Source organism: Methylobacterium sp. ap11 (assembly GCF_900110515.1).
In the GTDB taxonomy this organism is placed as follows: Bacteria; Pseudomonadota; Alphaproteobacteria; order Rhizobiales; family Beijerinckiaceae; genus Methylobacterium; species Methylobacterium ajmalii.
Window position 1 is genome coordinate 1 of sequence record NZ_FOEB01000032.1, and the last position, 57052, is coordinate 57052.

The following is a 57052-nucleotide window of genomic DNA, read 5'->3' on the forward strand; positions in this document are numbered from 1 at the left end:
CGACCGACCGGCGTTTCCACCTGATCGTGTGAGCACCGAAACGTCGGACCAGCATCATCCTACTCACGACCAGACCCGAAGATCCGATCCGCAGGGACGACGCCGTCCACGCTTCTCTTTCTCGTATGAACTTGTCAAAGAGCCGATCCGGTCAAAGCCGGATCTCGACCTCCTCGGAAACGGAAAGCAGCGCCGGGTTGCCCTGGCCCTTGCTCGCTCGTCTCTGGGGAGGTGCGGCGCGGCGGCCAGTTCGTCGGCGCCCCGTCGGTGAGCGGCTGTCTAAGGGTAGCCGGCTCCCCTGTCAACACGGCGGAATCCGGACGAGCCGGCATCGCCGCCCCCGGCACTCTCGCGGGCTGGCAAACGACTGTCTCCTTTCGAGTTGGGACGGGCGCGTGGAGCGTCAAGCGTCGGTCGGCGGCCGCGTCGGCGGGGGTCTCCTGGCGCGTGGCCCGGCGGGCGGGCAAGGCCTATGACGGGCGCCGCGCCCCCAAAGCGGCCGGGCGAGGAGGATGGGCATGAGATCGATGATGCTGGCGACCCTGCTGCTCGGCGTCGGCCCGGCTCTCGCCGGGGAGGGGGGCCGGGTCGCGCTGCCGACCGTCGATTACGCCAACACGCGCCACTCGGGCCTCGACCGGATCACGCCGGACAATGTCGGGCGGCTGAACGTGGCCTGGACCTACTCGACGGGCGTGCTGCGCGGGCACGAGGGCGCGCCGCTCGTCGTCGGCCACATCATGTATGTGCACACGCCGTTCCCCAACACGGTCACGGCCCTCGACCTGAACCAGGACGGCAAGATCCTGTGGCGCTACGCGCCGCGGCAGGATTCGGCGGTGGTGGCGGTGATGTGCTGCGACACGGTCCATCGCGGCCTCGCCTACAAGGACGGGCGGGTGTTCCTGCAGCTCGCCGACACCACCGTCGTGGCGCTCGAGGCCGAGACCGGGCGGGTGCTGTGGTCGGTCCGGAACGGCGACCCGGCCCGGGGCGAGACCAACACCGCGGCGGTGATGCCGGTGCGGGACGCCGTGATCGTCGGCCTGTCGGGCGGCGAGTACGGCGCGCGCTGCCACGTCACCGCCTACGACCAGGCGACGGGGCGGCGGCTCTAGCGCGCCTACGCCACCGGGCCGGATGCCGACATGCTGGTCGATCCCGCGAAGACGACGGAGCTCGGGCGCCCGGTCGGCCCCGATTCGTCGCTGACGAGCTGGGAGGGCGAGCAGTGGAAGACCGGCGGCGGCTGCGCCTGGGGCTGGTTCTCGTACGATCCCGACCTCGACCTCGTCTATTACGGCACCGGCAACCCCTCGACCTGGAACCCGGCGCAGCGCCCGGGCGACAACCGCTGGGCGATGGCGATCGTCGCCCGCGACGCGACCACCGGCATGGCGCGCTGGGTCTACCAGATGACGCCGCACGACCAGTGGGACTACGACGGCGTCAACGAGATGATCCTGACCGACCAGGAGGTCGGGGGACAGAAGCGCCGGCTCCTCACGCATTTCGACCGCAACGGCTTCGGCTACACCCTCGACCGGGCAACCGGCGCGCTGCTGGTGGCGGAAAAATTCGATCCGAGCGTGAACTGGGCCAAGCGCATCGAGCTCGACCCCGCCTCGCCGGCCTATGGCCGCCCGGTGGTGGACGAGCGCTACGCCCCGGGCACGACCGGGGAGGACGAGACCGTCACGGGCATCTGCCCGGGCGCGCTCGGCGCCAAGAACCAGCAGCCCGCCGCCTACTCGCCGGCGACCGGCCTGTTCTACGTGCCGACCAACCACATGTGCATGGATTACGAGCCGTTCCACGTCACCTACACGCCGGGCCAGCCCTATGTCGGGGCGACGCTGACGCTGCATCCGCCGCCGGGCACCGACCGGACCGGCGCCTTTATCGCCTGGGACAATCTTTTAGGCCGCATCAAGTGGTCGATCCCTGAGCCGTTCTCGGTCTGGTCGGGGGCGCTCGCCACCGCCGGCGGGGTGGTGTTCTACGGCACCCTCGAAGGCTACCTGAAGGCGGTCGACGCCGTGACGGGACGGGAACTCTACCGCTTCAAGACGCCCTCCGGGATCGTCGGCAACGTCACCACCTACATGCATGACGGTCGGCAATACGTGGCGGTGCTCTCCGGGATCGGCGGCTGGGCCGGAATCGGCCTCGCCGCCGGGCTCACCGACCCGGCCGAGGGCTCGGGGGCGGTCGGCGGCTACGCCGCCTTGTCCCAGTACACCGCCGCAGGCGGCCAATTGACGGTCTTTGCCCTGCCCGAACCCTGACGCGGAGCGGCCGGACGCCTTATTCTCTCGGAATCACCGACCGGGAGGGTCTTCGATGCGGACGAGGTTGGTGTTTCTGGCGCTGCTCGCCGGCCCGGCCGCCCTGGCGCAGCCGGCACCCGAGGCGGCGCCCGCGATGGCCGAGTGCCTGGCCGGCCTCGTCGCCAGGGCGCGCGACCAGGGGGTGACGCCGGCCCTGGCGGAGGCGCAGCTCTCCGGGCTCACCGCCGATCCGGACGTCGTCGCGGCGACGGGACGCCAGGCGGAGTTCGAGAAGCCGGTCTGGGCCTATCTCGACGCCGCGGTGAGCGAGGAGGCGGTGACCGACGGCCGGGCGAAACTCGCCTCGGAGGCGAGCCTGCCGGCGATCGAGGCGTCGACCGGCGTCGACCGGCACGTGCTGGTGGCGATCTGGGGCATCGAATCGGGCTACGGCAGCGTGCTCGACGATCCCCGCAAGGTGCGGCCGGTGGTTCGCTCGCTCGCCACCCTGACCTGCGCCGGAGGACCGCGGGTCGGCACCTGGACCGAGGAGCTGGTGGCGGCCCTGCGGATCCTCGATCTGAACCGTACCACGCCGGACCGGCTGACCGGCTCCTGGGCCGGCGCGATGGGCCACACCCAGTTCATGCCGACGACGTACCTGCGCCACGCCGTCGATTTCGACGGCGACGGCCGGGCCGACATCTGGACCTCGGCGCCGGACGCGCTCGCCTCGACGGGGCAGTACCTGCGGACCCTGGGGTGGCGGCCCGGGGAGGGCTGGGGCGGCGAGGTGCTGCTGCCGGCGGGCTTCGACTATCGCCTCGCCGACGAGACGACGATGCGGACGCTCGCCGAGTGGCGCGCCCTCGGGCTCGCACCGGCCGCCCGGCCTATCGGCGCGGACGGCGATACCGCGCGCCTCGTCCTGCCGGCCGGCGCGAAGGGCCCGGCCTTCCTGCTGCGCCCGAATTTTTCGGCGCTGCTCGGCTACAACGCCGCCTTCTCGTACGCGCTGGCGGTGGCGCATCTCTCCGACCGGCTGACGGGCGAGCCGGGCTTCGTGCGGCCCTGGCCCCGGGACGACCGGCCGCTCGCCCGGGACGAGCGGCGGGAGATCCAGGCGCTGCTGGAGGCGAAGGGCCATCCGGCCGGCGGAGTGGACGGGCGGATCGGCCCGCGCAGCCGGGCGGCGATCCGCGCCTGGCAGGCCGAGGCCGGGCTGGTGCCCGACGGCTACGCCGATTCCGGACTGCTCGACCGGCTGCGCGCCGCGCGCTGATCCGGCGGCGGCGGCACGATCGCGATTCGGCTCCAACGCACGATTCGGCCCGTCGGTCCCAGCGCGATCGACGCGAAGCGCCTGACTCCTGTGGAGAAAAGGTTGTCGACTCCTGAATCGGAGGGCCCGGGGCTTAACGCTTGACTCTCCGTCCGCCGAGCCGGCCAAACTACGCTCACAAGCTCGGATGAGGCTGGAAAGCGTAGATGTCGAAGGCTGCCGAAAGTCGAATCGCCGGGCGGAGGTCATCCTCCGCCGCGTCGTTCGACGCCGTGATCGCGGCCCATGCCGACGCCCTGTCGCGCCAGATCGACGAGGTGCGCGAGCGCCTCGGCCCTCCGGCGGCGCGGCGCGAATTGCGGCGCTTTCCCACCGGCGAGGCGGCGCGCCTCATCGGCATCACCGACGCCTACCTGCGCCAGCTGATCCTGTCGGACGAGGGGCTGGAGCCCGAGAAGGGCCCGGCGGGCCGGCGGCAATTCACCCTGGCGCAGATCAACGACGTGCGCCGGCACCTGGCGCGGACGCGGCCGGGCTACCTGCGCCACCGCCGGACCGGCGAGCACCTGCAGGTCCTGGCGGTGACGAACGTCAAGGGCCGCTCGGGCAAGACCACGGTGGCGGCGCACCTGGCGCAGTACCTGGCGCTGCAGGGCTACCGGGTGCTCGCGGTCGACCTCGACCCGCAGGCGGCTTTGTCGGGCCTGTTCGGCTGCCGGCCGGAGCTCGATGTCGGCGTGAGCCAGACCCTCTACGGGGCGGTGCGGCGCGACGGCGGCGAGCGGCCGCTCGGCGAGATCGTGCGCCCGACCCATTTTTCCGGCATCGACCTCGTGCCCGGCCATCTCGAGCTGATGGCCTGCGAGCATGGGGGTCCGCTCTCGGCGGCGATGCCGGAGGGTGCGGTCGGCCGCGTCGCCGAGGCGCTCGCCGGGGTCTCCGGCCGCTACGACGTGGTGGTGGTCGATTGCGCGCCGCAGCTCGGGGTCCTGACCCTCGGGGCGCTCTGCGCGGCGACCGGCATCCTGGTGACGGTGCAGCCGCAGATGCTCGACCTCGCCGGCATGTCCGGCTCGCTGCGGATGACCGCCGACCTGCTCGGCACCGTGCGCGAGGCCGGGGGCGACCTGCGCCACGACTTCCTGCGCTACCTCGTTACCCGCTACGAGCCGAATGACGGGCCGCAGACCCAGATCGTCGGGCTGTTGCGGGCGCTCTTCGGCGAGCAGGTGATGACCCATGCGGTGCCGCTCGCCTGCGCGATCGCGCAGGCCGGCGCCTCGGGCCGGACCCTCTACGAGGCCGGCCGCGAGGGCGCGACCCGCCAGGCCTACGACCGGACGGTCGAGGCGCTGGATGCGGTCAATGCCGAGATTGCCGGCGAGATCGCCCGGGCCTGGGGGAGGGCGGCGTGAGCCGGGCTCCCTCTTCCGACAAGATCTCGCTCCGGTGAGAATCGGGTCACTCGGCCCGGTTTAACCCCGCCTCGGGCGGTTCCACTCACGCGAACCCAGAAAGGATCGATCCGGCAAAAGAAAAAGGCCCCCGAAGCGACGCCCCGGAAGCCCTTCTCTTAGTGCCTGGCAGCCTGAGAGAATCAAATCCGGCACATTCTGTCAAGCGTGGCGCCGATTCGGCGAACCCTTTTCTGTTGCCTGACGACAGGCACGGCCATGTCCCAGACCCAACCGACGACGCCCTTCGGGCGGCGGCCGTTGTCGCTTGCCATGATGGCGGCGCAGGCGGCGGCGAAAGCGTGCCCGGACGAGGCCGCCAGCCACAAATGGCGGACCTTCCGCGACCTGACCGAAGCGAAGGCTCGCCTCGGTGTCGGAGACCGGGCGCTCGCTGTCCTGTCGGCGCTCCTGAGCTTCCACCCCGAGACCGCCCTGACCCCGGGTACCGACCTGGTGGTGTTTCCCTCCAACCGCGAATTGTCGGTGCGCGCCCATGGCCCGTCGCCGACGACGCTGCGCCGCGCGCTGACGCAGCTCGTCGAGGCCGGCCTGGTGATCCGCCGCGACAGCCCCAACGGCAAGCGCTACGCGAGGCGCGGCGAGGGCGGCCGGATCGAGCAGGCCTTCGGCTTCGACCTCTCGCCCCTGGTGGCGCGCGCCCAGGAGTTCGAGGCGCTGGCCGGCGAGGTGCGGGCCGCCGCCAGGACACGGGCGCTCCTGCGCGAGGAAATCTCGCTCCTGCGCCGGGACATCGGCAAGATCGTCGCCTTCGCCCGCGCAGAAGGGCTGGCAGGGGCCTGGGACGCGATCGAGGCTCATCTCGCGGGAGCGGGCGCGATGCCGCCGCGCTCGGCCGGCAACGCGGCTCTGACCGAGATCGCCGGCGGATTGCGGGATTTGCGGGCGGAGGTGGATAAGTGCCTGGCGGAATCGCTGGAATTCGGAAAAACGGGCGCCAGTGAGTCCCAGATCGGCTGCCACCATCAGAGTTCAAAACCTGAGTCTTTCCAGAATCTTGAACGGGGTTTGCGGGGACAGGAGACGGATCCCGGGGAGACCGGACCCGACACCGTGGTGCCGCCGACGCGGGTACTGCCGTTGAGGCTCGTCCTCGAGGCCTGCCCGGATGTCGGGGCTTACGCCCGGCACGGGATCGGACATTGGCGCGACTTCCTCGGCGCGGCGGTGCTGGCGCGGGCGAGCCTCGGCATCGGACCGACGGTCTGGGCCGGGGCGGTGGAGGTCATGGGCGAGGAGACGGCGGCAATCGTCGTGGCGGCGATCCTCCAGCGCGGAACCGCCATCGCGGCGCCGGGAGCCTACCTGCGCGACCTGACCGACAAGGCGCGGGCAGGACGGTTCTCGCCCTGGCCGATGGTGATGGCCTTGTGGCGGACCCGCCAGGAGGTCATTGCACCCGCCGACGTGCCGTTCGCAGGTCGCCTGTCCGAGTCGGCGAGAGGTCCGTGGCACCGCACCGGATCGGAGCGGTCGTGGTGATGAGCGGCCGGGCGCCGGACAATATGTTGCGCTTGCAACTTCATGTAGGCTGTGACCCCCTTCAAGCGCCATGGAGGCGAACGCGAAGCCGATGGACCGCCTGAATCTGCTCGCCTTCTCGCCGTTCCGGCTCAACCGGCTCGCCAGCGAGTTCAGCAACGCGCTGGCCGCCGACTACGCGCGGTTCGGGATCGACATCCCGGAATGGCGGGTGCTGGCGACGCTGGGACAGCACGCGGAACCGCGCAGCGCGGCCTACGTCGTGCGCTGCACCCGCACGCACAAGTCGCGGATCAGCCGGGCCGTCGGACACCTGATCGAGCTGGGCCTGCTCGCCCGGCGCGAGAGCGGCGACGACCGGCGCGAGATGATGCTGGAGCTCACGCCGCAGGGACGCCAGACCTATGCCGAGCTGGTGCCGATCCTGCTCGCGCGCGAGGCCAAGCTCCTGTCTGGGCTCAGCGAGGCGCAGAGGCGGGATTTCGACCGGCTGCTCGGGGCGCTGGAGGAGTCGCTCGGTCTGGTGCGGGAGAAGGAGGAGTGAGCGCGGCGCGCTACCGCAGGATCGCGTCGATCCGCGCCACGTAGGCGGTGAGGGCGACGAAGACGGCGATCGTCAGGGTGTTCCAGGCGAGGATGCGGCCGCGGTCGACCAGGGTACGGGCCTTCACGGCGGCGGGCATGGGGCGTGCTCCTCGTGGTGGTGTTCCGGCCGGGCGCGACGCCATGCGGCCCCGGGTGGTCCTGTGCGGTGCATTCAAACCGCGCCGGGGACGGGCGTCAATGAACGCGCTTCCCAAACTCCGCGCGGCAAGGAGAAGAAATTTGCCGCCAAACGCCTGTTGTAGAGAACGATGTGCTCACGACGCCGGTCGTGGACCCGGAGCGGAAAAATCGTTTCCTTAGTCGCGGCGCTGGACCGGTCTCTCGCCCGGGCGGTGACTGCCGCATCGAGAGCCGGAACACCGGCTGCGGATAACAGTTTCCGCTGACGCAGCGACGCTTCCGGCGTCCTTGACTTTCAGCGAGACCCGCCACGATGCAGTCGCCGATTCGCTTCGATCCCTCCCTCGAGGTCGTCCAGCCCGACGAAGAGGAGGTGCAGGCGGAGATGATCCGGGTCTTCCGGAAGATCCAGGAGACCACGCTGGAGGATTACGGCCATGCGGTGCGCGGCGTCCACGCCAAGAGCCACGGCCTCCTGACCGGTCGGCTGACCGTGCTGCCGGGTCTGCCCCTGGCGCTGGCGCAGGGGTTGTTTGCGACACCCGCCTCCTACGACGTCGTCATGCGGCTCTCGACCAACCCGGGCGACATCCTCGACGACAGCGTCTCGACCCCGCGGGGCCTCGCCGTGAAGGTGATCGGGGTCTCCGGCGAACGGCTTCCCGAGGCCGAGGGCGAGACCCAGGATTTCGTGCTGGCGAACGCTCCCGCCTTCACGGCGCCGGACGCCAAGGCGTTCCTGAAGAGCCTGAAGCTCCTGGCCGCCACCACCGATACGCCGCAGGTGTTCAAGAAGGTGTTTTCCGCCGCGCTTCGCGGGCTCGAAGGGGCGCTCGAGGCGGTGGGAGGCAAGAGCGCGACGTTGATCAGCCTCGGCGGCCATCCCGAGACGCATATCCTCGGCGAAACCTTCTACAGCCAGGCGGCCCTGCGCTGGGGCGATCACGTCGCCAAGGTCGCGGTCGCCCCGGTCGCGCCGGCGCTCACCGCTCTCACGGGCGCGTCGCTCGACGTCAACGGCAAGCCGAACGGCCTGCGCGAGGCGGTCTCGGAGTTCTTCCGCGCCCACGAGGGCGTGTGGGAGCTGCGGGCCCAGCTGCTGACCGACCGCGAGACGATGCCGGTCGAGGATGCCTCGAAGCCCTGGCCGGAGGAGGCGAGCCCCTACGTCCCGGTGGCGCGGATCACGATCGCGCCGCAGGAATCGTGGAGCGACGAAAAGGTGAGGCGCCTCGACGACGGTCTCGCCTTCAGCCCGTGGCACGGCCTGGCGGCGCATCGGCCGCTCGGCTCGGTGATGCGGGCGCGCCGCGCCGTCTATCCGCGCTCGGCCGGGTTCCGGGCGGAGCATAACGGTTGCCCCATCCATGCGCCGACTCGCGCCTGAGGAGATCACCATGGTGTTTCCGTCCCTGACCGCCGGCTACGGCGCGGTCCTGGCGCTGCTCTTCGCCGGGCTGTCGATCTGGGTGATGGCGCGGCGGCTCTCCGCCAACGTGCTGCACGGCGACGGCGGCGATGCCGTGCTGCTGCACCGCGCCCGCTCCCAGGCCAACTTCGCCGAGTACGTACCGCTGATCCTGATCGTCGTCGGGCTGTTCGAGGCCCATGGCGGCAGCCGGGGCCTGGTCCACGGCCTGCTCGCGGTGCTGCTGGTCGGCCGGGTGCTGCATCCGTTCGGCATGACCGCGCCGGCGAACTCGCCGCGCCAGTATGCCTGCCGCGGCGGCGGCATCCTGGCGACCTTCGCGGTGCTGATCGTCTCCGCCCTGGCGCTGCTGCTGCGCCTGTCCTGACGGACGGGCGGCCCCGGCGCTCAGGCGCCCGGGGCCTCGGCGGCGAAGTCGAGCCGCACCACCGTGCCGGGGCCGCCCGCATAGGTGAGGGTGCCGTCGAGCTGGGCCGCGAGCCCTTGCGCGATGCGCAGCCCGAGGCTCCGGCTCGCCTCCGGGTCGAACCCCGCCGGGATGCCGCGCCCGTCATCCGCGATGGTGAGCGCCATCCGGTCCGGCGCCATCGCCTCGATCCGGATCGTGATGGTGCCGCGGGCGCCGTCGGGAAAGGCATGCTTCAGGGCGTTGGTCACCACCTCGACCACGAGCAGCGACAGGGTGGTGAGCCGCGTCAGGTCGAAGCGCACCGGCGGCACGTCGACGAGGCAGACGATGTTGCGAGCCCCCGTTGCGTCGAGGAGGTCGCCGCAGAGTTCCTGCAGGTACTGGCCGACCGGCAGGGAGATGCGGCTCGGATCGTAGAGCCGGCGGTGGATGCGCGAGATCGTCTCGAGGCGGATGCGCGCCTCGTCGAGGGCGGCGAGCGCCGCCTGCGGGTCGTTGCCGACCCGGCGCTTCTGCAGGGTGAGGAGCGCGGCGACGAACTGCATGTTGTTCGCCACCCGGTGCTGCAGCTCCTGGAACATGGTGCGCTGCTGCTCGTAGAGCCCGGCCGTCACGGCACGCTCGTGCCGCAGCCGCTCGCCCGCCGTGTGCATGATGTGGATCAGCCCGATGTCGACGGCGACGATGAAGACGTAGAAGGCCAGCGCCAGCCCCGACTGCGCCGAGAGGATGAACCCCGTGCTCGGCGGCAGGAAGAAGTACCAGGCCGACAACCCGCTCAAGGTGGCGCAGGTGATGCCGGCCCGCAGGCCGCAGAAGAACGTGGTGAGGATCACCGCCGGGAAGAAGGTCAGGTAGGGAAAGCCTGGCGGCAGCACGTCGTCCACCGCGAGCCGCAGGCCGAGTGCGACCGCGGTCGCGCCGAGCGCCACCAGATCGCCGAGCCAAGCCCGCGCGCGCAGGCGCTCGGTGGCCTGGAGCGCGGTCCAGAACCAGCTGCGGCGCACCGTCGAAACGGTGGATACCGGGGCAGTCGTCGACTTGACCGTTGACAGCGGGATGACTCCTCGACCGAGCCTCCAACCTAGGGCGATTCTCCCGCCACAGGCCACGGATCGCCGCGGAATCGGGCGACCCGCGGCCGATCTCCGGTCACCGTGGCTTCGCTGCCGCTGTCGCGGCGAGGGCGAGCGTGCCCGCCCCGCCGCCGGTCGCCGGCCCGTGCGCGGTCAATCGCGCTCCCGCTTCGCCGCTCAGCGCCGCCGGATCGGCGCGCCGCTGCCCGCCTCCGCCGTCACCGCACCGCCTTCCGCGATGACCCGGCCGCGGCGAAGCACGGTCTCGGGCCAGCCTTTCAGGGTGCGCCCGGCATAGGGCGTGAAGCCGGTGCGGTCCTCCACCATCTCGTCCGACAGGGTGACACGCTTGTCAGGGTCCCACAGGCAGAGGTCGGCATCCATCCCCACCGCCACCGAGCCCTTGTTCGAGAGGCCGTAGATCCGGGCCGGTGCCGTCGCGGTGATCTCGACGAATTTCTTCAGCCCGAGCCGCCCGCCCGACACCATGGCGTCGAAGAGCAGCGGCAGGCGCATCTGCAGGCCCGGCATCCCGTTGGCGATCTCCTTGAAGGTCGCCCCCGGACCCGCCTTGAGCTTGCCGGTCTCGTCGTAGCGGTAGGGGGCGTGGTCGGAGGAGACGGTCTGGAGGTCGCCGAGAGCGAGGGCGCGCCACAGGGCCTCCTGGTCGCGGGCCTCGCGCAGCGGCGGCGAGCACATCCACTTCGCCCCCTCCAGCCCCGGCCGGTCGAGATCGGATTCGGTGAGGAAGAGGTATTGCGGGCAGGTCTCGGCATAGACCTTGGCGCCCTCGCCGCGGGCCCGGCGCAGGATCGCGGCGCCTTCCTCGGTCGAGACGTGGAAGATCATCACCGGCTGGTCGAGATATTGCGAGAACCGCACCACCCGCTCGAACGCTTCCGATTCCGACAGGCGCGGATGGCTCGCGGCATGATACTTCGGCGCCGTCTTGCCGTCCTTCAGCAATTGCCGGCTCGCGAAGGCGATGAGCCCGTGGTTCTCGGCATGGACGCAGACCAGCGCGCCCACCTCCTTGGCCGCCGCCATCAGGTCGAGCAGGGCCTCGTCGGCGAGGCGCAGGCGGTCGTAGGTCATGAACGCCTTGAGCGAGAGGTGGCCCTCCTTCGCCAGGGCCGGGATGTCCTGGGTCAGGGCCTTCTCGGTCGCGTCCGCGACGATGAGGTGGAAGGCGTAGTCGATCACCGCGCCGCGTTGCGCCAGCGCCGTGTAGTCCGCGACCACCTTCGCCAGATCCATCCCGACATGCTGGGCCGCGAAGGCGACGACGCTGGTGGTGCCGCCGAGCGCCGCCGAGCGGGTCGCGCTCTCCCAGGTGTCGGCGTTCATCAGCCCCGAGGCCGAGAGCTGCTCGATATGGGCGTGGCTGTCGATCCCGCCCGGCAGGACGAGCTTGCCCCGCGCGTCGATCTCCCGCCGTCCCGGGGCGAGGTCGAGGCCGATCGCCGCGATCCGGCCGTCCCGGATGCCGAGATCGGCGGAGAAGACGTCGCTCGCGGTGGCGACGGTGCCGCCGCGGATCACGGTGTCGAAGGCGGGCTCACTCATACGGATGTTCCTCGTCCGAAACTTGCTAGCTTGAAGGTCTGACACATCGGGGGACCACCATGCAGAAGACCGATTCCGCTCGAGACCGGCGCATCCTCGTCATCAATCCGAACTCGAACGAGGCCGTCACCCGCGGCCTCGATCACGCGCTGGCGCCGCTCGCGCGGCCGGGCCTCGCCATCGACTGCCGGACGCTGGCCGAGGGGCCGTTCGGCATCCAGTCGCAGGCCGATGTCGAGCAGGTGGCCCTGCCGCTTCACGACCTCGTGCGGCGCGAGGCGGCGGACGCATATGTCATCGCCTGCTACTCCGATCCCGGCCTGCACGTCTGCCGCGAGGCGACCGACCGGCCGGTCCTCGGCATCGCCGAATGCGGGATCCTGACCGCGCTCGCCCGGGCCGACCGGTTCGGCGTGATCGCGGTGGCGAGCCGCTCGATCCCGCGCCACCTGCGGGCCCTGCGCCAGATGGGCGTGAGCGAGCGGCTGGCCGGCGAGCGGGCGCTCGAGATGACGGTGGCCGAGACCGCGAGCGGCCCGGACACGCTCGCCCGGATGATCGCCGTCGGCCGCGACCTGCGCGACCGGGACGGGGCCGGGGTCATCGTGATGGGCTGCGCCGGCATGGCGGTGCACCGCCGCGGCCTGGAGCGGGAGCTCGGCATCCCGGTCATCGACCCGACGCAGGCCGCGGTCGCGATGGCGATCGGCATCGTGGCGCTCGCCTGAGGTCGCGCCGCCGGGCTTCACTCGGGCAGCACCACGCCGGTCTGGGCGGTGATGCGGCCGTAATGTTCGGGTCGGCGGTGGCGGGCGAAGTCGAAGATCGTCTCCTTGCCGAACCGGGTCTCGTCGAGGTCGCAGGCGGCGACGATCACGCCGTCGGCCTCGCCGGGGAGCTCGGCCACGATCTTCCCGTTCGGGTCGACGATCAGGGTGCCGCCGGTGAGGTGATGACCGTCTTCCGATCCGGCCTTGGCCACCGCCACCACCCAGGTGGCGTTCTGGTAGGCGCCGGCCTGGACCGAGAGGCGGTGATGGAACAGCCGCTCCTCGATGCCCTCGGCGTTGCGCTGGCTGTTGACCGAGGGGGTGTTGAAGCCGAGCACCACCATCTCGACGCCCTGCAGACCCATCACCCGGTAGGTCTCGGGCCAGCGCCGGTCGTTGCAGATGCACATGCCGAGGATGCCGCCGAGCATCCGCCAGACCGGGAAGCCGAGGTCGCCCGGCTCGAAGTAGCGCTTTTCCAGATGCTGGTGTGTGCGCTCGGGATCGAACTCGACGTGGCCGGGCAGGTGGACCTTGCGATACTTGCCGACGATGGCGCCGTCGCGGTCGACCAGGATCGAGGTGTTGAAGTGCCGGCCCTCCGGCGTCAGCTCGGCATAGCCGAACGACATCGCCATGCCGTGCTGGCGCGCCCGGGCGAAGAGCGGCGCGGTGGCCGGGCCCGGCATCTCGCGCTCGAACCAGGGGTCCGCCTCGGCCCGGTCCGCGTGGTACCAGCGCGGGAAGAAGGTGGTGAGCGCCAGTTCCGGATAGACGATCAGGTCGGCGTCCTGGCTCTTGGCCTCGTCCATCAGCGCGATCATCCGGGCGACGACGCTGTCGCGGTCCTCGGCCTTCTGGATCGGCCCGAGCTGGGCGGCGGCGGTGCGGATCACGCGCATGGGATTTCCTCGATGACCGGAACGAGTGGAAGGATTGACGCAGGCTTATCCCTCCCCCCTCTGCGGGGGAGGGTGCCCGGCGGAGCCGGGCGGGAGAGGGGCAGCGCGACGCTGATTCAGGTGGCGCCTTTCATGAAGCGTGCGACTTTTTTCGGAAGCGGCGTCCCCTCTCCCGGCCCCCTTCGGGGGCCACCCTCCCCCGCAGAGGGTGGAGGGTGCATGCGCGCGACCGGAGTTTCGAAAGCTCACGCCGCCGGCTCCGCCGCCAGCCCCCGCCCCGCGCCCGGCCGGAAATGCGGGATCGCGGCCAGCAGCTCCCGCGTGTAGGCGGTGCGCGGCGCCCGGAAGAGGTCGCGGCTGACGCCCTCCTCGACCACCCGCCCGCCCTGGAGCACCAGGGTGCGCTCGCACATCATCCGCACCACGTTGAGGTCGTGGCTCACGAACAGGACGGCGAGCCCGTCCTCCCGGCGCAGGTCGTCGAGGAGGCGGAGCACCCCGGCCTGGACCGAGACGTCGAGGGCCGCCGTCGGCTCGTCGAGGACGAGGAGCCGGGGCTTCACGGCGATCGCCCGGGCGATGCCGATGCGGGCCTTCTGGCCGCCCGACAGCTGGTGCGGGAAGCGGTCGAGGAGAACCGACGGAAGGCCCGCCCGCTCGGCGCTCTCGATCACCCGCAGCCGCAACGCCTCGCCCCGCAGGGGCGTCAGGCGCTTCAGCGGATGGGCGATGCAGTCGAAGGCCGAGAAGCGCGGGTTGAGGCTGTCGGTCGGATCCTGGAACACGATCTGGATCGCGCGCCGATGGGGCGAGCGGTGGAAGTCGCGGGCCGGAATCGTGCCGATCGATTCGCCGTCGAACAGGATTTGTCCGGCGCTGGCATCGAGGAGCCGGCAGATCATCCGCGATGTGGTGCTCTTGCCCGAGCCCGATTCGCCGACGAGACCGAGGCTCTCGCCCTCGCGGAGCGAGAAGGACACGTCCTCGACCGCCATGGCGCCGCCGAACACCTTGCCCAATCCCTGCACCTCGAGGAGCGGCGGGGTGCCGGGGGCGGGGGCCGGGCGCTTCAGGGCCGGCGGGCGGGGACCCTCCGGCACGAGGTCGGAGAGCGTCGAGGTCGGAGTCGGCGAGGCGGCGACGAGGCGCTTGGTGTAGGGGTGGCGGGGCTTGGCGAACAGAGCCCCCGGCTCGCCCTCCTCGACGAGGCGGCCCTGCTCCATCACGGCGATGCGGCCGCAATATTGCGCGGCGAGGCCGAGATCGTGGGTGATGAGGATCATCGCCATGCCGCGCTCGGCGGTGAGCCGGGCGACGAGATCCATCACGGTCTTCTGGGTCGTGACGTCGAGGCCCGTGGTCGGCTCGTCGGCGATGAGGAGCGCCGGCCGGCAGGCGAGCGCCAGCGCGATCATCACCCGCTGGCACATGCCGCCGGAGAGCTCGTGCGGATAGGCGTCGAGGCGGCGCGCGGCGTCGCGGATGCGCACCGCCTCCAGGCTCTCCAGCGCCCGCTCCTTGGCCTGGACCTTCGACAGGCCGCCCGCCATCAGCACGTCGGCGAGCTGGCGGCCGATCGGGCGGATCGGGTTCAGCGCCGCCCGCGGGTTCTGGAAGATCATCCCGATCGCCTGGCCGTGCGCCGCCCGGAGGTCCGCCGCCGAAAGGCGTGTCACGTCCTGGCCGCGGAAGCGCACCTGCCCACCGACGATGCGCCCGGCCCGATCGAGCAGGCGCGCCGCCGCGAAGGCGGTGACCGACTTGCCCGATCCCGATTCGCCGACGAGGCCGAGGCTCTCGCCCGGCACCACCGACAGCGAGACGCCGCGCAGGGCCTCGACCGGGCCGCGCCGGGTCGCGAAGGTGACCCGCAGGTCCTCGACCGAGAGAAGGGAAGGCTGCATCAGGTCCGCATCCGGGGATCGAGGATGTCGCGCAGGCCGTCGCCGAGCAGGTTGAAGCAGAGCACCGCCAGCATCAGGGCGAGGCCCGGGAAGGCGACGAGCCACCACTTGCCGGTGGTGATGAAGCGCGCGCCCTCGGCGACGAGGATTCCCCATTCCGGCGTCGGCGGGCGCACGCCGAGCCCGATGAAGGACAGGCCGGCCGCGTTGAGGATCGCCCAGCCGAGGTTGAGCGAGATCTGCACCGCCATGGCGGGGAGCACGTTCGGCAGGAGGAAGCGCAGGACCACCGCGAGGTGGCCCTCGCCCCCGGCCCGCGCCGCCTCGACGTAGCCGGCATCGCGCCGCACGTTCACCTCGGCCCGGGCGAAGCGGATGTAGAACGGCAGGTTGATGATCGCGGTCGCGATGACGATGTTCTCGACCCGATTGCCGAGGGCCGCCACCAGCGCCATCGCCAGGACGAAGAGCGGAAAGGCCATCAGCACGTCGACGAGGCGCCCGACCACCCGGTCGAGCCGGCCGCCGGCATAGCCGCTGACCCCCCCGATCACCGCGCCCAGTGCGAAGGAGAGCCCCACCGCCGAGAGCGCGATGCCGAGATCGAGCCGGGTCGCCGCGACGATGCGGCTCAACACGTCGCGGCCGAGCTGGTCGGTGCCGGCCCAATGCGCGGCGCTCGGCGGCTGGAGCGCCACCGAGACGTCGGAGGCGACGGGATCGTAGGGGGTGAGCCAGGGGCTGAAGAGCGCGACGAGGCCGAGCAGCGTGGCGCCTGCCGCCGCGACGGCGGTGAGCGGGTTCTCGCGCAGCACGTAAGCGGCGTGCCGCAGGGTGCTGGGCGGGGGCGCGAGGGTCGGGGAGACGGCGTTCATCGGGTTCCTCGCATCCGATCACTCGATGGAGACGCGCGGGTCGGCGAGGCCGTAGAGCACGTCGACCGTGAGGTTCACGACGACGAACAGGCTCGCCATCAAGAGCACGAAGCCCTGGACCGGGGCGTAGTCGGAGGCGAGCAGCGCATCGAGCGCGTAGGAGGCGACCCCGGGCCAGGAAAACACTTTCTCCACCAGCACGTTGGCCCCGAGCATGGTGGAGAAGACGATGCCCGCGATGGTCAGCACCGGCAGGATCGCGTTGCGGAGCGCGTAGGTCACGATCACCCGCCGCCGCGGCAGGCCGAGCGAGCGGGCGGTGCGGATGAAGTCGCTGCCGAGCACGCTCAGCATCGCCGCCCGGGTGATGCGGGCGAGCGGCGCCAGCACGAACAGCGCCATGGTGAGCGCCGGCAGCACCAATTGCCCGGCCGCGGCGCGAAAGCCCTCCCAATCCCCGACGAGCGGGAAGTCGATCAGCAGGAAGCCGGTGATGTCCGGCGGGCTCGCAGCGAACACGTCGACGCGGCCGGTCGGATCCGGCGCGACGCCGAGCAGGTAGTAGAAGACGTAGATCAGCAGGAGCCCCGACACGAAGGTCGGCACGCAGACCCCGAGCGCGCACAGGAAGCGCACGGCATGATCCACCGCCGAGCCCGGCCGGAGCGCCGCCGCGATCCCGAGCGGGATCGCCAGGAGGAGCGCGATGACGAGCGCCGAGACGGTCAGTTCGAGGGAGGCCGGCAGGCGCTGGCGCAGATCCGTCAGCACCGGCTGCCCGGTCGTCATCGAGCGGCCGAGCTGGCCCCGCGCCACGTCGCCGAGATAGCGCACCAGCTGCTCGGGCACCGGCTTGTCGAGGCCCATCTGGCGGCGGATCTCCTCGATCTCCGCCTTGCCGGCATTGGGCCCGGAGGCGAAGAACACCGCCGGGTCCCCGGGCAGCACCCGCATCAGCAGGAAGGTGAAGACCAGGACGCCGAGGAGCGCCGGCAGCGAGGACAGGAAGCGCCGCCCGGTGCGCCGGGCGATGCCGGAGGCGGAGGCCATCCTACTTCCTCGACAGGTCGCGGTAATCGACCTGGCGGTGGAACTGGTAGGTGTAGCCGTCGACGGACTGGGCCATCACGGCGTCCTGGTTCGGCTGCCAGATCGGGATCTGCGGCATCAGGGCGAGGTGGCGCTTGTTGAGCGCCCGGGCCTCGTCGTCGTACTTCGCCGGGTCGCGCTCGAACCGCGCCTCGGCGGCGAGCGTGTTGATCTCGGGATCGTCGATCGAGCTGTAGTTCCAGCGCTGGTTGCCGGTGTAGAAGTTGCGATAGAAGTAATCCGGCGAGGGCAGCCAGGCGACGATGCCCTCGGTGAAGAACGGCAGCTTCTTCTCGCTCACCTGCGTCGACATCTGCGCGTCGGGCAGCTTCTGGATCTCGACCTTGACGCCGATCTTCTCGAGCGATTCGCGGATCAGCGCGGCCATCGGCTCGGCGGTGGCGGCCTGGCCGACATTGAAGCTGAAGGTGGTCGAGAACCCATCCGGCAGCCCGGCCTTCGCCAGCAGCGCCTTGGCCTTCGCCAGGTCGAGGGTCACCGGCTGGGCGACGGGGAAGACGGGGGCGGGGTCGCCCTCGCCCCAGGTCGCGCCGAAGAGCGGCTTGCCGCGGCCGAACAGGGCGGCCTTGAACATCGCATCGTAGGGCAGGGCGTAGGCCAGCGCCTGGCGCACCTCGACCTTGTCGAAGGGCGGCAGCTTCGTGTTGAAGGAGATCAGCGTCACCGCGTTGAATTGCGGCGTGGCGATCACCTTCAGCTTGCCGCGCTCCTTCAGCGCCAGCGCGTCGTTGGCCTGGAGGTCGATGACGATGTCGGCGTCGCCCTTCTCGACGAGGTTGGCGCGGGTTGCCGGATCGGGAATGGTCTGGGCGATGATGCGCTTGAAGCCGGCGGGCTTGTCCGGGGCCGCCCCCGTCCAGTCGGCGTTGCGCTTCAGCACCACCTGCTCGCCGGGCTTGAACACGTCGACGCCGTAGGCGCCGCTGCCGACGGCGTGGTCCTTGAGCCAGGCCTGCGCCCACGGGTCTTCGGCCGTCGCGTGCGACTTCGCGACCTTGGAGTTGATCACGATGGCGTAGACGGTGGCGAGGTTCGGGAGCGCCAGCCGGTCGGGCTTCGGCAGCGTCACCTTGAAGGTATGGGGATCGACCACCGCGAACTGGTCGGGGCTCGTCAGCGAGCCGGTGAGGAGCTGCGGCGCGGCGAGCGACTTCGCCGAGACGGCGCGGTCGAGCGACCACTTCACGTCGTCGGCCGTGACCGGAGTGCCGTCCTGGAACTTGGCGTCCTTGCGCAGGAAGAACGTGAGGGTGAGGCCGTCGGGGCTGACCTCGTAGCGTTCGGCGAGTTCGCCGCGCACCGAATCGAGGTCGAACACCCAATTGTCGCCGAGCTTCTTGCGGCCGAAGGTGACGAGGCGGTCGTAGGTCGAGAGGCTGATCGCGAAGGCCTCGCGGGTCGTGCCCGGCATGGTCGGGTCGAGGGTGTTGACCGCGGCCCCGGTGACGTAGCGCAGGGTCTCGGCCCGGCTCTGGGCTCTCGCCGGCCCCGCCACGACGAGGGCCGTGAGCAGGGCCGCCGCGAGGCCGCCCGTCCGCATGCTGGTCTTCGTCACGCCGGTTCCTTCCCTGCATCCCCGATCCGGTCGGCCTTCTTGCAAGGGCCGTTCCAGCGAGCGCCATTCGAGACCAGGGACGAGCCGGGGGCAAGAGCTAACACGAAGGCTCAGCGCAACACCGCCTGGGGCACGTCGTAGGCCCGGAAGTCGGTCCAGTGGCGGTCGAGATCGGCGGTGAACAATCCCCGGGTCAGGCCCGAGACCAGGCGCGGCACCGCGGTCGTCATGGCGTTGATCGACGAGCCGGAGGGGCCGTGGCTCACCGTGGAGGCGATGCCGAACAGGTGGATGTTTCCGATCCACGGCGTCAGGCCGGGCTCGCGCTCGGTGAAGGCGTAGTCGCCGCCGAGATACGGGTAGGCGGCGAGGCGCTCGTCGCGTTCCTCCGGCGGCGGGGCGTAGCGGTCGCCCCAGGTGGCGATGTTGTGGGCAAACGCTAACAATTCGGGCCGCGCCGCGTAATCGACGGTGACGCCGGTGGCGGCGATCACGAGATCGGCGGTCACCGCGCCCCGCGGCGTGTCGAGGACGACCGCGCCGCCGTCCATCCGCGCCGCGCGGATGGGGGCGCCGGGGAGAAACCGGAAGGCCGGGTGCCGGGCGCAGCGGTCCCAGGTCGCCTGCGGAAAGCCCTCGCGCAGGCCCATTACCGCACTCATGAAGCGCCAGCGCCAAGCGTCGTCGAGGTCGCCGAGATGGCGCAGGAAGCCCGCGAAGGTCAGCCAGCGATAGGGCTGCACCACCTGCGCCTCGGCCCGCCGGCACAGCACGGTCACCGCGGCGGCGCCGGCTTCGAGCGCCGTGGCGGCGTTGTCGAAGGCCGAGGCGCCGGCGCCGATCACCGCGACGCGCTTCCCCTCCAGACTTGCGAAGTCGATCGCGTCGTCGGTGCGGGCGACGCGGCTGGGCGGCAGGTCCGCCAGCGCCTCGGGCATCGCCCAGCGCCCGGCGCCCTCCTGGCCGGTGGCGAGCACGACCTTGCGGGTGTAGCGCACCGTGCCACTCGAATCCGTCACCGCCAGGAGGCCGTCGGCCGGCGCGAGGCCGGTGACCGTCACGCCGTTCTCGACCGGCACGCCGATGGCGTCGCGCACGAAGGCGAGATACGTGGCCCAGTCCTCCCGGGGGATCAGGTCCAACGCCTCCCAGGCGGCCTGCCCGTAGCGGGCCTCGTGCCAGGACTGGTAGGTGAGCGCCGGCAGGCCGAGATCGGGTCCGGTAAAATCCTTCGGGCTGCGCAGGGTGCGCATGCGGGCGTAGGTGAGCCAGGGGCCCTCGAAACCTTTCGGTGCCCGGTCGAGCACCAGGATGTTGATGACCTGCGCCCGCATCAGCCCGAAGGCGACGGCGAGGCCGGATTGCCCGGCCCCGACCACGATCACGTCGTGGGCGGGTTGGCCGTCCGGGCCGGTGCGGGGCGTCAGCCAGGGCGCGCGGGGATGGGCCGTGCGGGCGATCTCGTCGCGGACGCGGAGCCGAAGAGCGTCGAGGGACATGCAAAACCTTCAGGCGGAGAGCCAGCCGCCCTCCACCGGCAGGGCGGCGCCGGTGGTGAAGGAAGCGGCATCGCTGGCGAGATAGAGAATGGCGCGGGCGACCTCCTCGGGCTGCCCGAGGCGCTTCATCGCGTGGCGGGCCTCGGAGGCCGCGCGGGCGGCGGCCGGGTCGGCGGCGCGGGAGAAGCTGCGGGCGAGGAGCGGCGTCTCGACCGCGCCCGGCACCACGGCGTTGACCCGGATGCCGTCGGCGGCGAAGTCGAGCGCCATGGTGCGGGTGAGGCTCAGCACCGCACCCTTGGCGGCGATGTAGGCGCTGTTGCCGCGCCCGCCGGCGAGCGCGAGCTGCGAGGCGACCGTGACGATCGCGCCGCCGCCGCGGGCCCGCATCACCGGCACCGCTTGTCCCGCCCACAGCCAGGTGCCGCCGACATGGGCGCGGAACACCGCGTCCCAGTCCGCGGGCGCGGTGGTCTCGACGGTGCCGCCCACCGAAAAGCCCGCCGCCGTCACCAGGACGTCGATGCCGCCGAGGCCCGAGACGATCGCCGCGGCGTCGGCGGCGACCGCCGCGGGATCGCCGACATCGGACGCCCGGGCGAGGCCGCCGATCTCCGCCGCCACGGCCTCTGCCGCCGCAGCGTCCCGGTCGATCACCGCCACCCGGGCGCCGGCCTCGGCGAGGAGCCGCGCCGTCGCGGCGCCGATCCCGGAGCCGCCGCCGGTCACCACCGCGACCTTGCCGTCGAACCTCATCGGACATCCTCCCGCGCTTCGTGCCAGGCCAGGAACGCATCGGCGGAGGTCTCGCATCCCTGCGCGGCCTCCCAGCCGAGCTCGTCGCGCAGCCGGTCGGTCGCCAGCGGCGGCCGGTCGGTGTCGCCGTGCAGCGTGATCGTCGGGGCCTCGCCCGGCGCGGCGAGGCGGCAGGCGAAGCCGGCCTGCGTGAGCCGGGACCGCGCCAGCCGCTCGCCCCAGGCCAGCACCGGCCAGACGACGGGGCTCGACACGTTGTAGAGCCGGGAATCCAGGCGCGGCGCGTGGAGGATCCGCGCCACCGCGGCGGCGGCGTCCGGGGCGTAGAGCCAGTCCCGCAGGCCCGGCCGCGGCAGCAGGGCCGGGGTGCCGGCCCGCGCCGCCGCCCAGATCTGCGCCTGCGGGCTCAGGGTATCGCGAAACGACGTGTCGCGCTCGAACGGGCCGAACACCGCGCTCAGGCGCACGCTCACCCCGTCGAGTCCCCAATGCCCGCAGAGCCGCGCCAGCACGGCCTCCGAGGCGAACTTGGTGACGGCGTAGAGGCTCTCGGGCCGCGCCGGCAGGTCCTCGGACAGGCGCTCGGCTCGCACCGCGCCGTAGGCCGCCGCCGAGGACAGGTTCACCACCCGGCGTACCCCGGCCCGGCGGCAGGCCTCCAGGATCGGCACCATTGCGGTCAGGTTGACGGCCAGGATGGACGCCGGATCGGCGGCCTCGCGGGCGGCGTCCGCCGTCACCGCGGCGGCGATCACCACCGCGTCGGTGCCCGGGCGGATCGCCGCCGACAGGGCGGCCGGATCGGTCACGTCGCCGGGCACGAGGTCGAGGCGGCCGGGCGGCGCGGCGAGCGCCGCGAGGAGCGCCGGCGGAGGCGGGGCCCGGTCGAGGAGCCGCACGTCGCCGCCGCCCGCGAGGAGGTGGTGGGCGAGGTTCAGCCCGACGAAGCCGGCTCCGCCCAGGATGACGGTACTCATGGGGTGGAACGGCTCATGGGGTGGAAGGGCTCATCGGTTGGGAGAGCTCATGGCGCGCAGGGAGCCTCTTGGGGAAGCGGGCGCTCGCGCGGCCCGCGATGCGTCGTGCGGACGAGGTGCCGGGATCGAGCCTCCCGTGATCGGTTCGGCGCTGCGCCATGCACGAAGCAGACCGCCCGGCGGGCGGGCCCGGCGCGTCCCCTGTCATGAAACCATCATGCCGGCCGGCCAAGAGGTTTCCGGATTCAGCCGACGCGAAACAGTCGCGGCCCGCGCGCGGCGTTCGCCGCGGGGCGCCGGGCCGGCCACGACCAAGCCGGTCTCGAACGGTCGAATTCTCTCAAGCGCCGCGAGTCCGCGAGATGGATGCGCGGCACGAGCCGGCAAGGCCGCACCGCAATCGGGGGCAAGGGACATGGTGCAAGACGCGGCCGCACAGGCCGGCCCCGGCCACGCGGGGCCCGGAGCCGCGGAGCTGCCCGCGGCGCGGCCCGATTCGGGCCTCGGCGCGCTCGCCCTCGTCGCCTCGTTCCATCAGGTCCCGTGCGAACCGGCCCAGGTCCGCCACGACCTCGGCCTCGGCCAGGCCCCGATGAGCGGCGTCGACGTCGTGCGCGGCGCCCGCCGCCTCGGCCTCAAGGGCCGCCTGCTCCAGGACCAGAAGCCGGCGCGCCTCGACGGCATCCCGCTCCCCGCCATCCTCGAGGTCGACGACGGCCGCTTCGTCGTCCTCGGCCGGCGCCTCGAGGACGGCAAGCTCCGGATCATCGATCCGGTCGCCCGCACCGCCGACCACGTCGAGCCCGAACTGTTCCTGGCCCGCTGGACCGGCACCATCGTGCTGATCGCGCGCCGCGCCAACCTCCAGACGGCGCTCCACCATTTCGGCCTGACCTGGTTCGTCCCCTCGGTCTGGCGCTACCGCAAGCCGCTCGCCACCGTGCTGGTCGCCTCGCTGTTCATCCAGCTCTGCGCGCTGATCACCCCGATCTTCTTCCAGATCACCATCGACAAGGTGCTGGTCCACCGCGGCTACTCGACCCTGACGCTCGTCGCCGTCGGCCTCGTGGCGCTCGGCCTGTTCCACGTCGTGCTGCAATACCTGCGCGGCTACATCCTCACCCATACCGCGAGCCGGATCGACGTCGAGCTCGGCGCGCGGCTGTTCGACCACCTGATGCGCCTGCCGCTCGGCTACTTCGAGACCAGGCCCGCCGGCCAGACCGTCGCCCGGGTGCGCGAGCTCGAGACGGTGCGCAACTTCCTCACCGGTCAGGCGCTCACCTCGGCGATCGACGTGCCGTTCACGCTGCTGTTCCTCGCGATCCTGTACGTCTACTCGCCGCTGCTCGCGCTGATCGTCACCCTGTCGATCCCCTGCTACATCCTGGTGGCGGTGCTGCTGCGGCCGGTCCTGCGCGAGAAGACCCTGGAGCAGTTCAACCGCTCGGCCCTGTCGAGCCAGTTCCTGATCGAGTCGGTGGTCGGCATCCACACCGTCAAGGCGCTCGCGGTCGAGCCGACCCTGAAGAGCCAGTGGGAGGAGCGGCTCGCCGCCTACGTCAAGACCTCGTTCGTCGCCGGTCTCGTCGCCAGCATCGGCCAGAACGCGATCCAGTACATCTCCAAGGTCACGACCGCGCTCGTGCTGTTCTTCGGCGCCTACGCGGTGATGAACGGCGAACTGACCGTCGGCAGCCTGATCGCCTTCAACATGATCATGGGCCAGGTCACCGCGCCGATCCTGCGGCTGTCGCAGCTCTGGCAGGACTTCCAGCAGGTCAAGGTGTCGCTGGAGCGCCTCGGCGACGTGCTCAACTGCCCGCCGGAGACCCGGGCGCTGGCCCAGGCCCACCTGCCGCCGGCCAAGGGCCAGGTCACGGTGCGGGGCGTGACCTTCCGCTACCAGCCCGGCACGCCGGAGGTGCTCAAGGACGTCAGCCTCGACATCCCGGCCGGCCAGGTCATCGGCATCGTCGGTCCGTCGGGCTCGGGCAAGTCGACCTTCACCAAGCTCCTGCAGCGCCTCTACGTGCCCGAGAAGGGCCAGGTGCTGGTCGACGGGGTCGACATCGCCCAGGTCGATCCGGCCTGGCTGCGGCGCCAGATCGGCGTCGTGCTCCAGGAGAACCTGCTCTTCAACAAGACGGTGTTCGAGAACATCGCGCTCGCCAATCCCGGCCTGTCGCGGGCGCAGGTGATGCAGGTGGCCCGTCTCGCCGGCGCCGACGAGTTCATCAACCGGCTGCCGCTCGGCTACGACACCCCGATCGAGGAGCGCGGCGCCAACCTCTCGGGCGGGCAGCGCCAGCGGCTCGCCATCGCCCGCGCGCTCGCCACCAACCCGCGCATCCTGATCCTCGACGAGGCGACCTCGGCGCTCGATTACGAGAGCGAGCGGATCATCCAGGAGAACATGAAGCACATCGTGCGCGGCCGCACCGTCATCATCATCGCCCACCGGCTCGCGGCGGTCAGGATCTGCGACCGCATCATCGCGCTCCAGGACGGGCGCATCGTCGAGGACGGCACCCACCGCGAGTTGGTCGAGCGGCCGACCTCGCTCTACGGCCGCCTGTGGCGCCTGCAATCCGACCACGGCTCAGCCCAAGGAGAGGCCGCGTGAGCGCCGCCCCGCAACCCTCCAAGCCGCAGCCTTCCCTGCCGGCGCCCCGCCGCGCCCCGCCGCCGCCGGCCCGCTTCAGCCCGCGCGGCCTCTCCGAGCGGGTGCGCCGGCTCGCCGACGACCGCTCGGACCAGGAATTCCTGCCAGCGCATCTGGAAATCCTCGACACCCCGCCCTCGCCCTACGCGGTGGTGTTCACCTGGGTGCTATGCCTGATGTTCGGGGCGGCGCTCGTCTGGAGCATCTTCGCCCAGATCGACATCCACGCGGTCGCGACCGCCCGCATCCAGCCCTCCGGACGCTCGAAGGTCGTGCAGCCCTTCGACACCGGCAAGGTCCAGACCATCGCGGTCGAGAACGGCAGCCGGGTCCAGGCCGGCGACGTGCTGCTGACGCTCGAACCGACCGAGGCCGAGGCCGACCTGTCCTCGCGCCAGGGCGACCTCGCGGCGCTCGAGGCCCAGATCGCCCGGCGGCGCGCCACGATCGAGGCGGTGGAGAAGAACCGGCCCACCGCCAAGGTCGATTTTCCGGCCGCGGTGCCCCCGGCGGTGCGGGCGCGCGAGGAGGGCGCGATGCTGGCCGAGATCGGCCAGTACGTCACCACCCGGGACGCGTTCGAGGCGCAGCTCGCCGAGAAGGTCGCGACGCAGGAGCGCTTCGCCGCCAGCATCGCGGCGCGGATGCGCCTCCAGGCGGTGCTCAAGGAACGCGCCGACATGCGCGAGACCCTGGTGGCGAAATCCGCCGGCACCCGCGCGGCGGTGATCGACGCGGTGCAGCAGGTCGAGCAGGTCTCGGCCGACCTCGCCTACGACCGCGGGCAGCTGACCGAGGCCAAGGCCGGCGCCGTCTCGCTGCAGCGGCGCATCACCCAGCTCACCAGCGAGACCGTGGCGCGCCAGTACCAGGCGCTGACGGAGGCGGCGCAGAAGCGCGACGCCCTGGTGCAGGACGTGGTGAAGGCGACGCTCAAGCGCGAGCGCACGGCGCTGAAGGCGCCGATCTCCGGCACGGTGCAGCAGCTCGCCGTGACGACGCTCGGCCAGGTGGTCACCGCCGGCCAGCCGCTGATGGTGGTGGTGCCGACCGACGGGCCGATCGAGGTCGAGGCCCAGGTCCAGAACAAGGATATCGGCTTCGTGCTGCCCGACCAGGAGGCGGTGGTGAAGATCGACGCCTTCCCGTTCACCCGCTACGGCTCGATCGAGGGGCGCGTCGTGCGGGTGTCGCGCGACGCGGTCGACGACCGCGAGGCGGGGGGCGGCAGCGACGCCCTGTCGGTGGCGCGCGGCCAGGGCCTCAATCCCGTGACGGGCATGCCCAAGACCCAGAACCTGGTCTTCCCGGTGACCGTGGCCCTGTCGCAGACCTTCATCAAGGCCGACGGCAAGGACGTGGCGCTGACCCCGGGCATGACCGCGACGGTCGAGATCCGCACCGGGCGCCGCCGGGTGATCGACTACCTGCTGTCGCCGGTGCGCGAGACGACCGCGACGGCCGGGCACGAGCGCTGAGGGCGCCGGCCGGCGCGCCGGGCCTTCCTTTCGCCGGACAAACCCCGCAAGGGAGGGATGAAGACCGGGCTCTCGTCCGTCTCATCCCTTGGAAGGCCGGGTGATCTTCGTCGTGCGCGGTGCGGGCGGCCGCCGGCCGCGATCCGCGAAAAGGCCGCCGATGTCCCCCTCGCTCCACCTCGTCCGGCACGCCGTGCCGTTCACCGGCTACCCGTACCGGGGCGAGGCCATGGCCTGCAACCTGTGCGACGGCACCGGGACGCTCGTCGTGGCCGAGACCGACCGGCGGCTGAAGCGGCTGCGCTCCGTGGCCTGCACGGAATGCGGCCTGATCCGCACCGACCCGATGCCGACGCAAGCCGAGCTCGGCGCCTATTACGCCTCGGCCTACCGCGCCGCCTACCAGTTCGCCCTCGGCAAGCGCCCGCCGCGCCACCATCTCAACCGCTCCCGGCGTGAGGCGGCGTTTCGTGCCGACCTGCTCGCGCCCGCCCTGCGGCCCGGCGCCCGGGTGCTCGATTTCGGCTCCGGCTCGGGCGAGTTCCTGGCTGCCGCGCGGGAGCGGGGCGCGACCGTGACGGGGGTCGAGCCCGGCCTGTCCTATGCCGCCTTCGCGCGCGAGGAGCACGGCGCCCAGGTGCTGGACCGCCTCGATGCCCTGGCGCCCGACGAGGTCTTCGACGTCGTCACCGTCCACCACGTGCTCGAGCACCTGCGCGACCCGGTCGACACCCTGGAGCGCCTCGCCGCCCGTCTGGCGCCCGGCGGCGTCCTCTACGCCGCGGTGCCCAACATGGCGGCGACCGGCAAGCCGCCGCACGAGCGCTTCCACTTCGCCCACGTCCACGGCTTCGTGCGCGAGACCCTCGACCGGGCCGCCGCCCGCGCCGGCCTGGCGCCGCATCCTGAGTACTGGCGCGAGGACACCACCGCGGTCTACCGGCGCGACCCCGGCGCCGCGCGGGCGCCGTCCCCGACCGACCTCGCCCGGGCCCTCGCGGCCGCCCTCGCGCCGGCGAGCCCCGGTGCCTACATCGCGTCCGGCGCCTGGCTCCGCCCGATGATCCGCCGCAACGCCAAGGCGATCCGCGACACCTTCGCGTCCCGCTGACGGGCGGCCCGACCGCGGACAAGCCATCGCCGCCGACCCGGAGCGGGCACGCTCCGGGCAACCGGTCGTTGCCGATTTGCCACGGGCCCTAACAACTGCCGCGCGATCCGGAAATCCCGGTTCGCGAGCCGGCAACGCATGCTAAAAACCCTATTAGGAACAATAACTTAGTATCATTCTAAAGAACGGTGCCAGCCCGGGTGGGTCTCTCCCCGGGGCCGGTCGCCCGTTGCCGAAGGTCTCGACATGCGTGCCCAGCCCAGCGCTCCCGTCCCGCCCCGTCGCCGCGTCGTCGCGATGTTCGCCGCCGGCGTCTCCCTCCTCGGGCTGACGGCCGGCTCGGCGGCGGCCCAGGAGGCGACGCCGCCCCGGCAGGGCGCCGCGGCGGGCGGCGCGATTCAGCTCGAGGCGATCGACGTCGCGGGCAACGGCACCCGGCCCGCGGCCACAATCGTCGCGGCCCAGCCCAAGGAGGATCCGCGCGGCCCGATCGACGGCTACGTCGCCAAGCGCACCCTGACCTCGACCAAGACCGACACCCCGCTGATCGAGACCCCGCAATCGGTCACCGTGATCGGGCGCGAGCAGATCGACGCCCTCAAGCCGCAGCAGGTCGGCGACGCGGTCGCCTACTCGGCCGGCGTCTTCGGCAACGTGTTCGGGCCCGATCCGCGGGTCGACTTCTTCCTGATCCGCGGCTTCACGGCGAACGACACCGGCCTGTACCGGGACGGCCTGCAGCTCTTCAATTACGGGTTTGCCGCCTACAAGGTCGACACGTTCGGGCTGGAGCGCATCGACGTGTTGCGCGGCCCCGCCGCGGTGCTGTTCGGCCAGGGCGGCCCCGGCGGCCTGATCAACCTGATCAGCAAGAAGCCGCCCGTCGATCCCCTGCGTTACATCGAGGTCGGCGGCGGCTCGTTCGGCCAGAAGTACCTCGCCTTCGACCTCGGCGGGCCGGCCGACAAGGACGGTCACTGGTTCTACCGCCTGACCGGCATCGGCCGGCAGGGCGGTACCCAGGTCGACGGCCTCGACGAGAACCGCGGCTACATCGCCCCGACCTTCACCTACAAGCCGGACGGCGCCACCACCTTCACGCTGCTGTCGAGCCTCCAGTACGACGATACCGGCCGCCTCAACGCGTTCCTGCCGTATTACGGCACGGTGCGGCCGACGGTGCTCGGCCTGCGCGTCCGGCAGAGCGACAACGTCTCGGATCCGTCCAACAACACCTACCGCCGCATGCAGGCCAATGTCGGCTACGAGTTCGAGCACGTCTTCGACGACACCTGGACCTTCCGGCAGAACCTGCGCTACGCCTTCAGCGATTCGCTCGACGACGCGTTCCTCGGCGGCATCGGCTATGCCGACGCGAACCAGACCCAGATCGCCCGCTACCGCTTCCGCGCCGCCTCGCGGGCGCGCCTGTTCAACGTCGACAACCAGGCGGTCGCCCGGTTCGACGACGGCCTGTTCAGGCACACGTTCCTGATGGGCCTCGACTACAAGAACTTCCAGCTCAACGACAACCAGGCCACCGGCGGCTTCGCCGGAGTGCCGGTCCCGAACTTCAACATCATCACGCCGAATTACGGTGCCGCGAGCGTCCCGGTCGCGCCCTACCTCGTCAACTACGACGTATTCCAGCAGCTCGGCCTGTACTACCAGGACCAGATCAAGCTCACCCCGGAGCTGACCCTGGTCGTGTCCGGCCGCGGCGACTTCACCTCGAACGAGGTCAACAACCGGCTCGCCAGCACCCAGACGCGGCAGTCGGCCAACGCGTTCACGCAGCGCTACGGCCTGATCTACAACTTCGACTTCGGCCTGGCGCCCTACGTCAGCTACGCGACCTTCTTCAACCCGCAGGTCGGCACCAACTTCTTCAGCCAGCCGTTCAAGCCGACCACCGGCGACCAGTTCGAGGCCGGCATCAAGTACGAGATCCCGGGGGCGAACGCCTTCCTGACGGTCGCGGCCTTCGACCTCGCGCTGGCCAACTCCCTGACCGCCGACCCGACCAACCCGCTCAACCAGCTCCAGCTCGGCGAGACCCGCTCGCGCGGCTTCGAGGCGCAGCTGGTGGCCAACATCACCAAGGACTTCAACGTCGTCGCGTCGTTCACGAGCTACAACCTCGAGATCACCAAGGGCGACGTCGGCACGATCGGCCGGACCCCGACCAACACGCCCGAGACCCTGGCCTCGGTCTTCGCCGACTACACCATCCCGACCGGCGACTGGGCCGGGTTCGGCTTCGGGGCGGGCGTGCGCTACGTCGGCCGCTCCTTCGCCGACGTGAACAACACCCTGACGGTGCCGGAACGGGCCCTGTTCGACGCGGTGGTGCATTACAGCCGCGACAACTGGCGCTTCGCCATCAACGCCGCGAACCTCGCCGACAAGCGCTTCGTCTCGTCGTGCCAGTCGGTCAACGCCTGCTTCTACGGCGAGCAGCGCCGCATCACCGCGAGCCTGAGCTACAAGTGGTGAGGCGCGGGGCGGGGAGGCGGCTCCCCGCCCGTCACGCCGGATCCGGCATCATCCCGGCGACGTGGCCGGGAAAGCCCGGCAGGGCCACCGTGCCGCGCTCGTAGACCTGGAACACCCGCAGCGTCCCGTCGCGGATCGCCTCGCGGGGCAACAGGATCTCGAACCCGGCGGTCAGGGCGTCGGCCTCCTTCAGGTGCGCCGCCACGTCCTGCCGGGCGAAGCACTCGGCGACCATGTACCGGCGCTGCCCCCGCGCGCCCCAGCGGGCGATCCAGGCGAGCGGCCGCCCGCGCCCCTGCACGAAGCACCAGCCCGAGACCGCGACGCTCGGGCCGAGCAGGTCCGACGTCTCGCCGGTCACCACGGCATCGAGGTTCGGGCGGGTGCGCAGCTTCGGGATCCAGGCCCGGCGCAGGGCCGGCGGCGCCGCGGCGGTGACGAGGCAGACGCGGGTGGAGGGCGCGACGAAGAGCGTGGCGCCGGTCTCGAACAGCTCCGCCCCGGGCCGCTCCGCCCCATGATCGTCCTCGATCGCGACCGAGAGCCGGTAGGGACCGGGCGCGAGGTCGCGGGCCTGCGCCTCGGCGCCGGCCCGCATCGTCCCGTCCTGCTCGCGCCCGACCGCCCGGGTCCAGGCCGCGCCCTGCGGGCCCTCCAACACCAGGATGGGCTGTCCCGTCCCGGCGCCCGCCGGCAACGCGACCTCGATGCGGGTGAGACCGCCCTGGCGGGCCACCGGCACGCCCTCGACGAGCGGGAGCCCGTGGCCCGTTACCGTTGCCCGCACGGCGCTCCGGCGCAGGGCGAAGTCCGGCAGGCCCGGCCGCCACGGCGTGACGGGCCCCGGCGGGGCGAATCCCGCAGCCGTGAAGCGCGCGACTCCCTCGGCGACCGCGAGGTGGTCGGAAAAGACCTGGACGAGGTCGACGGTGTGGAGGCCCGCCTCCAGGCCGGCGGTGCGGATCCGGGCCGCGAATCCGGCCTGCTCGGCCCGGCCGGTACCGAACCGGCCGGCGAGCTCCGGGCGGCGCTCGGGCGGCGCGGCGACGAAGCGTGTAACCGCGCCGGAGCGCAGCCGCAGCCAGGTCTGGACCGGCCGTCCCGCGTCGGGCCGCCAGAGCCAGCCGCGCAGGGACAGGCTGTCGCCCGCCGCGCAGGCCCCGATCCGGCCGGGCAGCCGCTGGCCGTCGGCGACGAGGTCGGCGATCTCCCAGGACAGGGTCGGATCGTCCGGCACCAGCGGCCGCTCGGGCAGCAGCGCCACGGCGGGCGGCAGGGCGTCGACGATCGCGCTCGTCTCGTCGGTGCCGTCCCAGACGATCGTCGGGTCGGTCCAGTCCGGGTTGTTGAGACGCAAGCCGAGATCGACGGCCGAGAGGGCGAAGGGCGCGGCCGGCGCGCCGGGGACCGCATGAGGCACCGGCCGAGCCGCGATCAGCTCGCGGTAGAGCGCTCCCAGGGCGGCGGCGTGCCCGGCGACCGTCGGGAAGGTCTTTTGGCGGATCGCGGCGCGCAAGGCGGCGACGAGGTCCGGGTCGTGGGCGAGCCGCCGCAGGGCCTGGCGCACCGCGCCCGCATCGCCCGGCGGCACCTTGAGCCCGTCGACGCCCTGCGTGACCCGTTCGCCCGGCGCGCCGAGATCGGTGACGATCGGGATCAGTCCCGCCCGCCACGCCTCGGTGAGCGAGATCATGTAGGTCTCGGGCCAGAGCGAGAGGTGGAGCGACACGTCGCAACCGGCGAGAAGCCCCGGCACCTCGTCGCGGGTGTAGCCGCCGCGCAGGTGCAGCCGCTCCCCGGCCAGCGCCTCGAAGGCCGCGACGAGGTAGCTCTCGACGTAGCCGAGCACCTCGAACACGATCGCCTCGCCCTCGGTGATGCGCACGAGCTCGAGCAGCGTCCGGGCGCCCTTGTGGTCGACGACGTTGCCGAGGACCGCGACCCGCAGGGGAGACCGGGCGTCGGGCCCGCGCGCCGGGAGCGGCGCGCCAGGGCCCGAGCCGGCCGGCCCGGCATCGACCATCTCGATCACCGCCACCCGGGCCGGCGCCTCGGGGTAGAACGCCCGGACATAGGCGGCGGTGGCGGGCGTGCTGGCGACGAGGGCGTCGACGCTCCCGAGCATCCGCGCCACGAACCCGTCCCGGCGTGCCTTCGAGCCGGGTGGCAATCCCTCGGTGCTCGACAGGCAGCCGTCGCACGCCCTCTCGCCGCGGTGCACGACGTCGCAGAAGGCGCCGTGCTGGTTCAGCAGGGTGTAGCGGCTGCAGATCAGGAAGAAGTCGTGCAGCTGCATCACCACCGGCACGCCGTGGGCCCGGGCGATCGTCGGCAGGCTCAGCGGCAGGCCGAGGAGGTGGTGGATGTGGACGAGGTCGATGCGCCGCTCGACCAGGATGCGCTCGAACAGCGTCTCGATCTCCGGGCTGGCGAGCAGCCGCTCCGCCGGCGGGATCGGCAACGCCTCCGAGGTCTCGCCCTCGTCGAGGCGCAGGACCCAGGCGTCCTCCTCGAAGGAGGGGTAGAGGAACAGGACCTCGAACCCGTCGGGGCCGGCATCGAGCGCGTCCGCGAGCTGTTCCTGGTAGAACTCGACCCCGCCGCCCTGGCGCCGCCCGGCCCGGTTGTGGGCGACGAAGAGGAGGCGGGGCTTCCTCGCGCCGGGGAGGGGTCTCGTGTCGCTCGCCGACGGCGGGGCCGTCGCGGTCTCGCGTTCCCGCACCGCCCGCAGGATGACGTCGACCCGGTGGTCGTAGAGGTGCGCGGCCAGGGTGCGGGCACGGGCCCGCTCCGCCATGGCGATCCGGCCCTCCGGATCGGCCAGTAGAGCGGCGAGCGCCTCGACGGCGTCCTCCTCGGCGCAGGCCCGGATCTCGCGGTCCGGCGCGTAATAGGCGAAGGTCTCGGGGTCGGCGCCGACGACGAGCTGCGCGCCGCCGGCCAGCGCCACCTCGAACAGCCGCGGCGGCGGCGTCGTGCCCGAGGCCGCCTCGCCTGCGCCGGCGGTGAAGACCCGCGGCAGGGTCAGCACCACCCGGCTGGCATGGGCGAGCCGGGCGAAATCCGCGTTGCCGCAGCGCCAGTCGACGACGAGGTCGTCGCGCACCAGCACCGGCGGGGCCAGGTAGGCGTTCGCCGGCAGCGCGATCTTCGCCTTGAGGTTGCGCGGCAGGCCGGCGAGGATCCGGTTGAGCGTCGCCACCCGGTTCGGCCAGGCCGTGCCGACGAACAGGAAATCGTAGCGGTAGGCCGCGTCGTCGCGCAGGACGGGCAGGTCCTGGAACAGGGTCGTGGCCGCCAGGGGCAGGTGGCGGGCGCCTGCCCCGTAGCGGGGCAGCGAGCCGCGGTCGTTGGTGAAGACGAGGTCGAAGCAGCCGGCGAGCCGGGCATTGGCGGCGGCGAGATACGGGTCCTCGGTCGTCCACAGCGCGCTGGTGCCGGCGAGCGCGCAGAGGCGGCGCAGCAGGGCGTGGTGGCGGCTCGCGCCGCCGAGGGCGAGGACGAGGTCGAACCGCGCGTCCTGCGCCAGCGCCACCGCGTCGGCATGGGTCGCCCGTACCACCCGGGCGACGGCGGGGTGGCGCGCCAGGGCGTCGGCGACCGCGAGCGCGATGTAGGCGTTGCTGGTGCGGGGCTCGGTGTCGAGGAGCAGCACCGAGAGGCGCGCGCGGGCGGACCGGGAGGAGGGCATGGGAGTGTCCGTCACGCGGCCATCGCCGCCAGGATGGTCTCGGCCCGGTGGCGGTAGGTGTGGGCGTCGAGCACCCGGGCGCGGGCGCGCTCCGCCATCGCCAGGAAGGCGGCGGGCTCGCGGTGGGAGCGGGCGATCGCCTCCGCGATCTCCTGCACGTCGTCGAAGAGCAGGATCTCGCGGCCCTCGTCGAGGTAGTCCAGGATCTCGAGGCCGGCGGCAAAGCAGAGCTGCGGGGTGCCGGCCAGCGCCGCCTCGAACACCCGCGGCCCGGGCGTCGAGGCCGGCAGCCGGTAGCGCCGGTTGGCGATGTCGAGGTCGCGGCCGACCGCGAGGACGAGGCGGGCCGCGCTCGTCCGGTCGGCCATCGCGGCCGCGCTCAGGCGAGTGTTCTCGGCAAAAGCCAGCGAGGCCGGCCAGCCCGCGCCGCGAACCTCGACCCGGTGCCCCGACAGGCTCGGCTGGGCGCGCTCGAGGAGGGCGATCCGGTTGGGAAAGGCGGCGCCGCAGAAGAACAGGTCGAGGGTCCGCTCGGCCATCGGCCGCACCGGCCGCAGGTGCGTCCGGCGGCAGGCGGCGAGCGGCAGGTGCGAGACCGAAGGATGCCGGTAATGCGCCAGGGCCCAGCGGTCGTTGGTGAAGAGGTGGTCGGCCAGGGCCTCGGCCCGGGGCGCGTAGTCGAACTCGTAGGGGTCGTCTTGCAGCCAGAAGGCGAGGCGGGCCCCCGCCCGCCGGGCGCTCCGCGCCAGGGCCCGGAGGGGCGCGGCCTCCACGGCGACGCTGCCGAGGCCCACGACGAGGCTCGGGCGAAACTCGACGATCGCCTCCTCGGCGAGCTCGAGCGGGCTGTCTCGCACCGCGCCCGCATCGAGCACCTCGGCGAAGCCGTCGCGCAGATAGGCGCGGATCGCCGCGTTGTGGTTCACCACGTCCGGGCTCAGGCTCGTGACGAGGACCTTCGCGGAAGCTGTGGGGCGCATGCGGACCGGTCGGGAGGAGGGGGCGGATGATGGCGAAACACGCAAATGCCGCCGAGATCAAGGCTCTGCCGTCGCCGCGTCCTCCTCGCACCCCCGGGGGCGGGGCCGGGCGTGCGGTCCCGACGGGCGGTCCGGAGCGCGCCTCGAGCCGCCATCCGCCGGTTCCCCGCCGCGGCCGGAGCGTCGGCATCGGCGACACGCCCCCGCGCGCGTGGTAGCGTCACCCATCATGACCCTCCTCCCGCTTTCGTCACGTCACCCCGTCGCGTCCCCGCGCGGGCCCACGGCCCCTGCGCGGCCCGTCCTGCGCGGTCTGCCCGGATGAGCGACGTGACGCCGGGACTGGACTACCGCCGCCTCTTCGACGCCTCGCCCGAGCCCTGCCTGGTCCTCGATGCCGAGGGCCGCATCCTCGCGGCGAACCGCGCCTATCGCGACGCGGCCGGTGGGCGCGACGACCTCCCGGGACTGCGCCTGCACGAGGTCTTTCCCGCCGAGGCCGCCCTCGTCGGGCCGATCGAGGCCTCGCTCGCCCGCGCGCTCGCCACCGGGCGGCCCGATGCCCTGACGCTGCCCTATCCGGGCCGGCGCGGCCCGGACGGCGCCCCGGCGGGTTGCTGCCGGCGCATCACCCACAGCCCGGTGCCGGGCGCCGACGGCGCGGCCCCCACGGTGCTCCACCGCGTCGGCGAGCCGGCGGCCGACGACGGCGCGCGGCGCGCGGCGCCCGATCCCGCGGCCGAGCTGGAGGCGGACGGGGACCTGCGGGCCGCGCATGCCCGGCGGGACCTGGTCTTTCAGCAGATGCCGGGCTTCGTCGCCGTGCTGCGCGGGCCCTGCCACCTCTTCGAGTACGTCAACGACGCCTACGTGGCGATCGCCGGGTCGCGCGACTTCCTCGGGCGCACCGTGCGGGAGGTGTTTCCGGATCTCGCCGACCAGGGCTTCTACGAGCTTCTCGACACGGTCTATCGTACCGGCCGGCCCTTCGCCGCCCGCGCCCTGCCGATCCGGCTCGGCCGCGAGGAGGCCGACCGGGCGATCGACCTCCTGTACCAGCCGCTGCGGGACGGGGAGGGCACGGTCACCGGCATCTTCGTCGGCGGCTACGACGTCACCGAGCAGGTCCGCTCCCAGGCGGCGCTGCGCGACAGCGAGGAGCGCTACCGCACGCTGCTCGACAGCCTCGACGTCGGCTTCTGCATCCTCGAGATGAAGTTCGACGAGGCGGGCCGCGCGATCGACTACCGGATCGCCGAGGCCAACCCGGCCTTCGCCCGCCAGACCGGTGCCGACGTGGCGGGCCTGTGGGTGAGCGAGTTCGCCCCCGACCTCGAGCAGTACTGGTTCGACACCTACGGCCGCGTCGCGCTCACCGGCGAGCCGATCCACTTCGAGAACCAGGCCGACGTGTTCGGGCGCTGGTTCGACGTGCGGGCGCTGCGGATCGGCGATCCGGCGCAGGCGCGGGTCGCGGTGTTCTTCAGCGACATCTCGGACCGCAAGCGGATGGAGGAGGCGCTGCGGGTCCTCAACGCCTCGCTCGAAGCGCAGGTCGCCGAGCGCACGGCCGAGCGCGACCAGATCTGGCAGGCCTCGACCGACCTGTTCTGCGTCGCCAGCTTCGAGGGCCGCCTCGTCAGCCTCAACCCGGCCTGGACGGCGCTCCTCGGCTGGAGCGAGGGCGAACTGCTCGGCCGCCCGTTCCTCGATTTCGTCCACCCGGACGACCGCCCGGCGACGAAGGCCGCGGCCGAGGCTCTCGCCCGCGGCGAGTCGCAGCCGAACTTCGAGAACCGCTACCGGCACCGCGACGGCTCCCACCGCTGTCTGTCCTGGAACGCCGTGCCCCGGGACGGGCGCATCTACGCGACGGTGCGCGACGTGACGGCGGTCCGGGCCCAGGCCGCCGCCCTGGCCCAGGCCGAGGAGGCCCTGCGCCAGTCGCAGAAGATGGAAGCGGTGGGCCAGCTCACCGGCGGGGTCGCCCACGACTTCAACAACCTGCTCACGATCATCCGCTCGTCGGTGGATTTCCTGCGCCGGCCCGAGCTGCCGGAGGCGCGCAAACGCCGCTACCTCGACGCGGTCTCCGACACGGTGGACCGGGCGGCCAAGCTCACCGGCCAGCTCCTCGCCTTCGCCCGCCGCCAGGCCCTGTCGCCGGCGGTGTTCGACGTCGGCGAGAAGGTGCGCGGCGTCGCCGACATGATCGACACGGTCACCGGCGCCCGGGTGCGGGTGGTGGTCGAGGTGCCCGACCATCCGTGCTTCGTGCGCGCGGACCTGAGCCAGTTCGAGACCGCGCTCATCAACATGGCGGTCAACGCCCGCGACGCCATGGACGGCCAGGGCACGCTCACCCTGACGCTGGCCTGCGGTGCCGCGATGCCGCCGATCCGGGGACACGCCGGCTCGCACAACGCCTTCGCGGCGGTCTCGCTCACCGATACCGGGCCGGGCGTGCCGCCGGACCTGATCGGCCGCATCTTCGAGCCGTTCTTCACCACCAAGGAGGTCGGCCGCGGCACGGGGCTGGGCCTGTCGCAGGTCTTCGGCTTCGCCAAGCAGTCGGGCGGCGACGTCGACGTGACGAGCAGCCCCGGCCGCGGCGCCACCTTCACGCTCTACCTGCCGGAGGCGCCGGCCCTGAGCGAATCCGGCGACGGGGCCGCCGCCGACGCGCCGGCCTCGCCGATCGGTGCCGGCGAGAGCGTGCTGGTCGTCGAGGACAACATCGAGGTCGGTCGCTTCTGCACGCAGATCCTCCAGGATCTCGGCTACCGCACCACCTGGGCCACCAACGCCGAGGAGGCGCTGGAACGGCTCGGGCCGGACGGGGCGGGGTTCGACGTGGTGTTCTCCGACGTGGTGATGCCCGGGATGGGCGGGCTCGCGCTCGCCCACGAGCTGCGGCGCCGGATGCCGGGCCTGCCGGTGGTGCTCGCCTCCGGCTACAGCCACGTGCTCGCCCAGGACGACGCCCACGGCTTCGAGCTCCTGCACAAGCCGTACTCGGCCGAGCAACTCGGCCACATCCTGCGACGGGTCGCCCGGCCGGGCCGGCCGCGCCGGACGGCCTGACCCGGGCGACGCGGGGCCAGGCGCCGCCCGGGGACGCCGTCAGGGCCTCGGCGCGGCCCGACCGGGCGTTCCTTGGGGGGCCGTTTGGCCCGGATTCGACTGGTCCGGAGCTGTTTGGCCGGGTTCGGTGCCGGGCTGTCCGGGCAGCTCGACCGGCTTGCCGTCGTTGAGGTCGCGACCGGCATTCGGGTCGGTGCCGGTGCGCTGCAGGTGGGCGCGCATCTGCCACTGGTACTTGGCGATGCCGTGCTCGACCTCCTGGAGCAGGTTCGAGGTGGTGGGGTCGATGTCCTCCGTCACCTTGATGCCCCGGTTCACCTCCTCGCCGACGCGCTTGTAGGCCTGGGTGAACCAAGCCAGGACCTGGGCGTCGTCGAGGAAGCCGCCCGGGATCTCCGGCACGCCCGAGGTCCGCACGATGGTGTTGGCCCGCCCGTCCGCCGAGGCGCCGACGGCGAGCAGCCGCTCGGCGATGGTGTCGGCGTATTTCGACAGGCCCTCGTAATGCTCCTGCAGCAGCAGGTGCAACGGGTAGTACAGGGTGCCGGAGACGTTCCAGTGCGCCTGCTTGGTCTGGAGCTGGAGCTGCTGCAGCTCGGTCAGCGTCTGCTGCAGCGCGCCGATGTCCTTGCGCAGCGCGTCCTCGCCGGCGCCGAGGTCGATCCAGGGCTGGCGGCTGATCTCGTTCGTCGGAAAGGCGCCGGTCGGCTGGCGGCTCGCGACCGGCGTGGGCGAGGCCTGGCGCACCGCGTCGCTGCGGGCCGCCGCGGCCTGGGAATCGCCCGCGGGCGCGGCGGGCTGGCCGGCGGAAGCCCCGGTGGCCGGTCCGGTGGCCTGCGCGACCCGGATGCGGGCGAGGATCGCGGCTGCCCCGGGGGCGGCGCCCGCCGTGCCGGCGGGCACGGTCCCGGTGGCGGCCAGCGCCGGCGACAGGGCGGCGGAGCCGGCGAGGAGCAGCGCGGCGAACGCGCGGAGGGAGTGGGTCATCAGGACGATCCGAGTTTGCGGCGGCGTCGAGACCGATCGGCCCGGCGCCCGCATCTCAAGGAATCCGGTGGAGCGCCGTTCCTGAATGACAAGGAATTTAGTCTCGCGTACCGCGGGTCCGGTGCCGCGAAGCGGGGCACGAATCGACCGTTCGCCCGGCATCCCCATCGGTTCCATAAGATACCTTATGCGAATGACGGATCGCGGTGCGCCGCCCGTGTCCGCCGGGCTCCCGTCCGGGCTCCGGCCCCCCGCCCCGCGAGAAAAATCCCGCGGGGCGTCGCGCCGAGGCGTCAGAGCGCCGCGATCAGCGTCCGGGCCTTGGCGGCGACCTCGCCGGGCGTGTCGCCGGGCTTGTAGAGCGAGGAGCCGCAGCCGTAGCCGCTGGCGCCGGCGGCGCGCCAGGCCGGGAGGCTGGCGGCATCGACCCCGCCGACCGGGATGAGCGGCGTGCCCGCCGGCAGCACCGCCCGCAGGGCCTTCAGCATCGGCGGACCGCCGGCCTCCGCGGGAAACAGCTTGAGCGCGTCGGCGCCGGCGTCGAGCAGGCCGAACGCCTCGGCCGGGGTCAGGAAGCCCGGCATCGCCACCATGCCGCGGGCCTTGGCGGCGCGCACCAGGGCGGGATCGGCGTGGGGCGTCACCAGCAGGCGCCCGCCGGCCTCGGCCACCGCCGTCACCTCGGCCTCGCGCCGGATCGTCCCGGCGCCGACGAGGGCCCGGTCGCCGAGGCGGGCCGCCAGGCGGCGCACGCTCTCGATCGGCTCGGGCGAGTTGAGCGGCACCTCGAGGATCGCCACGCCGGCGTCCACCAGCGCCTCGCCGACCGCCTCGACCTCCTCCGGCCGCACGCCGCGCAGGATCGCCACCAGCGGGCAGCGCGCCAGCCAGCCCGTCACGTCCGGAGTCCCGTCGTCGCGCATCATGCCCACTGGATCCTCTCCCCGATCAGCGCCAGGCCGCGGGCGGCCGCGTCGGGATCGCCGGCCACCGCCTCGCCGCCCTTGAGGGCGATCGCCCGGCCGTAGAGCGCCATCAGCGGGCCGGAGCCCACCAGGCGCACCAGCGCAGGTCCCGCCATGGTGGCGCCCTCGAGCGCGGCCGAGACCTCGTGCCCGATCAGCAGGCCCGACAGGTAGCTCGCCGCATCCTCCGGCGCGAGCCGACCGAACAGCCCGAGGGTGCGGGTGCCGAACAGGTGGTGGAGCAATCCGCCGCCCTCCGCCGAGCGGGCGACGCCCGCCGCGAAGGCCGGCCCGACCTGCGCCGGCCCGGTCATCATCCGGCCCAGGATGGTATGGTCCTTGAGCGCCGCGAAGGCCTCGCCGGTCATGTGGGTGGAGAAGCCCGCGATGCGCCCACCCGCGACCCGCACCCACTTGGCGTGGCTGCCCGGCAGGCAGAGGAGCGCGTCCTCGTCCGGCCGCGCGAGCGTCCCGACGACCTGGACCTCCTCGCCGCGCATCACCTCGGGCGTGCCCGCCGCGTCCGCGGCGCTCAGGCCCGGCACCAGCCGCACCGCGGCGCCCGGGAACGGCACCGGCACGACCGCGCCGGCGAGCGCGTCGAGCCCCGCCGGACAGGCGAGGTACGGCGCCTCCTGCCAGCCCTGGCGGCTGCCGACCATGCCGGCGAGCAGCACCCGGGGCTCCCCATCCGCCAGCCAGTCGCCGACCATCTCGGTCAGCGCCGCCGGAAAGCCGCCCTCGGGCACCCGCAGGATGCCGCCGGCGCCCTCGCGCCGCGCCAGCACCGCTCCGTCCGGCGCGAGCCGGTAGGCACGGGCGCTGCTCGTTCCCCAATCCACCGCGATCATGCGCAACCCTGTGCCCCAAGGGCGGTGCACGCGCAACGGGCGGTGCACGCGCAACCGCGCCGCGCACCGCTTGACGCCGGTTTCGGCCCCTCCTATCCAGATGGAAAGGTTGCAACTGAAACCAATTCGACAGGGCAGGAAAGGACCGCCGCCATGACGATCCAGGCGCCGTCCGGGCTTCGTCCCGCCGCCACCGGCTCGGGCCTGAGCCCGGGCTACATGTCGGGCTTCGGCAACGGCTTCGAGACCGAGGCGCTGCCCGGCGCCCTGCCGGTCGGCCGCAACTCGCCCCAAAAATGTCCCTACGGCCTCTACGCCGAGCAGCTCTCCGGCTCGCCCTTCACCGCGCCGCGCACCGCCAACGAGCGCTCCTGGCTCTACCGCATCCGCCCGACGGTCGCCCATTGGGGTGCCTTCCGGCCGGTCGATGCCCGGCTCTGGCTCACCGCCCCGGGCGCGACCGTCGACCTGCCGCCGGCGCCGCTGCGCTGGGATCCGGTGCCGATCCCGGACGAGCCGCTGTCCTTCGTCGAGGGCATCCGCACCATGACGCTCGCCGGCGATGCGGGGGCGCAGGCCGGCATGGGCGCACACCTCTACCTCGCCACCCGGTCGATGCGGGACGAGTACTTCTACAACGCCGACGGCGAGATGCTGGTGGTGCCGCAGGAGGGCGGCTTGCGCGTCCGCACCGAGTTCGGGGTGATCGAGGCCGGCCCCGGCGAGATCGCGGTGATCCCCCGCGGCGTGAAGATCGCCGTGGAGCTGCTCGACGGCCCGGCCCGGGGCTACCTGTGCGAGAATTACGGCGGCGCCTTCACGCTGCCGGAGCGCGGCCCGATCGGCGCCAACTGCCTGGCCAACCAGCGCGACTTCCTCACCCCGGTCGCGGCCTACGAGGACCGCGACGCCCCCGGCACGATGCTGGTGAAGTGGGGCGGCCGACTCTGGGCGGCGGAGATCGCGCACTCGCCCCTCGACGTGGTCGCCTGGCACGGCAACTACGCGCCCTACAAGTACGACCTGCGCAAGTTCGCGCCGGTCGGCCCGATCCTGTTCGACCACGCCGACCCGTCGATCTTCACGGTGCTGACCTCGCCCTCCGAGACGCCCGGCACGGCCAACATCGATTTCGTGATCTTCTCCGACCGCTGGCTGGTGGCGGAAAACACCTTCCGGCCGCCCTGGTACCACCTCAACGTGATGAGCGAGTTCATGGGGCTGGTCTACGGCGTCTACGACGCCAAGACCGGCGGCGGCTTCCGTCCGGGCGGCGCCTCGCTGCACAACACGCTCCTGCCGCACGGGCCGGACGCCGACGCCTTCGAGAAGGCCTCGACCGTCGAGTTGAAGCCCCACAAGCTCGAGGGCACGCTGGCCTTCATGTTCGAGACCCGCTTTCCCCAGAAGGTCAGCCGCTTCGCCGCCGAGACCCCGGCGCTCCAGGCGGAGTACGGCGCCTACGGTCGCAAGCTGGAAAAGCACTTCGACCCGAACCGCCCGGAGCCGCGCTGATGCCGACCGCCGACCGGACCGCCCTCGATCACACCCACGACCCGGCCGTCCGCTGCAGCGTGCCGGGGGCCGACGGGCACCCGGACTTCCCGATCCAGAACCTGCCGCTCGGCGTGTTCGCGCCGCCCGGCGGGGCGAGCCGGGCCGGCGTCGCGATCGGCGGCCACATCCTCGACCTCGCCGCGGCGCACGCCGCGGGCCTGCTGACCGGCGAGGCGGCCCGGGCGGTCGCGGCGGCCGAATCCGGCGACCTCGCCGGGCTGCTCGCCCTCGGCGCCGGGCCGCGCCGGGCCCTGCGCCACCAGCTCTTCGCGCTCCTGCGGGCGGACAGCCCGGACCGCGACCGGGTGCCGCCGCTGCTGCACGAGGCCGGCGCCTGCACCCTGCACCTGCCGGCGCGGATCGGCGACTACACCGACTTCTTCGTCGGCATCCACCACGCCATGAACACCGGGCGCCAGTTCCGGCCCGACCAACCGCTCCTGCCGAACTACAAGCACCTGCCGGTCGGGTATCACGGCCGCGCCTCGTCGATCCGTCCCTCCGGCACGCCGGTGCGCCGGCCGCGCGGCCAGGCCAAGCCCCCGCATCTCGATGCGCCTGTCTTCGGCCCGTCGCGCCGGCTCGACTACGAGCTGGAGCTCGGGGTGTGGATCGGGCCCGGCAACGAACTCGGCGCGCCGGTGCCGGTGGCGGAGGCGGCCGACCGGATCGCGGGCTTCTGCCTGCTCAACGACTGGTCGGCGCGCGACATCCAGGGCTGGGAGTACCAGCCGCTCGGGCCGTTCCTGGCAAAAAGCTTCGCCACGACGATCTCGCCCTGGATCGTCACGCCGGAGGCGCTGGCGCCGTTCCGCATCCCGCAGGCGCCCCGGCCCGACGGCGATCCGACCCCCCTGCCCCATCTCCTCGACCCCGCCGACCAGGCCGGCGGCGCCCTCGACCTCGACCTCGAGATCCTGCTCTCGACTGCCGCCTCCCGCGAGGCCGGGCTGCCGCCCCACCGGGTCGCGCGCTCCAACGCGCGCCACATGTACTGGACGGTGGCGCAGATGGTGGCCCACCACACCAGCGGGGGCTGCAACCTGCGCCCGGGCGACCTTTTGGGCACCGGCACCCTGTCGGGCCCGGAGCCCGAGGCCTGCGGCAGCCTGCTCGAGACCACCGAGGGCGGCAAGGCGCCGCTCCGCCTCGCCCACGGCGAGGAGCGCCGCTTCCTCGAGGACGGCGACGAGGTGATCCTGACGGCCCACGGCCGGCGCGAGGGTTTCGCGCCGATCGGCTTCGGCCCCTGCCGGGCCGTGGTGCTGCCCGCCCCGTGAGCCGGCTGCCATGACCTGGTATCCGGTCGCCGACCTCGCCGACTTCGCGGAGCGTCCGGTGCTCGCCCGCGAGGCCGGGGGCATCGCCCTCGCGCTCTATCGCCTCGACGGCGCGGTTCACGCCACGCAGGGGCTGTGCACCCATGCGGGCGTCGCCCTCGCCGGGGGCGAGGTGGTGGAGGGCTACATCGAGTGCCCGGCCCATTACGGCCTGTTCGAGATCGCCACCGGCCGGGCCCAGGGCGGGCCGGTCTGCCGCGACCTCGCGACCTATCCGGTCCGGGTCGAGGGGACGGCAATCTGGGTCGAGGTCGCGCCGCAGAGCTCGTGAACGGGCCGGCCGTACCCCATGCACCCGCCGCATGCCGCTCGCGGAATGATGAAGTGGCATTCCGAACAGGAAGACCTAGATCGTGCCTGCTGCTCCGCGAGCGACGCGGAGGATTCGAACCGGGAGGCAGACATGAAGCAATTGTGCATCGCCGGTGTCGCGGTGTTTCTGGCCGTGCCGGCCCTGGCGCAGACCGGGGCTAACCCAGCTGAGATTCGGGAGCCGGGACCGCCGCAACTGACGACACCGTTCCAGGGCCGGCAGGAGGTCTTCGAGGGCAGCCGCTCGCAAGTCGAGAACTCGGGGCCCGGCGCCACCGGAACGCTCGCCCGCAGCGGCACCGGCGCCGACAACTGGTCGAACGATACCGCCAACACCTCGAACTCGTCCGATCCCGAGCGTGGTCTTCCGAATACCGGCGGCGGTGGCGGCGGTGACGGCCAGTAGCCGCCACGGCCCGCCACCTCCGGGGCGTGGCGGCGGGCCGCCCCGCCCGCGTCAGCGGGCCGGGATCTCGATCGTGCCGCCGGTGCGGGCCGCCCGCGCGATCGCGTCGACGACCCGCAGGTTCTGCAGCCCGTCGCGGGCGCTCACGAGCGGTGCGGCCTCGCCCCGGATCACCGCCGCGAAATGCGCGATCTGCTCCGCCAGCGGGTCGGCGCGTTCCACCGCCAGCGTCTCGCAGGCGAAAGGCTCGAACCAGGAGCGTGCGCCCGCGTAGCGCTTCACCCGCATGGTCGGCACGGCGAGCGAGCCTTCGGTGCCGAGGATCGTGTAGGCGTCCTCGTCGGGATAGGTCGGGTAGTCGGCGTTCTCGCGCGAGGTCTGCTCCCAGCTCCGGGCCGCGGCGGCGGTGTCGGAGAGCAGGAAGGTGCCGAGGGCACCGTTGGCGAAGCGCAGGGTCATCGCCACCGTGTCCTCGACGGCAAAGCCCCGCACGGCGTTCGAGGCGGTGGCCTGGACCGCGGCGATCTCGCCCACCAGGGCGCGCAGGTTGCCGATCTCGTGGATCATGTTGATGAGGAGCGGACCGCCGCCCGGCTCGCGCCGCCAGGCGTTGGCCCCCGCGAAATAGGCGTCGGGCTTGCAGAAGACCGCGCTGCCCATCACCCCGACGATTCGGCCGAGGAGCCCGGCCCGCACCGCCGCGACCGCGTGGCGCAGGAGCGGGCTGTGCAGGCGGTGATGGCCGACCAGCACCCGGGCCCCGGCCGCCTCCGCCGCCGCGACCAGTCGCTCGCCCTCCTCCAGGCCGTGCGCGAGGGGTTTCTCGATGAGAACCGGGATCCCGTCCGCGATGCAGGCGAGCCCCTGCGGGACGTGCAGGCGGTTGGGCGTCGCCAGCACCACCCCGTCCGGCCGGTCGGCGGCCAGGCACGCCTCCAGGGTGTCGTGGAGCGCGACGCCCTCCCGGTCGGCGATGGCGGCGGCACCCGGGCCGGGATCGACGATCGCCGCGAGCCGCGTCCCGGGGTGCTTCCCGATCTCCTCGACGTGTCGCCGCCCGACCTGCCCCGCCCCCGCGACGGCGATCCTCACCTCGTCCATGCTCGCCCGTTCATGCCCGCCTCCCCGTCGCGCCGGTCCCGCGGCGCTCGGGCGAGCTGACGCCGGGCCGCGGCCCGGCGCAAGCCCGGTATCCGGCAGGATGCCTTTGACCTACCGGTCCCCCGCCAGCCCCTGCCCGCTCGCCGCCGCGGCGAGCGCCAGGATCGCCCGGTTGAGCGGCACGGCGATCCCGTGCCTCTCCGCCGCCTCGACGACGGCGCCGGTGAGATGGGCGTGCTCCAGCGGCCGGCCGGCGAGGCGGTCGTAGAGCATCGAGCTGCCGCCGTCGGCCGGCATGCGCGTGTAGCCGTCGAGGATGCGCGCGGCGTCCTCGTCGGTGAGCCGCGCGCCCTCGGCGTTGGCGACCCGGATCACCTCGTCCATCAGCCCGCGGCCGAGCTCCCGGATCGCCGGGTCGTTGAAGACCACGATGCGGCGCAGGGTGAGCGCCGTGACCGGGTTGACCACCGCGTTGCTCAGCAGCTTGCGCCAGGCGACGGTGACGAAATCCGCCTCCTGGGTGATCTCGAACGGCGTGCCGGAAAACAGCTCGGCGAAGGCGGCGCCGTCGGCGCCCGCCGGCACGGTCATCCGGGTGCCGCCGTGATGGGCGATGCGGCCGGGCGCCGTGCGCTCGACCGAGCAGTAGATGATCGCCGGCAGCACCGGCGCGCCCGCCGGCAGGTGCGGCCGCGCCCGCTCGGCCTGGCCGACGCCGTTCTGGATCACCACCACCCGGGTGCCGGGCCCGACGAGGCTGCGGAACCAGGGCTCGGCGCCCGCGGTATCCTGCGCCTTGGTGGTCACCAGCACCCAGTCGGCGGGGCCGACCGCACCGGGATCCGCGACGATGCGCACCGGCACCTCGCGCTCGCCGGAGGCGTCGGTGACGACGAGGCGGTCGAACGGCGTGCGCACGCAGAGCGTCACGTCGCGCCCGACCCGCTCCAGCGCACCCGCCAGGTAGCCGCCGATCCCGCCGCTCCCGATCACCGCGACGCCGCCCGCCTGCCTGGTGCCGTCCGCCATGTCCCGCTCGCTCTCGATGTCGATTCCAGGGACTAACCTTAGGCCGGCGCCGGGCCCCCGGAAAGGCGGCGGGGATGCGGGTGAGGCCTGCATCCCCGGCGCGCCGCCGTCCGGGTCCGTCCCTTGTCCGCTGCGGTGCGGGATCTAGCTTCCTGGCCGCAAGCGCCCAAAGGTCAGGAGAGCCCCATGACGTCGCACGTCCCGGTGGAGGGGCACGCCGCCTCCGGCAGCAAGCCGGCCCCGCCCGCGACCCTGGTGATCTTCGGGGCCGGCGGCGACCTGACGAAGCGCCTGCTGATGCCGGCGCTCTACAACCTCGCCGGCAGCCGCCTCCTCGACGAGACGACCACGATCTGGGGGGTCGACCACACCGACGGCTCGGACGAGAGCTGGCGCAAGAGCCTCTCCGACACGATGGAGTCCTTCACGAAGGACGAGACCGCGGAGTTCCACGCCAAGCACATCGACCCCACGGCCTGGGGCTTCGTGCGCGACCGGCTGCACTACCTCAAGGGCGACTTCCTGGCGCCCGAGACCTACAAGACGATCGCCGAGAAGATCCCCGGCAACGCGGTGTTCTACCTCGCGGTGGCGGCGCGGTTCTTCGCGCCGATCGTCGAGCACCTGGGCCAGGCCGGGCTCCTGAAGCAATCCGACGGCGCGTTTCGCCGCGTGGTGATCGAGAAGCCGTTCGGCAGCGACCTCGCCTCGGCCCAGGAGCTGAACAAGCGGCTGCTCGCGGTGGCCGACGAATCGCAGCTCTACCGGATCGACCACTTCCTCGGGAAGGAGACGGTGCAGAGCATCATGGCGATCCGCTTCGCCAACGGGATGTTCGAGCCGATCTGGCGCCGCGACTTCGTCGACCACGTCCAGATCACCGCCGCCGAGACCATCGGCGTCGAGGAGCGCGGCGCCTTCTACGAGCCGACCGGGGCGCTGCGCGACATGGTGCCCAACCACCTGTTCCAGCTCCTGTGCATGACCGCGATGGAGCCGCCGGTCTCGTTCGACGCGGAAGCGGTGCGCACCGAGAAGGCGAAGCTCGTCCAGGCGGTGCAGCCGGTCCAGCCCGGCGACGCGGTGCGCGGCCAGTACCGCGCCGGCACCGAGCAGGGCCGCGCCGTCCCGGGCTACCGCGACGAGCCGCACGTCGCGGGCGACAGCCGCACCGAGACCTACGCGGCGCTCAAGCTCACCATCGACAACTGGCGCTGGGGCGGGGTGCCGTTCTATCTTCGCACCGGCAAGCGGATGACCGGGCGGCGCACCGAGATCGCGGTCCACTTCAAGCCGGCGCCCTACCGGCTGTTCCGCGACACGCCCGTCGATCAGGTCGCGCCGAACATCCTGCGGATCATGGTCGATCCGGTCCAGGGCATGACGACCGAGTTCAACGCCAAGGTGCCGGGCCCGTCGATGCGGCTCGGCGCCGTGCGCTCGACCTTCCGGGAGGACGAGTTCTTCCCGCAGGAGCCGAATGTCGGCTACGAGACCCTGCTGTACGACTGCCTGTGCGGCGACGCGACCCTGTTCCAGCGCGCCGACAACATCGAGGCGTCCTGGGCCGCCGTCGATCCGCTGGTCAAGGCCTGGGGGGCGGGCGGCGAGCCGGAGCCCTACGAGGCCGGCAGCGCCGGGCCGAAGGCGGCGGACGAGCTTCTGGCCCGCGACGGCCGGCGCTGGCTGCCGCTCGACGGCGACTGACCGCGGAGCCGCGCGACCGGCCGACGGGCCCGGGGCGTCCCCTCGGGCTTGGGCCCCCGGGGGCACGGCGCGCGGCCGACGACCCGGCGTGACCGGACCGGAGCGCTTCACGAGCGCGCTGCGCTCGCGAAGCTTTCCAAGTCTTTGTTTTGTCGCATTTTCTGCAACGAACCGGCTTCCACTTCGTCGGAAAATGCTCGAGAGAAAGCCGCGATGCCCGATCCCGCTCCCCACCTCGCCGACACCGAGGAAGGCCGCCGGCTCGCCGCCGTCGAGGCCGAGGGCTGGCACCTGTGGGGGCCGTACCTGAGCGAGCGGCAATGGGGCACGGTGCGGGAGGATTACAGCGAAGGCGGCTCCGCCTGGGATTACCTGCCCCACGATCACGCCCGCTCCCGCGCCTATCGCTGGGGCGAGGACGGCATCGCGGGCTTCAGCGACGACCGCCAGCTCTGGTGCCTGTCGCTCGCCCTGTGGAACGGCCGCGACCCGATCCTGAAGGAGCGGATGTTCGGGCTCACCAACGACGAGGGCAACCACGGCGAGGACGTCAAGGAGCTGTGGTGGTACCTCGACGGGACGCCGACGCATTCGTACATGCGGATGCTCTACAAGTATCCGCACGCCCCCTACCCCTATGCCGACCTCGTCGCCGAGAACGCCCGGCGTAAGGGGAAGAACCTCCCCGAATACGAGATCGCCGATACCGGCGTGTTCGAGGGCGGGCGCTACCACGACGTGACGGTGGACTACGCCAAGGCCGCGCCCGACGACGTGCTGATGCGGGTGACCCTCGTCAATCGCGGGCCGGAAGCGGCCGACCTCCACGTCCTGCCGCAGCTTCTGGCCCGCAACACCTGGTCGTGGGGCCGTGAATCCTGGGAGGCCGAGCAGCCCCGGCCGCTGCTGCGCCTAACCGACACCGGCGCCGTCGCGGCGACGCGCGGGCGCGCCCCGGCCCTGCGCTTCGCGGCCCTCCAGCCGGCCGAGTTCCTGTTCTGCGAGAACGAGACCAACACCGGCCGGCTATTCGGCACCCCCGGCCCGGCCCACCCGAAGGACGCGATCAACGACCGGGTGGTCTCGGGCCGGCACGAGGCGGTGAATCCGCTCGCCGAGGGCACCAAATGCGCCGCCTGGACGAGGATCGCCGTGCCGGCCGGCGGCACCGTGGTCTTGCGCTTCCGCCTGGGCCCGGCGGCGAGCCCCGACGACCGCGACCCGGCCGCCTTCGACGCCGTGATGGCGCGCCGCCTGTCCGAGGCCGACGCCTTCTACGGCGCGCTCCAGCGCGACATCGCCGACCCGGATGCCCGCCTCGTCCAGCGCCAGGCGCTCGCCGGCATGCTGTGGTCGAAGCAGTTCTACCACTTCGATGTCCGGCGCTGGCTTGACGGCGACCCGGCCCAGCCGGCGCCGCCGGAGGCCCGCCGCCACGGCCGCGACGGCGAGTGGACGCATCTCAACAACGCCGACATCGTCTCGATGCCGGACAAGTGGGAATATCCCTGGTACGCGGCCTGGGACCTCGCTTTCCACTGCGTGACCTTCGCGCTGATCGACCCGGCCTTCGCCAAGGGCCAGCTGATCCTGCTCACCCGCGAATGGTACATGCACCCCAACGGGCAGTTGCCGGCCTACGAATGGGCCTTCGGCGACGTGAACCCGCCGGTCCATGCCTGGGCGGCGCTCCGCGTCTACCGCATGGACCAGGCGATGACGGGAAAACCCGACCGGGCCTTCCTGGAGCGGGTGTTTCACAAGCTGATGCTGAACTTCACCTGGTGGGTGAACCGCAAGGATGCCGGCGACCGCAACGTCTTCCAGGGCGGCTTCCTCGGGCTCGACAACATCGGCCTCTTCGACCGCTCCGCCAAGCTCCCCACCGGCGGCACCCTCGACCAGGCCGACGGCACCGCCTGGATGGCGATGTACAGCCTCAACCTGATGCGCATCGCGCTGGAACTCGCGCTCGAGAATCCGGTCTACGAGGACATCGCCACCAAGTTCTTCGAGCATTTCCTCACCATCGCCGAGGCGATGACGCATGTCGGCGGTGACGGTGCCGGTCTGTGGGACGAGACCGACGCGTTCTACTACGACGTCCTGAGCCTGCCCGGCGGCCGCCAGGTGCCGCTGCGGGTGCGATCCCTCGTTGGCCTGATCCCGCTCTGCGCCGTCGAGGTGCTGGACGAGGGCGTGTCCGAGCGCTTCCCGGCCTTCGCGCGGCGCGCCCGCTGGCTGCTCGCCCACCGCCCCGACCTCGCCGCCCAGGTCTCGCGCTGGGAGGAGCCGGGCCGCGGCAACCGGGTGTTGCTCTCGCTGCTGCGCCGCCACCGCATGAAGGCGCTCTTGCGCCGGATGCTCGACGAGGCCGAGTTCCTCTCCCCCCACGGCGTGCGCTCGGTCTCGAAGGCGCACGCCGCCGCCCCCTTCCGCTTCCCCTGGGACGGGCAGACCTTCGCGGTCGATTACGAGCCGGCGGAATCGACCACCGCCGTGTTCGGCGGCAACTCGAACTGGCGCGGGCCGATCTGGCTGCCGATCAATTTTTTGCTGGTCGAAGCGCTGACCGAGTTCGGCCGCTTCTACGGTCCCGATTTCACGATCGAGTGCCCGGCGGGCTCGGGCCGCTACCTCACCCTGCCGCAGGTGGCCGACGAGCTGTCGGCCCGCCTCACCCGCCTGGTCCTGCGCGGCCCCGACGGCCGCCGCCCGGTCCTCGGCGACAGCCCGCTGTTCCAGGACGACCCGTACTTTCGCGACCACGTCCCGTTCCACGAATATTTCCACGGCGACACCGGCGCGGGCCTGGGCGCGGCGCACCAGACCGGATGGACGGGGCTGATCGCGCTGCTGCTCCAGCCGCGCCGGGAGGTCGCGGGCGGGCCGGTGCCGGCGCCGCCCGAGGGGTGACGGCGGCGTCCCCCGCTTGGGGCCTCAGCCCCGCCCCGCGCCCTCATCCCACACGCTCCAGCGAAACACCTCGGTGCCGGCGCCGTCGACGATGCGCACCGCCTCGGCGGCGGGGCCGGAGCGCTGGGGCACCCGGGCGCGGCGGAAGAGCCGCAAAGCCCGCTCGCGGGCGCCGTCGAGGCCGGTGGTGCGGACCGAGGCGCGCTGCACCGGCGCGTCCTCGGGGCCGACGATCTCGATGTGGTAGGTCTCGCGCAGCAAGGCTCTGGGGGCTCCCGGTCGGCCCCCTCCATACGGGAGCCGGGCCGGTCGGCGCCAGAGGCCCGGTGCCGCATTCCACCCCCGCGCGGCGCGGGGGGACTTCGGTCCATCGGGGATCAGGTCTTCAGCACCGGCTCGTTGACGTCGCCGCCGCCGCGCCGGGCGAGGTAGGCCGGCTGGAACATGCACATCCGCACCGCGTCGCGGTACTTGCCGTTCACGAAGAACTCGTCGCGCAGGGTGCCCTCGGTCTCGAAGCCGCAGGCCTCGTAGATGCCGATGGCGCGCCGGTTGTCCTTGTCGACGTGCAGGTAGAGCTTGTGGATGTTGAGCACCTTGAAGGCGTAGTCCATGGCGATCTGCGTCGCCCGCAGGGCGTAGCCGCGGCCCTGGAACGACGGGTGGATCGCGATCTGGAACTCGCAGGAGCGGTGCAGGTGGTTGATCTCGACGAGCTCGACCAGCCCGGCGCGCTCGTTCTCCGGCGTCGCGATGATGAAACGACGCTCGGTCTGGTTGTGGATGTTGCGCTCGTAGAGCTGCGCCAGCTCGGCGAAGGACTCGTAGGCCTCCTCGAACCAGTAGCGCATGATGCTGTCGTTGTTGTTGAGCTGGTGCACGAAGAGAAGGTCCTCGCGTTCCAGCGGTCGCAGCTTGATGGTCGGGGCCATGGTCGTTCGGAATCTGCCGGCGGGAAGGCTGCGACCCTACTCCTCCGGCGGCGCGCCGTCACCCGCCGACAGCGCGGCGACCGCCTCGGCGAGGCGGTCCCAGCCCTCCGCGAGCTGCGTCACCTCGGCGGCGAGCCGGGCGAGGATCGCCGCCGTCTCGGCCTCCTCCGGGCCCGCCTCCGGCCCGGCGCGGATCGGGTCCCGGCGCAGGCCGGCAAGATGGTTGCGCAGCTGGCCCCGCAGGGCGGCGAGGCGTCGCCGTCCGGCCTCCCCGGCCAGCGGCGCGTCCGCCGCCTCGCCCCGCGCGTCGTCCACCAGCTGCAGCCAGCGCGGTTCGGCCCGGGGCATGGCGGCCTCCCTCTGTCCGGCGTCCCTGGCGGGACGGGCGTCCTGCGGCAGGACGAAACGCCGGATGCTGCCCGCCGGGCCGCGAACGGGGGCTTAACGAAATCCTGCGAATGCGAGGGATGCCCGGCCGGCCGGCTCGACGGCGCGAAAACCGCCACATTGCCGTGCCAGGCACGGGGCCGGGCGAGGAGGAAGCGGCGGATGGACGTGCGGGGAAGGACGATCCTGTGCCTGGCTGTCCTCCCGGGCCTCATCCTGGCGGGCGGCCGGCCCGCCGAGGCGGCGCCCAAGCACCTCGCCCCGGTGCCCCCGGCCACCCTCGGCCTGATGGCGGCGCGCAACACCGCGCCCTCGGCGCCGGTGCTGCTGCGGGCCTACAAGCAGGAATCCGAGATCGAGGTGTGGAAGCGGGCGGCGGACGGCCGCTACGTCCACCTCAAGACCTTTCCGATCTGCCGCTGGTCGGGCCAGCTCGGCCCCAAGACCCGCACCGGCGACCGCCAGTCGCCCGAGGGGTTCTACACCGTCGCGGCCCGCCAGCTGAACCCGAACTCGGCCTACTACCTCTCCTTCGACATCGGCTATCCCAACGCCTACGACCGGGCGCATGGCGGCACCGGCTCGGCCCTGATGGTGCACGGCACCTGCTCGTCGGCGGGCTGCTTTGCCATGACCGACCGGCAGGTCGGCGAGATCTACGCCCTGGTGCGCGACGCGCTGGCCGGCGGGCAGACGGGGTTCCAGTTCCAGGCCTTCCCGTTCCGGATGACCGCGCGGGCCATGGCGCGCCACCGCACCGACCGGCACATCGCCTTCTGGCGCCAGCTCAAGGAGGGGTCGGACCGGTTCGAGGCGACGGGCCGCGAGCCGCTGGTGACCGTCGAGGGCGGGCGCTACGTCTTTACCCCCTACCCCGACCCGGCGGTCGAGGCTCTGGCGGCGACGCGGCGCAGCGAGGAGGAGAGCCGCATCCAGGCCCTGGTCGAGGGCGGGATCGAGGCGGTGCGCACCACCTATGCCGATGGCGGCCAGCATCCGAGCTTCACCGCGCTGATCAAGCGCGCGGCGGCCACCGGCGCGGCGGCCTCGATGACGAATGCGGCGGCGACCACCGCCACCGTGACGACCGCCACCGCCTACGCGCCGGACCCGAGCCCGGCAGCGAGCCCGTTCGCCGCCTTCATCGTGCCGGCCGGCCTCGGCGAGGTCAGCCGGCCCGAGGCCCTGGCGCTCGCCGGGCGCGAGGTTGTGGTGATCCCGGCGCGCCGACGCCCGCCCGCCCCGATCCACCCGATCCGGGTCGCGGCGGCCTTCGTGCCGCTGCCGGTGATCGAGACCGAGCCGTCCCCGTTCTCGCGCCTGCGCCTGGCGGAGGAGCCCTCCCGCCTGACCCTCGCGGCCGCGCCCGAGCCGGCCAGGCCCCGGTTCCTGACGGCGCGGTTCGCGGCGCGGCCCTACTAAGTGCACCTCACAAAACTCCCGCCGCGATGTCGCTGCGACAGCAAGCCGAGTCGGTGATCGGGAGTTCTGTGAGAGACGTTAAGCGGATTTCGCCGAAGTGGATGCCGGTTCTTCGACGAAAATGCGGCAAAATCAAAATCCTAGAGAGCTTCGCGATCGCAGCGCTACGGTACACGACACGGGCGTGAGGCTTTTGGGCATTAAGGCTTTCCCACTCGCAACCTCATCCTGAGGTGCGAACGCAGTGAGCCTCGAAGGAGGGCTCCAGAAATCGCAGCGATTTCTGGAGCCCTCCTTCGAGGTCAGTCGATCTTCGATCGCGTGCGATCTCTGATCGCCAACACCTCAGGATGAGGTTGCGAGTGGGAGAGACAATCATCGCGGGTTCACGTCACTGTCGTGTGCCGTGTTGCAACGCGATCGTGACGCGCGGCTCAGGCCTTCGCGTCGATGAGCTGGGCGAGGCGGCGCAGCGCCAGCCCGTAGCCCTGCGTGCCCAGGCCCGCGATCACCCCGTCGGCGCGCAGCGAGACGTAGGAATGGTGACGGAAGGCCTCGCGCTTGTGCACGTTCGAGATGTGCACCTCGATCACCGGCGGATCGAAGGTGTTGAGCGCGTCGAGGATCGCCACCGAGGTGTGGGTGAAGGCCGCCGGGTTGATGACGATCCCGCCGGCGGTCTCGCGCGCCTCGTGGATCCAGTCGATGATCTCGTATTCGCGGTTCGACTGGTGGAAGCGGATCTCCAGGCCCAGTTCGCCGGCGAGCGTCCGGCAGGAGGCCTCGACGTCGGCGAGCGTCTCGCTGCCGTAGATGTGCGGCTGGCGCTTGCCGAGCAGGTTCAGGTTCGGGCCGTTCAGCACATAGACGAGGCGGCGCATGGGAGTTCTCCGGGACGCTCAGTAGGACAGGCGGGCGACCGCCCGCAATTCCTCGGCGGTGGTGGTGCCGAAGCCGAAGAATTCGAGATAGGCGGGGATCTGCTCGAACAGCATGTCGGTGCCGACCTGGATCGGGCAGCCCTTCTCCAGGGCGGCGCGCAGGAACGGCGTGTGCTCCTGCTTCATCACCACCTCGCCCACGAAGGTGCCGGGCGCGATGCGGGCGACGTCCATCGGCAGGGGATCGCCGTCCTTCATGCCGAGCGGCGTGGCGTTGACCACGACGTCGTAGCCGGCCGGGTCGTTGCTGCCGGCGGAGACCGCGAGCGTGGGGTAATGCGCGCGCAGGCGCCCGGCCAGCGCTTCGGCGACGGCCGGATCGTGGTCGCAGACCCCGATCCCCGCGATGCCGGCCGCCGCGAGCGAAGCGGCGATGGCCGAGCCGACCCCGCCGCTGCCGACGACCAGGACCCGGGCGCCGGCGAGGTCGCGGCCCTTGCGCTGGACCCCGCGCACGAAGCCGGCACCGTCGAACATGTCGCCGACGAGCGTCCCGTCCGGGCGCCGCAGCACCGCGTTGCACGAGCCGGCGATCGTCGCGGTGGTGCTGATTTCGTCGAGGAGCCCGAGGGTGGTGATCTTGTGCGGCATGGTCACGAGGGCGCCGCGGATGTTGGTGAGCCGGAACAGCGACCGGAAGACCTCCGGGTAATCCTCGGCCTTGACGCCCATCGGCATCACCACGGCGTCGATGCCGCGGGATTCGAACCACGGATTGTAGATCATCGGCGCCTTGAACGACTCGGTCGGGTAGCCGAGATGGGCGATCAGCGTCGTGGTGCCTCGGATCATGGTGGTACCTCCTCGTGATGCGGGGAGGGGCGGCCGGGAGGCCGCCCCCCGACTGGCGCTACGCGGTCCGGGTGCGGCCGGCGGCGGGGGCGGACACCCGCTTGCCCAGCGCGTGCATCGGCGTCCGATAGGTCTCGCGCGCGGTCACGATCGACACCGCCGCGATGGCGCAGGTGATCATGACGAAGATCGCGACGGGAACCCAGCCGTCCTGGCCCTGGCCCTGGAGCGCCGCCGCGATGCTCGGCGCGAAGCCGCCGATGGCGAAGCCGATCTGGGTGCTGATCGCCATCCCGGACAGGCGGATGCGGGTCTCGAACATCTCGGCGTACAGGCACGGCCAGATCCCGTTCGCCGCGCTGTAGACGACGCCCGAGAGCAGCAGCCCGAGGACGTAGACGAGCGTGATGTCGGCGCGGCTGATCGCCCACAGGTAGGGGTAGATCAGCACGGCGCAGCCGACCGCGCCGAAGATGAAGACCGGGCGGCGGCCGATACGGTCGGCCAGCATGGCCCAGAGGGGAATCGCCGCCAGCGCGATCACGTTGGCGAGGATCAGGAGCGTCAGCATCGTCGGCCGCGGGATCTTCACCACGTTGACCGCGTAGGACAGGGTGTAGACCGCGAAGATGGTGCTCACCACCGAGATGATCGCGGCGAAGATCACCCGCAGCACGTCCGGCCACTGGTTGCGGAACAGCGCCAGCACGGGGGCGGAGGCCTCGTGGTGCCGGTCCTTCTCCTCCTCGAAGGCGGGCGTCTCCGGCAGGGTGCGGCGGACCCAGAACCCGACCGCCACCACGATCAGGCTGAGGAAGAACGGGATGCGCCAGCCCCAGGCCAGCATCTGCTCCTCGGGCATCGCCGAGACCGGCAGGAAGGCGAGCGTCGCCAGGATCAGCCCGGCCTGGGTGCCGCTCAGGGTGAAGCTGGTGAAGAAGGCGCGGCGGTGGGGCGGCGCGTGCTCCAGCGTCATCGAGCTGGCGCCGGCCTGCTCGCCGGCGGCCGAGATGCCTTGCAGCAGGCGGGCGATGACGAGCAGGATCGGCGCCAGGATGCCGGCCTGGCCGTAGGTCGGCAGGCAGCCGATCATGAAGGTCGAGAAGCCCATCAGCAGCAGCGTGAAGGTGAGCACCTTCTTGCGGCCGAAGCGGTCGCCGATATGCCCGAGCACCACCGCGCCGAGCGGCCGGGTGATGTAGGCGACGCCGAAGGTCGCGAACGAGGCGATCGCCGCGGCCTGCGGGTTCTCAGCCGAGAAGAAGAGTTTCGGGAAGATCAGCGCCGCGGCGGTGCCGTAGATGAAGAAGTCGTAGTACTCGACCGCGCTGCCGATCCAGCTCGCGAGCGCAGCCTTCTTCGGTTCGTGCACGCCGGACGGTTCGAGCCCGGCCGGTTTCGACGGATCGATTCGTGTCGTCATGGTGGTTCCCCCCTTGCCATCGAGGCGCACGGATCCTCTGCCTGGATCGGAGCCAGGCACCGGCGCGTCGTTCCCTTGTTTTCTTGAGACCGGCGGGGCGTTTCGCGCTCCAGCCGGGTCCGTTGCCGCGTCGGGCCCGGTGCCGGCCCTGTGCCGCGTTCAGCCGGCGAGGAGCCGCCGGGCCGCCGCCAGGTTCGCCCGCAGGTGCGCCTCGGGCGAGGTGCTCCCGGTGATCGGCACCTCGATCGACAGGGAGGTCGTGGGCGGCAGGGCCGCGACCAGCGCGCCCAGGGGCAGCGCCCCCTCCCCCGGGGCCAGGCGCCCGGCCCGGGCCTCCTGGATGATCGCGTCCGTCGATGGCGGCGTCTCGGCCGGCGCATCGCAGAGCTGCGCGTGGCGGATCAGGCCGGGCGGCA

General features: G+C 72.2%; 44 protein-coding genes and 1 pseudogene (1 of these 45 cut by a window edge). 20 read left to right on the top strand and 25 right to left on the bottom strand.

Going from position 1 to position 57052, the window contains the following annotated elements:
• The first annotated feature begins 518 nt into the window (after window positions 1-518).
• The 5 genes and pseudogenes from BMX97_RS29010 (at window position 519) to BMX97_RS29030 (ending at window position 7053) form a co-directional block, all read left to right on the top strand.
• Window positions 519-2288 (top strand): annotated as a pseudogene (locus tag BMX97_RS29010) (methanol/ethanol family PQQ-dependent dehydrogenase).
• 55 nt (window positions 2289-2343) lie between these two features.
• Entirely contained in the window at window positions 2344-3552 is a 1209-nt protein-coding gene (locus BMX97_RS29015; protein WP_091754631.1) for a lytic murein transglycosylase, read from the top strand.
• 206 nt (window positions 3553-3758) lie between these two features.
• Window positions 3759-4967: a plasmid partitioning protein RepA gene (gene repA, locus BMX97_RS29020; protein ID WP_091754632.1), complete on the top strand. Its 1209-nt coding sequence runs from the start codon at window positions 3759-3761 to the stop codon at window positions 4965-4967.
• A 258-nt stretch (window positions 4968-5225) separates the two neighbouring features.
• A complete protein-coding gene (gene repC / locus BMX97_RS29025) occupies window positions 5226-6509 on the top strand; it encodes a plasmid replication protein RepC (RefSeq protein WP_091754633.1) in 1284 nt (427 codons plus the stop codon).
• 91 nt (window positions 6510-6600) lie between these two features.
• Window positions 6601-7053 (top strand): MarR family winged helix-turn-helix transcriptional regulator, encoded by a 453-nt coding sequence (locus BMX97_RS29030; protein WP_177202393.1) that lies wholly within the window; start codon window positions 6601-6603, stop codon window positions 7051-7053.
• Window positions 7054-7063: 10 nt separating this feature from the next.
• Here BMX97_RS29030 and BMX97_RS34280 read toward each other — a convergent pair whose 3' ends face one another.
• Window positions 7064-7192 carry a hypothetical protein gene (locus tag BMX97_RS34280; protein ID WP_280142827.1) on the bottom strand — a complete coding sequence of 43 codons (129 nt, stop codon included), beginning with the start codon at window positions 7190-7192 and terminating at the stop codon, window positions 7064-7066.
• 356 nt (window positions 7193-7548) lie between these two features.
• Here BMX97_RS34280 and BMX97_RS29035 point away from each other — a divergent pair, with 356 nt between their 5' ends.
• Window positions 7549-8622: a catalase family protein gene (locus BMX97_RS29035; RefSeq protein WP_091754635.1), complete on the top strand. Its 1074-nt coding sequence runs from the start codon at window positions 7549-7551 to the stop codon at window positions 8620-8622.
• Window positions 8623-8632: 10 nt separating this feature from the next.
• On the top strand, window positions 8633-9031 hold the full coding sequence (locus BMX97_RS29040) for an MAPEG family protein (protein WP_091754636.1): 399 nt from the start codon (window positions 8633-8635) through the stop codon (window positions 9029-9031).
• 20 nt (window positions 9032-9051) lie between these two features.
• On the opposite strand, the gene BMX97_RS29045 is transcribed toward BMX97_RS29040, so the two are convergent.
• On the bottom strand, window positions 9052-10080 hold the full coding sequence (locus BMX97_RS29045) for a sensor histidine kinase (RefSeq protein WP_091754637.1): 1029 nt from the start codon (window positions 10078-10080) through the stop codon (window positions 9052-9054).
• A gap of 246 nt (window positions 10081-10326) precedes the next feature.
• Window positions 10327-11715 (bottom strand): dihydropyrimidinase, encoded by a 1389-nt coding sequence (gene hydA, locus BMX97_RS29050; RefSeq protein WP_091754638.1) that lies wholly within the window; start codon window positions 11713-11715, stop codon window positions 10327-10329.
• A 59-nt stretch (window positions 11716-11774) separates the two neighbouring features.
• Between hydA and BMX97_RS29055 the strand changes: the two genes are divergently transcribed.
• Window positions 11775-12443: an aspartate/glutamate racemase family protein gene (locus BMX97_RS29055; RefSeq protein ID WP_091754639.1), complete on the top strand. Its 669-nt coding sequence runs from the start codon at window positions 11775-11777 to the stop codon at window positions 12441-12443.
• A 17-nt stretch (window positions 12444-12460) separates the two neighbouring features.
• On the opposite strand, the gene BMX97_RS29060 is transcribed toward BMX97_RS29055, so the two are convergent.
• From BMX97_RS29060 to BMX97_RS29095, 8 genes are all read right to left on the bottom strand, one after another.
• Complete coding sequence (locus tag BMX97_RS29060) at window positions 12461-13387, bottom strand: N-carbamoyl-D-amino-acid hydrolase (RefSeq protein ID WP_091754640.1); 927 nt, start codon at window positions 13385-13387, stop codon at window positions 12461-12463.
• Window positions 13388-13632: 245 nt separating this feature from the next.
• Window positions 13633-15291: a nickel ABC transporter ATP-binding protein NikE gene (locus tag BMX97_RS29065; RefSeq protein ID WP_091754641.1), complete on the bottom strand. Its 1659-nt coding sequence runs from the start codon at window positions 15289-15291 to the stop codon at window positions 13633-13635.
• Entirely contained in the window at window positions 15291-16166 is an 876-nt protein-coding gene (locus BMX97_RS29070; protein WP_091754642.1) for an ABC transporter permease, read from the bottom strand. The genes BMX97_RS29065 and BMX97_RS29070 overlap by 1 nt, the downstream gene beginning before the upstream one ends.
• Window positions 16167-16184: 18 nt before the next feature.
• Window positions 16185-17216, bottom strand: a complete 1032-nt coding sequence (locus BMX97_RS29075; protein WP_091754643.1) for an ABC transporter permease — start codon at window positions 17214-17216, stop codon at window positions 16185-16187.
• A gap of 1 nt (window position 17217) precedes the next feature.
• Window positions 17218-18816, bottom strand: a complete 1599-nt coding sequence (locus tag BMX97_RS29080) for an ABC transporter substrate-binding protein (RefSeq protein WP_091754644.1) — start codon at window positions 18814-18816, stop codon at window positions 17218-17220.
• 125 nt (window positions 18817-18941) lie between these two features.
• On the bottom strand, window positions 18942-20330 hold the full coding sequence (locus BMX97_RS29085) for an NAD(P)-binding domain-containing protein (RefSeq protein WP_091754645.1): 1389 nt from the start codon (window positions 20328-20330) through the stop codon (window positions 18942-18944).
• 9 nt (window positions 20331-20339) lie between these two features.
• Window positions 20340-21086, bottom strand: coding sequence for an SDR family oxidoreductase (locus BMX97_RS29090; protein WP_091754646.1), 747 nt, complete (start codon window positions 21084-21086; stop codon window positions 20340-20342).
• On the bottom strand, window positions 21083-22063 hold the full coding sequence (locus tag BMX97_RS29095) for an NAD-dependent epimerase/dehydratase family protein (protein ID WP_091754647.1): 981 nt from the start codon (window positions 22061-22063) through the stop codon (window positions 21083-21085). The genes BMX97_RS29090 and BMX97_RS29095 overlap by 4 nt, the downstream gene beginning before the upstream one ends.
• Window positions 22064-22478: 415 nt before the next feature.
• Between BMX97_RS29095 and BMX97_RS29100 the strand changes: the two genes are divergently transcribed.
• The 4 genes from BMX97_RS29100 (at window position 22479) to BMX97_RS29115 (ending at window position 29813) form a co-directional block, all read left to right on the top strand.
• Window positions 22479-24689: a type I secretion system permease/ATPase gene (locus BMX97_RS29100; RefSeq protein WP_091754648.1), complete on the top strand. Its 2211-nt coding sequence runs from the start codon at window positions 22479-22481 to the stop codon at window positions 24687-24689.
• Window positions 24686-26206, top strand: coding sequence for an HlyD family type I secretion periplasmic adaptor subunit (locus BMX97_RS29105; RefSeq protein WP_091754649.1), 1521 nt, complete (start codon window positions 24686-24688; stop codon window positions 26204-26206). The genes BMX97_RS29100 and BMX97_RS29105 overlap by 4 nt, the downstream gene beginning before the upstream one ends.
• A gap of 160 nt (window positions 26207-26366) precedes the next feature.
• Complete coding sequence (locus BMX97_RS29110) at window positions 26367-27317, top strand: class I SAM-dependent methyltransferase (RefSeq protein ID WP_091754650.1); 951 nt, start codon at window positions 26367-26369, stop codon at window positions 27315-27317.
• A gap of 246 nt (window positions 27318-27563) precedes the next feature.
• Window positions 27564-29813, top strand: coding sequence for a TonB-dependent siderophore receptor (locus BMX97_RS29115; RefSeq protein WP_091754651.1), 2250 nt, complete (start codon window positions 27564-27566; stop codon window positions 29811-29813).
• Window positions 29814-29844: 31 nt separating this feature from the next.
• Here BMX97_RS29115 and BMX97_RS29120 read toward each other — a convergent pair whose 3' ends face one another.
• Window positions 29845-33504: a glycosyltransferase family protein gene (locus BMX97_RS29120; RefSeq protein ID WP_091754652.1), complete on the bottom strand. Its 3660-nt coding sequence runs from the start codon at window positions 33502-33504 to the stop codon at window positions 29845-29847.
• Between the two features lie 11 nt (window positions 33505-33515).
• Window positions 33516-34484 carry a CgeB family protein gene (locus BMX97_RS29125; protein WP_091754653.1) on the bottom strand — a complete coding sequence of 323 codons (969 nt, stop codon included), beginning with the start codon at window positions 34482-34484 and terminating at the stop codon, window positions 33516-33518.
• Window positions 34485-34814: 330 nt separating this feature from the next.
• On the opposite strand from BMX97_RS29125, the gene BMX97_RS29130 reads away from it, so the two are divergent.
• Window positions 34815-37568 (top strand): PAS domain-containing protein, encoded by a 2754-nt coding sequence (locus BMX97_RS29130; protein ID WP_177202394.1) that lies wholly within the window; start codon window positions 34815-34817, stop codon window positions 37566-37568.
• Between the two features lie 39 nt (window positions 37569-37607).
• On the opposite strand, the gene BMX97_RS29135 is transcribed toward BMX97_RS29130, so the two are convergent.
• The 3 genes from BMX97_RS29135 to BMX97_RS29145 form a co-directional block, all read right to left on the bottom strand.
• Window positions 37608-38555: a Dps family protein gene (locus BMX97_RS29135; protein WP_091754655.1), complete on the bottom strand. Its 948-nt coding sequence runs from the start codon at window positions 38553-38555 to the stop codon at window positions 37608-37610.
• A 293-nt stretch (window positions 38556-38848) separates the two neighbouring features.
• Entirely contained in the window at window positions 38849-39481 is a 633-nt protein-coding gene (locus BMX97_RS29140; protein WP_244538703.1) for a 2-dehydro-3-deoxy-6-phosphogalactonate aldolase, read from the bottom strand.
• Window positions 39478-40371 carry a 2-dehydro-3-deoxygalactonokinase gene (locus BMX97_RS29145; RefSeq protein WP_091754656.1) on the bottom strand — a complete coding sequence of 298 codons (894 nt, stop codon included), beginning with the start codon at window positions 40369-40371 and terminating at the stop codon, window positions 39478-39480. Before BMX97_RS29145 ends, BMX97_RS29140 begins: the two co-directional genes overlap by 4 nt.
• Before the next feature lie 153 nt (window positions 40372-40524).
• On the opposite strand from BMX97_RS29145, the gene hmgA reads away from it, so the two are divergent.
• The 4 genes from hmgA to BMX97_RS29165 all read left to right on the top strand — a co-directional run bounded on the left by hmgA (window position 40525) and on the right by BMX97_RS29165 (window position 43986).
• Entirely contained in the window at window positions 40525-41886 is a 1362-nt protein-coding gene (gene hmgA, locus BMX97_RS29150; RefSeq protein ID WP_091754657.1) for a homogentisate 1,2-dioxygenase, read from the top strand.
• Complete coding sequence (gene fahA, locus BMX97_RS29155) at window positions 41886-43208, top strand: fumarylacetoacetase (protein WP_091754658.1); 1323 nt, start codon at window positions 41886-41888, stop codon at window positions 43206-43208. Before hmgA ends, fahA begins: the two co-directional genes overlap by 1 nt.
• A gap of 10 nt (window positions 43209-43218) precedes the next feature.
• Window positions 43219-43539, top strand: coding sequence for a Rieske (2Fe-2S) protein (locus BMX97_RS29160; RefSeq protein WP_091754659.1), 321 nt, complete (start codon window positions 43219-43221; stop codon window positions 43537-43539).
• A gap of 132 nt (window positions 43540-43671) precedes the next feature.
• Window positions 43672-43986, top strand: coding sequence for a hypothetical protein (locus tag BMX97_RS29165; protein ID WP_091754660.1), 315 nt, complete (start codon window positions 43672-43674; stop codon window positions 43984-43986).
• Window positions 43987-44037: 51 nt separating this feature from the next.
• Here the strand turns inward: BMX97_RS29165 and BMX97_RS29170 are convergent, their stop codons facing one another.
• Both BMX97_RS29170 and BMX97_RS29175 read right to left on the bottom strand, forming a co-directional pair.
• The gene (locus tag BMX97_RS29170; RefSeq protein WP_091754661.1) at window positions 44038-45087 is read right to left on the bottom strand and encodes a Gfo/Idh/MocA family protein; all 1050 of its coding nucleotides are present in this window, start codon (window positions 45085-45087) and stop codon (window positions 44038-44040) included.
• A 111-nt stretch (window positions 45088-45198) separates the two neighbouring features.
• Window positions 45199-46116 (bottom strand): 2-dehydropantoate 2-reductase, encoded by a 918-nt coding sequence (locus BMX97_RS29175; protein ID WP_177202395.1) that lies wholly within the window; start codon window positions 46114-46116, stop codon window positions 45199-45201.
• A 186-nt stretch (window positions 46117-46302) separates the two neighbouring features.
• Between BMX97_RS29175 and zwf the strand changes: the two genes are divergently transcribed.
• Together zwf and BMX97_RS29185 are read left to right on the top strand one after the other, a co-directional pair.
• The gene (zwf, locus tag BMX97_RS29180) at window positions 46303-47823 is read left to right on the top strand and encodes a glucose-6-phosphate dehydrogenase (protein WP_091754663.1); all 1521 of its coding nucleotides are present in this window, start codon (window positions 46303-46305) and stop codon (window positions 47821-47823) included.
• A 213-nt stretch (window positions 47824-48036) separates the two neighbouring features.
• Window positions 48037-50739, top strand: a complete 2703-nt coding sequence (locus tag BMX97_RS29185) for an MGH1-like glycoside hydrolase domain-containing protein (protein ID WP_091754664.1) — start codon at window positions 48037-48039, stop codon at window positions 50737-50739.
• A gap of 24 nt (window positions 50740-50763) precedes the next feature.
• Here the strand turns inward: BMX97_RS29185 and BMX97_RS29190 are convergent, their stop codons facing one another.
• The 3 genes from BMX97_RS29190 to BMX97_RS29200 all read right to left on the bottom strand — a co-directional run bounded on the left by BMX97_RS29190 (window position 50764) and on the right by BMX97_RS29200 (window position 52019).
• A complete protein-coding gene (locus tag BMX97_RS29190; RefSeq protein ID WP_091754674.1) occupies window positions 50764-50997 on the bottom strand; it encodes a hypothetical protein in 234 nt (77 codons plus the stop codon).
• Window positions 50998-51116: 119 nt separating this feature from the next.
• The gene (gene speG, locus BMX97_RS29195) at window positions 51117-51671 is read right to left on the bottom strand and encodes a spermidine N1-acetyltransferase (RefSeq protein ID WP_048435413.1); all 555 of its coding nucleotides are present in this window, start codon (window positions 51669-51671) and stop codon (window positions 51117-51119) included.
• 36 nt (window positions 51672-51707) lie between these two features.
• Entirely contained in the window at window positions 51708-52019 is a 312-nt protein-coding gene (locus tag BMX97_RS29200; protein WP_091754665.1) for a hypothetical protein, read from the bottom strand.
• 327 nt (window positions 52020-52346) lie between these two features.
• Here BMX97_RS29200 and BMX97_RS29205 point away from each other — a divergent pair, with 327 nt between their 5' ends.
• A complete protein-coding gene (locus tag BMX97_RS29205) occupies window positions 52347-53480 on the top strand; it encodes a L,D-transpeptidase family protein (RefSeq protein ID WP_244538704.1) in 1134 nt (377 codons plus the stop codon).
• 434 nt (window positions 53481-53914) lie between these two features.
• Here the strand turns inward: BMX97_RS29205 and aroQ are convergent, their stop codons facing one another.
• From aroQ to BMX97_RS29225, 4 genes are all read right to left on the bottom strand, one after another.
• Window positions 53915-54361 (bottom strand): type II 3-dehydroquinate dehydratase, encoded by a 447-nt coding sequence (gene aroQ, locus BMX97_RS29210; protein WP_091754666.1) that lies wholly within the window; start codon window positions 54359-54361, stop codon window positions 53915-53917.
• A gap of 18 nt (window positions 54362-54379) precedes the next feature.
• On the bottom strand, window positions 54380-55213 hold the full coding sequence (locus tag BMX97_RS29215) for a shikimate dehydrogenase family protein (protein WP_091754667.1): 834 nt from the start codon (window positions 55211-55213) through the stop codon (window positions 54380-54382).
• Between the two features lie 58 nt (window positions 55214-55271).
• On the bottom strand, window positions 55272-56636 hold the full coding sequence (locus tag BMX97_RS29220; protein ID WP_091754668.1) for an MFS transporter: 1365 nt from the start codon (window positions 56634-56636) through the stop codon (window positions 55272-55274).
• A 159-nt stretch (window positions 56637-56795) separates the two neighbouring features.
• Window positions 56796-57052, bottom strand: the 3' end of a protein-coding gene (locus BMX97_RS29225) for a sugar phosphate isomerase/epimerase family protein (RefSeq protein ID WP_091754669.1). 553 nt of this gene lie beyond the right edge of the window; only the last 257 of its 810 coding nucleotides appear in the window; its start codon lies beyond the right edge, outside the window; the stop codon is at window positions 56796-56798.

Excerpts from the sequence above, each read along its gene's own strand:
- BMX97_RS29070 (WP_091754642.1), bottom strand. The coding sequence starts at position 16,166 with ATGAACGCCGTCTCCCCGACCCTCGCGCCCCCGCCCAGCACCCTGCGG.
- hmgA (WP_091754657.1), top strand. The coding sequence starts at position 40,525 with ATGACGATCCAGGCGCCGTCCGGGCTTCGTCCCGCCGCCACCGGCTCG.
- BMX97_RS29080 (WP_091754644.1), bottom strand. The coding sequence starts at position 18,816 with ATGCGGACGGGCGGCCTCGCGGCGGCCCTGCTCACGGCCCTCGTCGTG.
- BMX97_RS34280 (WP_280142827.1), bottom strand. The coding sequence starts at position 7,192 with ATGCCCGCCGCCGTGAAGGCCCGTACCCTGGTCGACCGCGGCCGCATC.
- BMX97_RS29030 (WP_177202393.1), top strand. The coding sequence starts at position 6,601 with ATGGACCGCCTGAATCTGCTCGCCTTCTCGCCGTTCCGGCTCAACCGG.
- BMX97_RS29015 (WP_091754631.1), top strand. The coding sequence starts at position 2,344 with ATGCGGACGAGGTTGGTGTTTCTGGCGCTGCTCGCCGGCCCGGCCGCC.
- BMX97_RS29035 (WP_091754635.1), top strand. The coding sequence starts at position 7,549 with ATGCAGTCGCCGATTCGCTTCGATCCCTCCCTCGAGGTCGTCCAGCCC.
- BMX97_RS29205 (WP_244538704.1), top strand. The coding sequence starts at position 52,347 with ATGGCGGCGCGCAACACCGCGCCCTCGGCGCCGGTGCTGCTGCGGGCC.
- BMX97_RS29100 (WP_091754648.1), top strand. The coding sequence starts at position 22,479 with ATGGTGCAAGACGCGGCCGCACAGGCCGGCCCCGGCCACGCGGGGCCC.
- speG (WP_048435413.1), bottom strand. The coding sequence starts at position 51,671 with ATGGCCCCGACCATCAAGCTGCGACCGCTGGAACGCGAGGACCTTCTC.
- BMX97_RS29165 (WP_091754660.1), top strand. The coding sequence starts at position 43,672 with ATGAAGCAATTGTGCATCGCCGGTGTCGCGGTGTTTCTGGCCGTGCCG.
- BMX97_RS29120 (WP_091754652.1), bottom strand. The coding sequence starts at position 33,504 with ATGCCCTCCTCCCGGTCCGCCCGCGCGCGCCTCTCGGTGCTGCTCCTC.
- BMX97_RS29215 (WP_091754667.1), bottom strand. The coding sequence starts at position 55,213 with ATGATCCGAGGCACCACGACGCTGATCGCCCATCTCGGCTACCCGACC.
- fahA (WP_091754658.1), top strand. The coding sequence starts at position 41,886 with ATGCCGACCGCCGACCGGACCGCCCTCGATCACACCCACGACCCGGCC.
- repC (WP_091754633.1), top strand. The coding sequence starts at position 5,226 with ATGTCCCAGACCCAACCGACGACGCCCTTCGGGCGGCGGCCGTTGTCG.
- BMX97_RS29110 (WP_091754650.1), top strand. The coding sequence starts at position 26,367 with ATGTCCCCCTCGCTCCACCTCGTCCGGCACGCCGTGCCGTTCACCGGC.
- BMX97_RS29220 (WP_091754668.1), bottom strand. The coding sequence starts at position 56,636 with ATGACGACACGAATCGATCCGTCGAAACCGGCCGGGCTCGAACCGTCC.
- BMX97_RS29175 (WP_177202395.1), bottom strand. The coding sequence starts at position 46,116 with ATGGCGGACGGCACCAGGCAGGCGGGCGGCGTCGCGGTGATCGGGAGC.
- hydA (WP_091754638.1), bottom strand. The coding sequence starts at position 11,715 with ATGAGTGAGCCCGCCTTCGACACCGTGATCCGCGGCGGCACCGTCGCC.
- BMX97_RS29170 (WP_091754661.1), bottom strand. The coding sequence starts at position 45,087 with ATGGACGAGGTGAGGATCGCCGTCGCGGGGGCGGGGCAGGTCGGGCGG.
- BMX97_RS29135 (WP_091754655.1), bottom strand. The coding sequence starts at position 38,555 with ATGACCCACTCCCTCCGCGCGTTCGCCGCGCTGCTCCTCGCCGGCTCC.
- repA (WP_091754632.1), top strand. The coding sequence starts at position 3,759 with ATGTCGAAGGCTGCCGAAAGTCGAATCGCCGGGCGGAGGTCATCCTCC.
- BMX97_RS29125 (WP_091754653.1), bottom strand. The coding sequence starts at position 34,484 with ATGCGCCCCACAGCTTCCGCGAAGGTCCTCGTCACGAGCCTGAGCCCG.
- BMX97_RS29160 (WP_091754659.1), top strand. The coding sequence starts at position 43,219 with ATGACCTGGTATCCGGTCGCCGACCTCGCCGACTTCGCGGAGCGTCCG.
- BMX97_RS29060 (WP_091754640.1), bottom strand. The coding sequence starts at position 13,387 with ATGCGCGTGATCCGCACCGCCGCCGCCCAGCTCGGGCCGATCCAGAAG.
- BMX97_RS29040 (WP_091754636.1), top strand. The coding sequence starts at position 8,633 with ATGGTGTTTCCGTCCCTGACCGCCGGCTACGGCGCGGTCCTGGCGCTG.
- BMX97_RS29095 (WP_091754647.1), bottom strand. The coding sequence starts at position 22,063 with ATGAGTACCGTCATCCTGGGCGGAGCCGGCTTCGTCGGGCTGAACCTC.
- BMX97_RS29085 (WP_091754645.1), bottom strand. The coding sequence starts at position 20,330 with ATGTCCCTCGACGCTCTTCGGCTCCGCGTCCGCGACGAGATCGCCCGC.
- BMX97_RS29055 (WP_091754639.1), top strand. The coding sequence starts at position 11,775 with ATGCAGAAGACCGATTCCGCTCGAGACCGGCGCATCCTCGTCATCAAT.
- BMX97_RS29200 (WP_091754665.1), bottom strand. The coding sequence starts at position 52,019 with ATGCCCCGGGCCGAACCGCGCTGGCTGCAGCTGGTGGACGACGCGCGG.
- zwf (WP_091754663.1), top strand. The coding sequence starts at position 46,303 with ATGACGTCGCACGTCCCGGTGGAGGGGCACGCCGCCTCCGGCAGCAAG.
- BMX97_RS29185 (WP_091754664.1), top strand. The coding sequence starts at position 48,037 with ATGCCCGATCCCGCTCCCCACCTCGCCGACACCGAGGAAGGCCGCCGG.
- BMX97_RS29115 (WP_091754651.1), top strand. The coding sequence starts at position 27,564 with ATGCGTGCCCAGCCCAGCGCTCCCGTCCCGCCCCGTCGCCGCGTCGTC.
- BMX97_RS29140 (WP_244538703.1), bottom strand. The coding sequence starts at position 39,481 with ATGATGCGCGACGACGGGACTCCGGACGTGACGGGCTGGCTGGCGCGC.
- BMX97_RS29065 (WP_091754641.1), bottom strand. The coding sequence starts at position 15,291 with ATGCAGCCTTCCCTTCTCTCGGTCGAGGACCTGCGGGTCACCTTCGCG.
- BMX97_RS29075 (WP_091754643.1), bottom strand. The coding sequence starts at position 17,216 with ATGGCCTCCGCCTCCGGCATCGCCCGGCGCACCGGGCGGCGCTTCCTG.
- BMX97_RS29145 (WP_091754656.1), bottom strand. The coding sequence starts at position 40,371 with ATGATCGCGGTGGATTGGGGAACGAGCAGCGCCCGTGCCTACCGGCTC.
- aroQ (WP_091754666.1), bottom strand. The coding sequence starts at position 54,361 with ATGCGCCGCCTCGTCTATGTGCTGAACGGCCCGAACCTGAACCTGCTC.
- BMX97_RS29090 (WP_091754646.1), bottom strand. The coding sequence starts at position 21,086 with ATGAGGTTCGACGGCAAGGTCGCGGTGGTGACCGGCGGCGGCTCCGGG.